This window comes from Bradyrhizobium retamae (genome assembly GCF_001440415.1).
GTDB lineage: Bacteria > Pseudomonadota > Alphaproteobacteria > Rhizobiales > Xanthobacteraceae > Bradyrhizobium > Bradyrhizobium retamae.
This window is the reverse complement of sequence record NZ_LLYA01000135.1, coordinates 53,088-109,630: the sequence shown is the minus strand read 5'-3', so window position 1 is coordinate 109,630 and position 56,543 is coordinate 53,088. Positions and strand designations below refer to the sequence as shown.

The window sequence follows — 56,543 nt, the reverse complement described above, 5'->3', positions numbered from 1 at the left end:
AGTTCAGAGATTGGCGCCGGCCCGTGATGGGCCGGCGGAGCTGGACCGAGCTGTTCTTTCTCGACGAGGCGACCGCCTTCGCCGCCGGGCACCGCCCATGCTTCTTCTGCCGCCGCGACGACGCCAACCGCTTTCGCGCGGCGTGGGAAGAGGGCAATGGCGCGAAGGACATTCGTGCGCGGGAGATCGATGCAGTGCTGCATGGTGAGCGGCTGGAGCGCGGCAAGAAGCGGCTTCATCCGCCGCCGGTGCCGGTGGCGCAGTTGCCTGACGGCGCGATGGTGCAGCGGGGCGCCGAGAGTTTTCTGGTCCTGCAGGGCAGGGCACTGCAATGGTCGATGGCGGGATATCGAGAGATGGACGATGCGATGGAGGACGCCCTGCTACTGACGCCGCCATCAACATTGCGCGCTTTGAGCGCTGGGTATCGGCCGGTACTGCATCCGAGTGCGAGTTGAAGCGAGGGTGATGCTGCCTGCTTGCACGATGGGCCCTCTCTCCCGCAAGCGGGAACATCACCCCAACTTCTGCCGCGCCAGCCTTGCGCCCGCGCCGAGCGCGGCCAGCTTCGCCTCCGCGATATCTCTCCGCATCGGTGCCATGCCGCAATTGGTGGTCGCGACGATGTTGCTCTTCGGCACGAATTTCGACACCGCCTCGATCACCTGAACGATGTCTTCCGCGGTCTCCACCGTGTCGCTGGCAACGTCGATCACGCCGGCCTGGACGACCTTGCCTGGCAGCAGCGCCAGCAGATCCAGCGGCACTTTCGAATTGCGGCACTCGATCGCGACCTGCTGGATCGGGCTTTTCGCGATCGCCGGGAAAATATCCTCATACTGCCGCCACTCGCTGCCCAGCGTCTGCTTCCAGTCGGTGTTGGCCTTGATGCCATAGCCGTAGCAGATGTGAACGGCGGTGGTGCAGGTCAGGCCTTCGGCGGCGCGCTCCAGCGCTCTTATGCCCCAGTCGGAGACCTCGTCCATGAAGACGTTGAAGGCGGGCTCGTCGAACTGGATCACGTCGACGCCGTCGGCCTGCAACGCCCTGGCCTCGTTGTTGAGCAGTTCGGCAAAGGCGAACGCCATCTTGACCTTGTCGCCGTAATACCGGTCGGCGACAGTGTCGGCGATGGTCATCGGGCCGGGCAGGGTGAATTTCAGTTTGCGCGTGGTGTGGGTGCGGGCGACTTGGGCCTCGTCCGCATGGACACGCCCCTTGAGCGTCAGCGGTGCTGTCACCTGCGGCACCATCGCCTTGTAGCGGTCCTTGCGGATGCCCATTTCGACCTTGTGGGCGAAATCAATGCCCTCGACCTTCTCCAGAAAGCCGTGAACGAAATGCTGGCGGGCCTGCTCGCCCTCGGTGACGATATCGACGCCGGCATCCTCCTGCAGCTTCACCGCCAGCATGGTGGCGTCGCGCTTGGCGCGGGCGAGCTCGTCACCCTTTGATTTCCAGGGTGCCCACAGCGTATTCGGCTCGGCCAGCCATTCCGGCTTCGGCAAGGAGCCTGCGATCGTGGTTGGAAACAGCATGGGAGCCTCCCGATGGGTTCTGATTGAGCGCCTGTCTGCCATGACTTATGGTCGAGGTACAGAACAACAAAAGTCGCCATTGCCTGGAAAATCTCGATCATACTGGAGAGGAACTGGGGCTTTCGGTCGGCCGCGAGGCAGCCGTCGCGGAGGAGAGGCCCCTCCAGTGCCCTCATCCTTCGAGACGGGCGTTCCGCGCTCCTCAGGATGAGGCTCGAGAACCAACAAAAGGAAACCCCATGCTCGAATTCTTCTTCGATTGCTCCAGCCCCTGGACCTATCTAGCCTTCCACAACATTCAGCCGCTGGCAAAGGAGCTCGGCGTCGAGATCACCTGGCGGCCGATCCTGGTCGGCGGCATCTTCAACACCGTCAACCCGAGCGTCTATGCCGCTCGCGAGACGCCGGTGCCGTTGAAGGCGCGCTATATGAAGAAGGACCTCGCCGACTGGGCGCGGTCCGCGGGGCTTGCGATCAAGATGCCGCCGGCGGTGTTTCCGGTGAACAGCGTCAAGGCGATGCGCGGCTGCATCTGGCTCGGCCCAGAACCTGGCGAACGCATGGTGCCGTTCGCGCGCGCGGTGTTCGAGGCCTATTGGGGTGACGACAAGGACATCTCAAAGGATTCAGTGCTGTCGGAGATCTGCCAGAAGGTCGGCGTCGATCCCGTCAAATTCTTCGATGGCATCGGCCGGCAGGCGATCAAGGATCAGCTCAAGGCCAACACGGACGAGGTGATGGCGCGCGGCGGATTCGGTTCGCCGACGATCTTCGTCGGCAAGACCGACATGTATTTCGGCAACGACCGGATGCCGCTGATCCGCGAGGCGCTGGAGCGCGTGAAAGCGCGGGCCGCCTGATGCCGAAAGCCGTCGTCTGCCGCGAACTCGGCCCGCCCGAGAAGCTGCGCCTGGAAACCTTGGCCTCCGCGCCGCTGGCGCCGGGGCAGGTGCGCGTGGCCATCCGCGCCGCCGGGATCAATTTCCCTGATATCCTGATGGCCGCCGGCGAGTATCAGCTCAAGCCGCCGCTGCCGTTCACGCCGGGCGTCGAAGCCGCAGGCGATATCGTCGAGATCAACGGCCCTACGGGAGTCGCGGTGGGCGACCGGGTGATCGTGAAGATGCGGCACGGTGCCTATGCTGACGAAGCCGTCACCACGCCCTCGCAGCTCGTGCCGCTGCCATCGACATTCGACTACGCCGAAGGCGCGACGTTCCTGGCCGGCCACGGCACGGCCTATCACGCGCTGATCGACCGCGGGAAGCTTCAACCGGGCGAGGTGCTGCTGGTGCATGGTGCCGGCGGCGGCGTTGGCCTTGCCGCCGTCGAAATCGGGAAGATGCTCGGCGCCACCGTGATTGCGACCGCGTCAAGCGACGAGAAACTTGCGATCGCCAAAGCGAGGGGCGCCGATCATCTCGTGCGCTACGACCAGGAGCCTTTCCGTGATGCCGTCAAGCGCATCACCGACGGGCAGGGCGCCGACGTGGTGTTCGATCCCGTCGGCGGCGAGGTGTTCGAAAGCTCGATGCGCTGCATCAACTGGGGCGCGCGGCTATTGGTCATCGGCTTCACCGGCGGCATCGGGCTTGCCAAGACCAATCTGTTGATGATCAAGGGCGCGAGTGTGCTCGGCATCCGTGCCGGCGAAGCGGTGCGGCGAAATCCTGCGCTTGGCGAGATCAGGATCAAGGCGCTGACGGAATGGGCGGAGGCCGGAAGAATCCGCCCCAACGTCTCGCATCGGCTGCCGCTGGAGGAGTATGCGAAAGCGATGCGGCTGTTGATCGACCGCCAGGCGATCGGCAGGGTGGCGCTCACCATGGGATGATACTCTATCGTCGTCCCTGCGAACGCATGCGAACGCAGGGACCCATACAGCGTGATCTATCGAGAGAGATAGCAGACACCTGCCGCAAAACTACGGCCGGGGGTTATGGGTCCCGGCTCGCGCTCGCGTTGCTCGCTTGGCCGGGACGACGGGAAGTGAGTCTCGATAGCTCACTTATATTCCCGCTCCTGCCACCACGGGAAATAGTCGGGCATGTCGCTCGACACCTTGTTCTTGAACTCTGCCGGCCGCTTTTCCAAGAACGACACCACGCCTTCCTTGACGTCTTCCGAGCGGCCGCGGGCGTAGATGCCGCGGCTGTCGACCTTGTGGGCTTCCATCGGATCGTCGGCGCCCAGCATGCGCCACATCATCTGCCGGATCAGCGCTACCGAGACCGGCGCGGTCTTGGCGGTGAATTCCTTGGCGAGTGCGCGTGCGGTCGGCAGCAGATCGTCCGGCGGCACCACCTTGCTGACGAGGCGGCCGGCGAGCGCTTCCTGCGCCGGGAACACGCGGCCCGAATAGCACCATTCCAACGCCTGCGAGATGCCAACGATGCGCGGCAGGAACCAGCTTGAGGCCGCCTCCGGCACGATGCCGCGTTGGGAGAACACGAAGCCGAAGCGCGCGGCTTCGGAGGCGATGCGGATATCCATCGCGAGCTGCATGGTGACGCCGATGCCGACCGCGGGCCCGTTCACGGCCGCGATCACCGGTTTTAAGCATTTGAAGATGCGCAGCGTCACCTGGCCGCCGCCATCGCGCACCAAGGGATCGCTGTAATCGGCCGCGCCGCTCGCGAGCCGCTTCACCGGACCACGCCGCGCGTCGCGGTCGAACGTGTTGGCGCCAGAAGAAAGATCAGCGCCGGCACAGAAGCCGCGGCCCGCGCCGGTGACGATGATGGCGCGGACATTGTCGTCCTTGTCGGCGGCGTCGAAGGCGTCGATCAATTCCTGCTGCATGGTGCCGTTGAAGGCGTTGAGCTTGTCGGGCCGGTTCAGCGTGATGGTGAGAATCTGATCGTCGACCTCGTACGTGATGGTCTCATACGCCATTGGGTGTTCCTTCCTGGTGTTTTTTTCATTGGAGTTTCTAGCTCGTCATTCCGGGGCGCGCCACTTGGCGCGAGCCCGGAATCCATGCGTCCACGGCCGCGATCGGTGATGTGGACGCATGGAATCCCGGCCTGGCCCTGCGGGTCATCCCGGAATGACGGCGGTGGTTACTTGGCCGGCGGCGACGGCCACGGCCGCTGCGCACCGCGCAGGCCCTCGAATGCCTTGGCCATACCGAGCACGCCGAGATCGTCGAAGCGGCGGCCGATGATCTGCACGCCGATCGGAAATCCCTTGGCGTCGTATCCGCCATTGATCGAGAGTGCCGGGTTTTCCGCCATATTCCACGGCACGGTATAGCAGATGTGCTCGAACGGTCTGTCGGGATCGTTGATCGGTGCTGCGAACTCGGCCGGGAAGTTCACCACCGGCGACACCGGAGAGATCACGTAGTCGAGTTCGTGGAATAGCTTTGCTGCCGCGGCGCGGATCGCCATGGTGGCGTTAAAACCCCTGACGACGTCGACACCGGAAAGCTTTGCGCCGGCTTCTGCCCATCTGTGGATGTAAGGCAGCGTCTTGCCGCGCTCCTCGGGCGAAAGCTTTGAGAGATCGTCCCACAACCGGGCCCGCCAGAAGTTATCGAGCCCGTCGAGCATCTCGCGCGTCAGGATGCCGTTGACTTCGGTGACGATCGCGCCGGCGGATTCGAACGCCTTCGCGGCGTTGACGGCTACGTCACGCACTTCCTGCTCAAGCGGCTGGCCGGCACCGGGATCGAGCATCAGGCCGATGCGCAGCTTGCGCGGCGACTTGTCGAGCGTCTTCCAGTGGATGCTGCTGTCAGCCGGCAGACTCATGCCGTCGCGGCGATCCGGCTTCGCCAGCACGCACATCATCAGCGCGGCGTCGTCGACGGTGCGGGTGATGGGACCTGCGACCCGGCCGACATAGGGCGGGTCGATCGGAACGCGCCCGAGGCTCGGCTTCAGCGCGACGAGACCGCACCAACAGGCCGGCAGCCGCACTGAGCCGCCAATGTCGGTGCCCAGATGCAGCGGGCCGTAGCCGGCCGCGCCCGCCGCGCCCGCGCCGGAAGAAGAGCCGCCCGGGTTCTTGCTGCGATCCCAGGGGTTGCGGGTGAGGGGGTGGAAGCTGGAGAGGCCCGACGACAGCATGCCGTAATCTGGCATCGTCGTTTTGGAGAAGATGATCGCGCCGGCTTCGCGCAGCCGTGCGGCGGGCGGCGCGTCTTTCTCTGCCGGTACCAGCTTCACGCTGGCCGCGCCCAGCGGTATCGGCTGGCCTTTGGTGGCGATATTGTCCTTGATCGTCACCGGCACGCCGTCGAGCGTGCTCACAGGCTCACCTCTCTGCCAGCGGTCACTCGACGCCTTCGCGACCGCGCGCGCGCCGTCGGGATCGAACAGATAGAGCGCCCTGATGTGCGGCTCCCAGGCCGCGACGTGCTCGATCACTTCCTCCAGCACTTCCGAGGGCGAGAACTGCTTGGCGCGATAGCCGGCGATCAGGTCAGTGGCGGAAAGGTCATGCAGCGAGGTGACCTCTTCCTCGGGGGTGGGTTTCTGCATGCTAACCTACCGGGAGCCGGGTTTCGATGATGCGGGCGAACATGCTGGCGCCGATCGGCAGGATCTTGTCGTCGAGGACGTAGCCGGGATTGTGCACGGGCACCGAGCCGTCGTGGCCGATCCAGAAATAGGCGCCGGGCACCACCTGCATCATGTCGGCGAAATCCTCGCTCCCCATCTTCGGCTGCGAGCGCGTGAGCACCTTGGACGGATCGACTACGGTCTTCGCCACCGCTTCGACCACCCTGGACTGTTCTTCCTCGTTGACGAGGACGCTGAACGTGTCGCGGATGTCGATCGTGATCTCGCACTCGAACGTGGCGGCAACGCCGGCGCAGATCTTGCGCATGCGCTCGCGGATCAGCGTGCGCACGCCGTCGTCGAAGGCGCGCACCGTGCCGCCGAGCCTGGCCTCGCCGGGGATCACGTTGTTGGCGGAGCCGGCATGGATCTGCGTGACCGACAGCACCGCAGACTTCAAGGGATCGACGTTGCGGCTGACGATGGTCTGCAGGGCTTGGGCCAGCGTGGTCGCGATCACCACCGCATCCTTGGAGCGCTCCGGCATCGCGCCATGCGCGCCATAGCCTTGGACCGTGATGTCGAAGAAATCGGCGCCTGCCATCGCCGGTCCGGGCAGGATCGCGATCTCGCCGTGATTGAGATCCGGCGCGTTGTGCAGGCCATAGACCTCGTCGCAGGGAAACTTCTCGAACAGCCCATCCTTGATCATGGCGCGTGCGCCGCCGAGGCCTTCCTCGGCCGGCTGGAAGATGAAATGCACGGTGCCGTCAAAATTCTTCGTCTCGGCCAGATAGCGCGCGGTGCCGAGCAGGATCGTGGTATGACCGTCATGGCCGCAGCCGTGAAAGCGGCCCGGAATGGTCGAGCGCCATTTCAGGTTGGTATTTTCTTCCATCGGCAGCGCGTCCATGTCGGCGCGCAGGCCGATGCGCTTGCCGCCATCGCCCTTGCCCTTGAGCACGCCGATCACGCCGGTGCCGCCGAGGCCGCGATGGACCTCGATGCCCCAACCCTTCAGCTTCTCGGCGACGATCCCGGAAGTACGCACCTCCTCGAAGCCGATCTCGGGATGGGCATGCAGATCGCGGCGGATGGCGGTGAGTTCCTCGGCATAGCCGCCGATGCGTTCGATGATGGGCATGTCTTTTTATCCGGTGACTGAGGATTTTGAGCGTGAGGGAGCGAATGGGGCAAAGGCGGGGCCGTTCGGCTTGAGGCGGATGCCCGGACGCAGCCGCGTCCAGGGCAGCGCTGCGGTGTCGGCCGGCATCGCGCCTGGGGCGGCGCAGATCAAAAGCTTCTCGGCGATCGGTTCGAAATCGGCGCGGAAATGCACCGAGCTCTTGTTGACGAGAATTTTCTGTTCGGTCGGCTCGATGCCGACATAGCGATACATTGCTTGATCCGCGAGCTGCGCCTTGTAGGAGCCCACGACGACCCTGACATCACCGATGCGCAGGCAGGCCGAGGGGCCCATGTCCATGTCGCGGCCGCCGTAATAGGGGCCAGGCGCCACGAATTTTCCGTCCGACAATATTTCGACGACGAACGTTTCCTTGTATGGCGCATCGCCCGGGATGCCCGACTTGCCGCCGAGCGCCAGCATCACGGTGGCGCCGACGCCCGCCGCGTGCGCTGCCTTGGCCGACTCCGGATCGTAGATCACGCCAGTGGCGGCGCGGGACGCGTTGTTGCGTACCAGGGCGCGCAGCATGCCGGTGGTGTCGGAATCGCCGCCGGCGCCGGGGTTGTCCTGGGTGTCGGCGATGATGATCGGCTTCTTCGCCGTTTTCGCAAGCTCGATGGCGAGGCGCACGCCATCATCGGGCGAATAGATGCGGCCGTCGAAATCGTCTTCATGGCTCTCGACGAGCGCGACGATCTTGTCGGCGGCGGCGTCCGCGTCGGCCTGCGTCCTTCCATAAGCGAACACGCTCGGCCCGCAATGGGGAAAATCCGCAGCCGGGAAACCCGGTGCAAAGGACAACGTCGGCACCGCGTCGCCTTCGAACGCCGCGAGCTGCGCGTAAATGCCCCTCGTCGGCTGGTCGTTGGTGCATTGCCAGGAGATCGGAATCAGGAATGGCAGTTGCCGGAAGGCTTTTGCAAGGCGCTGCCCGGTCTCCAGCAACAGCGCCAGGTGTTTGGCACAGGCGCGTCCGGTATCGGCCATATCGATGTGGGGATAGGTGCGGTAGGCGATCAGCGCATCCGCATGCGCGATCATCTCGGGCGAGACATTGGCATGGAGATCGAGGCTTGCGACCAGCGGTAGATCGGGGCCGATCACCTTGCGCACGCGCGCGAGGATTTCACCTTCGCCATCGTCATGCTGCTCGGTCACCATGGCGCCGTGCAGATCGAGATAGACGGCATCGATCGGCCCGGCTTTGGCGATACCGTCGACCATCTCCTTCATGACGCGCTCGAAGGCATCGGTCGTGACATGCGCCGACGGGCTGGCGGCTGCGGAGACGGTCGGGACCAGCTCCCAGCCATTGGCTTCGGCCGCTTCGACAAAGCCGGCAAGGCCGACATTGATCTTGCGCATGACCTTGAGGACATCAGGCCCATGCGCCATTGCCGGCCAACCGCCGCCATGAACAAAATCAGCATAGGTCGCCTTGGTCGGCGCGAAAGTGTTGGTCTCGTGCAGGAAGCCGCCAACGGCGATGCGGGTCATAGTGCCTCAGCCAGTGTTTTGGTTGGGGGACGTTAAGCGGGACATCGTGGCAAGCGCAAGGAGTGAAGCAATTCCGTTTTGCATGCCGCCCCACCGTCATTGCGAGCGAAGCGAAGCAATCCATTTCACCGGATGGATTGCTTCGTCGCTTTCGCTCCCTTGCGCAAACGCGTTGCGTTTGTCGCAGGCAACGACGGGGAGAGGCCTTCGCGCTACTCCGCCGCCACTTCCACAGGCCGGAAATTGGCAAAATCCCAGCCGCGGCCGGGTGCGGCATCGAGCAATGCCCTGGTATAGGCCTGCTGCGGGTGGGTCAGCACCTGCGCGGCCGGGCCCTGTTCGACGATCCGGCCATGCTGCATCACAGCGACGTCATCGCAGATTTGCGCCGCGACGCGAAGATCATGGGTGATGAACAACAACGCAATGCCCAGCCGCTTCTGGATTTCGTCGAGCAGTTCGAGCACCTGCGCCTGCACGGAGACGTCGAGCGCCGAGACCGCTTCGTCCGCAACCAGCACGTCGGGGTCGAGCGCGAGCGCGCGCGCAATCGCGATGCGCTGACGCTGTCCGCCGGAGAACTGATGCGGGTAGCGCGACACTGCATCGGCCGGCAGATCGACCAGTTCGAGCAGATCGCGCGCCTTCGCCAGCGCTTCCGCACGCGGCATGCCATAATTGATCGGACCCTCGGCAATGGTTTCGCCGACGGTCACGCGCGGATTGAGCGAGCGGTAGGGGTCCTGGAAGATGATCTGGATCTTCTTCCGGTGCGGCTGCAAGAGCCGGCGCGACAGCTCGGAGATTTCGCGGCCCGCGAGCCGCACGCCGCCGGACGTCGGATCGATCAGGCGGACGATGCAGCGCGCCACCGTCGACTTCCCGGAGCCGCTTTCGCCGACGATGCCGAGCGTGCGGCCCTTGCGCAAAGTGAGGGTGACGTCCTTGGCGGCGGCGACTTCGCGCGCCTTTCCGAGGAAGGAACGCTCGCGATAGACCTTGCCCAGTTCGTTGGCTTCCAGCACGACAGGTTCGTCGGTCTCCACGCGGGGCGCCCGCGGCACCAGGCTCGGCACCGAGGAGAGCAGGTTGCGGGTGTACTCCATGGTCGGCGTGCGCAAAATGCTGTCGAGCGGGCCAGTCTCGACGAGCCGGCCGTGGCGCATCACCGCGACGCGATCAGCGATCTCGGCGACCACGCCCATGTCATGGGTGATGAACAGCACGGCGGTGCCGTGATCGCGCTGCAGGTCGCGGATGAGGGTGAGGATCTGCTTCTGCGTGGTGACATCGAGCGCCGTCGTCGGCTCGTCCGCGATCAGGAGTTTCGGTTCGAGCACCAGCGCCATCGCAATCATGATGCGCTGGCGCTGTCCGCCCGACAGCCGGTGCGGGTAGGAGGCAAAGATGCGCTCCACGTCAGGCAACCGGACATGCTCCATCATTGCCAAAATCTTCTGGCGGCGGGCGCGGGCGTCGAGATCGGTGTGAGCGCGCAAGACTTCGTCGATCTGGCGGCCGACCGGCACCACCGGGTTGAGCGCCGTCATCGGCTCCTGAAAGATCATCGCCATCCTCGTGGCGCGCAACTGCCGCAGGCGCTTGTCGGTGGCCGTGAGCAGTTCCTCGCCGACCAGCTTGACGCTGCCGCCCGAGGGCACCAGCGCGCCCTTTTGCAATAACCCCATCACGGTCAGCGACGTCACCGATTTGCCGGAGCCGCTTTCGCCGACAACGCAGAGGGTTTCGCCCTCGTGCACCTGCAGCGAGACGCCGTCAATGATGCGCTGACCGGAAGGATTTTTGCCGAGGCCGACGACGAGGTTGTCGATATCGAGGATGATGCTTTTCATTTCTTGCAATGCCGTCACTTCCCGGCCTCCCGTTGTTTCATGCGCGGATCGAGCGCATCGCGGGCGGCGTCGCCGATCAGGTTGACGCTGAGGATCGCGATCGACAGCAACAGCCCCGGCCAGAAGATCAGCGACGGCTTGACCTGGAAGTAGGCGCGGCCCTCGGCCATGATGTTGCCCCAGGTCGGCGTTTCCGGGCTGATGCCGGCGCCGAGGAACGACAGGATCGCCTCGGTGAGAATGGCGGAAGCGCAGACGTAAGTGCCTTGCACGATCAGCGGCGCCACCGTGTTCGGCATCAGATGCCTCCACATGATCTTGGGCAGGCTGGTGCCGACCGAGATCGCGGCTTCAACATAAGGCTCTTCGCGCGCCGACAGCACGACCGAGCGCACCAGCCGCGCCACGCGTGGAATTTCGGGAATCGTGATCGCGACCAGCACGGTCATTAGGCTGGCGCCCGACAGCGACACCACGGCAATCGCGAGCAGGATGGAAGGGATCGCCATCAAGCCGTCCATCACCCGCATCATCACGGCGTCGACCCATTTGAAGAAGCCGGAGACGAGGCCGATCACGAGGCCGATGCCGATCGAGAAGACCGCAGCACCCAGGCCGATCAGGAGCGAAATCCGCCCGCCATAGATGATGCGCGAGAGCACGTCGCGGCCGTACGCGTCGGTGCCGAGCAGGAACTGCGCGCTTGATGGTTTCAGCCGCTGTGCCGGCGCCAGCAATTGCGGATCGTGCGGCGCGAGCAGGGGGGCTGCGATCGCCATCGCGATGACGAGTGCGAGGCAGACGGTCGCGGTCGCGATGATCGGCGTCGCCGTGAGGAATCCAAGTCTCGGCCGGAACGGCGTGGTGACAGGGATTGACGGTTCGGGAAGGGTTTCGATCGCCATCAGTAGCGAGCCTCAATAACGAATTCTGGGATCAAGCAGGGTGTAGGCGACGTCGATCAGGAGATTGACGGTGACATAGATCAGCGACGTCAACAGGATCATCGCCTGGATGACGGGATAATCGCGCGCCAGCACGGCATCGACCGTGAGGCGGCCGATGCCGGGCAGGTTGAACACGCTCTCGGTGACCACGACGCCGGAAATCAGCAGCGCGAACCCCGTTCCGATCACGGTGATGACGGGCACGGCCGCGTTGCGCAGGGCATGGCGCAGCAGCACGCCGGTCTCGCTGATTCCTTTGGCGCGCGCGGTGCGGACGTAATCCTCACCTAGCACGTCCAGCATTGCGGCCCGCGTCATGCGCGCGATCAGCGCGACATAGATAAACGACAGCGTGCAGGTCGGCAGGATGATGCGCTCGAAGAACGGACCAAAGCCGGCCGTGATGCTGCGGAAGCCCTGCACCGGCACCCAGCGCAGGTCGATCGCAAAGATCTGGATTAGAACATAGCCGATCACGAACACCGGCACGGAGAAGCCGATCACCGACAACCCCATCACGAAGCGGTCGATCCAGGTGCCGTGCTTCCACGCGGCGATGACGCCGAGCGGCACCGCTACGACAATCGCAAGGATGATGGTGGACAGTGCAATCGAGATCGAGGGCTCGACGCGCTGACTGATCATCTTCAAGACGGGCACGTTCGAGATCAAGGAGACGCCGAGGTCGCCTTGCAAGAGCTTGCCGATCCAGGTGAAGAATTGGGTGTAGAGCGGCTCATTGAGGCCGAGCGAGGTGCGGATGCGCTCGAGCTGCTCCGGCGTTGCGTTGTCGCCGGCGAGAATCGCGGCGGGATCGCCGGGCGTCAGCCGCAGCAGAAGAAACACAAACAGCGCCACCACGCCCATGACGGGAATGGCGGCGAGAATGCGACGAAGCAGATATCCGAGCATCTTGATCCATTAGTTGTAGGTGAATTGGGCAGCGCCGCCCTTAGACTTCGTTTCCGCGCCACCAGCGTAGCATTTCAGCAAGTCCCGTGCCATTGCGCCTGCGTTTTTTGCGATGCAGCTAATCGGTTCGGGGCCGACATGTCCCCCGCGTCATTGCGAGAAGCCAACGGGTTGCGCGAATGCGCGCCCGATGACAGGCTCCGCGAGGAAGCAATCCACTCTTCCGCGTGCGCTGATGCATGGATTGCTTCGCTTCGCTCGCAATGACGGCGGAGGGACCGCCTCACTCCAGCGTCGCCAAAAGTCCCGCCATCAGGCGCCCGCGTTCGGCGAGGCTGTCTACTTCAATATGCTCGTTCAGCGTATGCGCATCGGCGCCGCGGACGCCCAAGCCATCGAGCGTCGGTATGCCCATGGCGCCGGTAAAATTGCCGTCGGATCCGCCACCGGCGCTGCCATGGGGCAGTTCGAGGCCCAACTGCGCGGCAATCCCGCGCGCCTTTTCGTATAACGCCATGGTGCCGGCATCTGGTTCCCACACCGGACGGGTGACGCCGCGGGTTACCGTGAACGTGACGTCGTTGCTGGTGCATGACAGCGCCAGCATGCGCTCGACGCCGCGATCGAGATCGGCCTGGCGCTTGGCCATGCTCAGCGCTTCGCCGGTGCAGGTGGTGGCGACGCAATTGACCCACTGGCCGCCATGCACGATGCCGACCGAGAACGTACAATCTTCGGTCGTCATGCCGTCGATTGCGATAATCTGGCGTGCCATTTCGCGGATCGCGGAACGGCCGGAAGAAAGCGTGGCGCCGGCATGGCTCGGCTTGCCGACGGCTTCGAGATTGAAGCGCGCAATCGCATAGCGTCCGGTGACGACGCCATTGTTGGGCCGTCCGGGCTCCGGCACCAGCACGTACTTGTTGCGCGCGGCTTCTGCCTCGATGATGTCTCGGGTCGAGGGCGTGCCGACTTCCTCGTCGGGCGTGAACAGCACCGTAATCGGCAGCGGCGTGGTGAACGCGGCGCGGGCCAATTGCCGGATCGCTTCCAGCGAGAGGTAATTGCCGCCCTTCATGTCGAAGATGCCGGGGCCGAAGCATTTGTTGCCTTCGCGCCGCCATCGCAGCTTTTCGATGGTGCCAACGGGGTGGACGGTATCCATGTGGCCGGCGATCAGGATGCCGGGCTCGCCTTGCTTCGGATGCGGAAAGCGGGCGCGGACGCAGCCGGCAAATCCCTGGCGGCCGGCGATGCGCTCGATGGTCGCACCCATAATGGCCATGTCGCGCGCGGCGAGGTCGAGCATGCGTTCCACCGCAGCCCTGTCCCAGGTCGGGCTTTCGCACTCCACCCAGCCGCGCAACCCCTGCAGCATGGCCTCGGAATCAAAGGGAAGATTGGCTGGGTTCATGGACTTCCTTTGGTTTTCTTAATCTTGGGTTTCGACCGACAGGGCACCGGCCCCGAAGTGTACGAGAATGATCTCGCGCGGATTTGTAAAGTGAAACATGAACGCGCGTCCCGCGGTATCCGCAGCGCCGTGGCCACCTCAAAGCGGATTGACGCGCCGCGCGCTTGATGCAAGTCTTCAAATAGTCAGGATTTACAGCGTGTTAGTTCGCCCAAATAACGAACCGCATGCATAATGAATCAGCGGACTTTGAACAGTTTCACGTCAGGAGGAGATCGAATGTTCCACATCATGCGTTGGAAACGTCCCACGATAGCGACTGCTTTGTCGGTGCTTGCGCTGTCGGCGGCGCTGACGTCGCTGGGCCCGACTTCGCAGGCCACGGCCGCCAGCAAGAAGACCATCACCGCCGTGATGCATTCGGACCTGCGCGTCATCGATCCCGGGTTCACCACAGCCTACATCACGCGCGACCACGGCTACATGGTCTACGACACGCTGCTGGCGACCGATTCCAACTTCAAGGTCCAGCCGCAGATGGCGGACTGGAAAGTCTCAGATGACAAGCTGACTTACACCTTCACCTTGCGCGACGGCTTGAAGTGGCATGACGGCACGCCAGTGACGGCGGAGGATTGCGTCGCCTCGCTGAAGCGCTGGGGCAGGAACGACAATATGGGCCAGAAGCTGATGGACTTTACCGCCAGCATCGAGCCGATCGACGCCAAGAGCTTCGCGCTGAAACTAAAGGAGCCCTACGGCCTGGTGCTGGAATCGATCGGCAAGCCGTCGTCCTACACACCGTTCATGATGCCGAAGCGGCTCGCGGAAACGCCCGCCGGTCAGCAGATCAAGGAGCAGGTGGGATCCGGCCCCTTCAAGTTCGTGCAGGCTGAATTCCAGCCGGGCGTAAAGGCGGTCTATGAAAAGAACGCCGACTACGTGCCGCGCAAGGAGCCGGCGAGCTGGACCTCCGGCGGCAAGGTGGTGAAGGTCGATCGCGTCGAGTGGATCACCATGCCGGATGCGCAGACCGCGGTGAACTCGCTGCAGTCGGGCGACATTGATTTCGTAGAGACTCCGTCCTTCGACCTGTTGCCGGTGGTCGCCGCCAACAAAGACATCAAGATCGAGATATTGAACAAGCTCGGCTTCCAGACGCTCGGCCGGATGAATTTCCTCCACCCGCCGTTCGATAACGTCAAGGTTCGCCGTGCTGCGTTGCTGGCGATGAACCAGAAGAACGTGCTGGATGCGCTGGTCGGCAATCCCGAATACTACAAGACCTGCGGCGCGTTCTTCGTCTGCGGCACGCCGCTGGCGACCGAGGAAGGTTCAGGAAATCTGACCAAGGGCGGCAGCATGGCGGAAGCCAAAAAGGCGCTTGCCGAATCCGGCTACGACGGCACCCCCGTCGTGATCATGGCGCCTGGCGACGTGGTCACGCTGAAGGCGCAGCCGATTGTCGCGGCGCAGTTGTTGCGCGACGCCGGCTTCAAGGTCGATCTGCAGGCCACCGACTGGCAGACCGTGGTAGCGCGCCGCGCCAGCCAGAAGCCTCCGAAGGAGGGAGGTTGGAACATGTTCTTCACCAACTGGGTCGGCGCCGACGTGATGAACCCGATCGCAAACGCCTCGATCGGCGGCCGCGGCACCAAGGGCGGCTGGTTCGGCTGGGCAGAAAGCGCCAAGATCGAGGAGCTGAAGGACAAGTTCGCGCGCTCTTCTTCGCCGGAGGAGCAAAAGAAGATCGCCGCAGAGATCCAGAAGGAAGCCTATGAGCAGGTGATCTATATCCCGCTCGGCCAATACCTCACGCCGAGCGCGTGGCGGAAGTCGCTGACCGGTGTGCTCGACGGCCCGGCAACGCCGGTCTTCTGGAACATTGACAAGAGCGAGTAGGGCGGTTCGCCTTAAGTCGAACATCAAGCAAACGCGACGGAGGACTGTTCCTCCGTCGCGTTTTGATTTTCGTCGTCAGCAGTGGGTATCGCGTACCAGCTCCGGGCCGTCATTCTCAAGCGGCGGAGAGACTTGCGGCGATGGCGGCGACGGCGAGCGCTGATCTCGCGCTTGCTTGCGCTCGGCTGCAGCCTTTTCTCGATCTTTTTCACTTGTCATGTTGTCATACTCCATTTTTGTGCACGACAACATTTTTGCGGGCGTTGCGTTCCTCACGCTGGATGCGCGGCCAGATGTTCCAGCAACAATTCGCACACACGCTCCGGCGCCTGATCTGCCGCAAAATGTCCGATGCCGGGCAGCACCTCGAAACGATAGGGCGCGGCGATGAAATCCACCGTGCCTTCGGCGGCGGCGCGACCGACGGTGTCGTCGGCGTCGCCCCAGATATAGAGCGTCGGCGCGCGGATCGGACCGAGCGGGCTGCGGATCGCGCCGCGTGCGCGATACCATGCGAGCGCTGCTTCCATCGCGTCCTTGTTGCCGAGCACGGCAAGATGCCTCTCGATCGCATCAGAGGGAACGCCATTGGCGGCGAGACGCTCGCGCAGCCATTTGGCATCGTTCGCGAGCACGACATCGGCGGCATCCGGCTCCAAAAACGCCTTGTGATGCTTTGAGCGCTGCGCCTGCTCGCCGTCGGTTGCCAGCGCGCGGTTGAATGCGTTCGGGTGCGGCCGCGAGAGAACGGTGAGCGACGCCACCCGCTCGGGATGGCGGTCGGCGATGCCCCAGGCGATGCTGCCGCCCCAGTCGTGGCCGACCAGATGAAACCGCGCGTTGCCATGGCCGGCAGCCGCCACAATCGCCATGGCGTCGTCCATCAGGCGGTCGATCAGGTAGTGCGAAAATTCCCGTGGATCGGGCCGTGCGCCCGGCGAGTAGCCGCGCTGGCTCGGCGCAATGGCGCAATAGCCCATATCGCCGAGCGCCGTCACCTGCGCACGCCAGCAATGCATCGATTCCGCAAAGCCGTGCAGCAACAGCACCAGCGGCGCACCGGGCGTGCCCGCGGCGATAGTGTCGAACACAAGATGCGGCGCGATGGTGATTTGTTCATAGGCCGGCATCCGACCATCCTAGGGAGACAAATCCGGCCGGCCGATGATGGAATTGTGCAACGGCTGAAAAGTGCTGTATTGGGAGGCGCGACCGGATGCCTAAGGGGACAATCGTTGCACTATTTGAGGTCGATCATATTCGATACGGCGGTGGTAATCCTGACGCTTGCCGTGTCGCTGACGGTGCCGTTCATGTGGCTGTTCAATGCCAGCGGCGCGACGGTGCGTGCGGTTTCGCAGGTCTGGGTCAACGGCATCTTGTTTCTGATGAAGCATGTCGTAGGCCTCGATTACACGGTGCAGGGCCGCGAGAACGTGCCCGACGGTCCCTGCATCATCGCCTGCAATCATCAGTCGCTGTGGGAAACCGCGGCGCTCTGCGCGCTTTTCCCGAACGCCAGCATCGTCGCCAAGAAAGAACTGCGCAAGGTGCCGTTCGTCGGCTGGTTCCTGGAGCGCTATCCGATGATTTTGGTCGATCGCTCGGCGGGACGCCATGCGCTGCGCCAGATGGTCGATGAAGCCAGGCGCGCGACCGGCGAGGGCCGTCAGGTCTTGCTGTTTCCGCAAGGCACCCGCCAGGCGATCGATGAGCCGATGAGATTCCAGTCCGCTGGCATCTCGGCGCTCTATACCAACCTCGAAGCATCAGTCGTGCCGGCCGCGTGCAATTCCGGACTGTTTTGGGGCAAGAAGACGCTGATCATGCACTCCGGCACCGTCACGCTGTCCTTCCTGCCGCCGATCGCGCCGGGCCTGCCGCGCAAGGAATTTCAGGAAAAGATGGAGCGGGCGATTGCGGAGGAGGCGAGCCGGCTGCTTACGCTGAGCAAGGCGAAGGTGCGCTAGGCGGAGCGACGCGCGGCAACCCAGCCTGCCAGTGGCGCAAGAAACGCCACGCACCAGATGAAATGCGCAACACTTGGTGCGACGAAGGCCGCACCGATACCGATCACGAACACGACAACCGGAAACAGCGCCGTCACCAGCAATTGCGGATCGCTGCGTCCTCGCAGCGCCAGAATCCACAACAGCGCGTTCAGCGAGGCGATCACGGTCAGGTGGATTCCATAGATCACCGCGACCACGCCATCGAGCCAGTAGCTGCCGTAGAGGCCGTTCGTCACCGGCAGGATGATGATCGACAGCAGAAAGAACAGATTGAGGAACACCACGCCGCGGCCGGCTTCCGGCGCTATCGCAAGCCGCCGGTGATGGCTGAACCAGAACAGGCCGGCGACGACGAAGCTGATCGTCAGCGCGATGACGGGCTGGGCATAGACGCGAAGCACGTCGTGCCAGTCGGGCGCTTGCGTAAAACTAGAGGCTTTCGGCAGGTCATAGGCGAGCAGGGTCATGGCAACGCCGAAGATGGTGTTGCTCAGCATCTCCAGCCGGCGCATTTCGAACAGATGAATTTGCGGCAATGTGATCCCCCAGTCTCCCCTGATCGGTCCACGCTTTCGCTTTGCTCGCCAGGGTGGCTTACCAAGCCGTAGCTCGCGGACGCAAAGCCCGCCTTCGCCTGTCGGCTTCGGCGTGGCAGCCCTCACTCGCTTCGCGAGCGAAGGCTGGTGCGGGCGGCCGGACTCGAACCGGCACAGAGGTCATCCTCCGAGGGATTTTCTTACCAGCTACGGCTTTCGCCGCCTCGCCAGCGTGGGCATCCGCGCTGGTTCGTTTGTGGTCTGGACTATACCTTCACCATTGGCGCGTTCGCGCCTTTAGGTGCTGCCCGTCTAGTCTCTACACCTTCGCACTAACCGTTAGGTTCGGGCGCTTGGCTCGGGATTGCCATATGACAGGTTTCCCCGAATTTGAGCAGTTCTACAGCTTGGGTTTCCCCAAGAGCACTCAAATGCTTAAGTCCCTTGCGTCTACCATTTCGCCACGCCCGCTTTCACCAGAAGATCAGATACTTAGCGCGTTTTCCGGAGAAGTGAAATTGGGATAACCTCCGGCCCAAACGCTCCCCACCTTTAAGTGAGCGCGGGCGTAGAAGCAAAGCCTCAATGCGGACACTTGGGGTGTTTACCTGCGGCGAGCTTTAGGCAATCTCAAGATTATCGACTTAACGAAGGTCCGATGCCCAACTCGCTGTCCCATCGCCGGTTATTCTCGCGCAGCCTCGCGGCGTCGGCGCTGGTTGCGCTCGGAGCCGGCCTGTCCGGTTGCGCCGGCATCAGCGACACCATTTCGCCGGCCTTTGCCGATCCCGCCAAATACGATCTGTACGATTGCAAGCAGCTCGAGACCGAGCGCAAGAGCCTCGCGGCGCGCACCGCGGAGTTGCAGGGGCTGATGACCAAGGCCGAAACTGGCGTCGCCGGTCCCGTGGTGGCGGAGGTCGCCTATCGTAACGACTACATCGCGTTGCGCGGACAGTCGAAGCTGGCCGATGAAGCCTGGCAGAAGAACAGGTGTCAGGAACCGAAACCGGAAGCCAGGCCGGCGCCGGTCCCGCCGTCGATCACGCCGGCTCCCGTTGCCAAGGGTCGTACGAAGGCAAGCCGGGCGGCAAATTAGAACGTTGTCGGGTGCGGCCTCGAACTTCGCTCTACAGCCGCCAATTATAAATCCAGTCCTGCCGTGCCAGCATGCGCTCCGGGCCCATCGCCTTGATCGCGAGGTCGCGCGCCAGCGCCAGCGGTCCGGTGAGATGATAGATGCGTCCCTGTTGTCGGGCCGCACGCTGCACCCGCAGCACGCGGCCGCGCCGCTGCCGGCCATAACGCTTCAGTGCCGCCGGGATGCCTGCGACAGGATCGCAGGGGCTTTCGCTCAAGCATTTGGCGAGCACGGCGGCATCCTCGATCGCCATTCCCGCACCTTGCGCGGCAAACGGCAGCATCGCGTGCGCAGCGTCGCCGAGCAGCGCGATCGCACCGTCGGTCCATTCGCCGACACCGGGCAGCGTGAACAGCGCCCAGCGCCGCCACTCGTCGACGGCCCCGATCAGCATCCGCGCGGTCGCGGGCCAGCGCTGCGAGGCGAACGCGTTTCTCAGTTCGTTGGCATCGCCCGGCGCGCTCCAGCCCGGCCTGTTCCAGGTTCCCGGCACGATAGCGACCACGTTGATCTGCCGCGCGGCCGAGATCGGGTAGGCGACCAGATGCGCGTCCGGTCCCATCCAGAGCTGCACGCGGGCAGCGGTATATTCGCGCGGCAGCGCGGTCGCATCGAGGGTTCCGCGCCAGGCGATCAGGCCGGAAAACTGCGGTTGCACCTCCGGTAACAAATGGTTCCGCACCGCGGACCAGATGCCGTCGGCGCCGACCAGCGCCGCCGCCAACTCCTGTTGGCGTGCATTGCCGCGCCGCTGCACCACGGTCAGCCCCTTGGCGTGCGAGGTCACGTCTTCGAACTGGCAACCAAGCCGCAGGTCGATGTCCGGATGGTCGTTGACCGCTGCCTGCAGGGCGCCTTGCAGGTCGGCGCGGTGCATCACCCAATAGGGCGCGCCGGCGCGAAGGCCGGCGGCCTCGCCGAGCGGCAGGCGGGCGATCTCACCGCCCGCACGCGCGCTCACGATGCTAATGGCCTCGGGTGTCACGGCGCGTGGCGCAAGGCGCGGCCGCAGGCCGAGGTCGACCAGGATCCGGCTGGCGTTTGGCGAAAGCTGCAAGCCGGCGCCGGCTTCCTCCAGCCGCTCGGCCTTTTCCAGAATGATGACGCGGAAGCCTTTGGCTGCGAGCGAAAGCGCTGCCGTCAGTCCCCCGATCCCGGCACCAGCAACGATGATGGTGCGCGCGGCGGCCACCGAAAGGTCAGGCGACCTTGTCCCTCAGGACGCATTCGGGCGGGCGGGCTTCGCCTGCGGCGAGGTCGGGGGCAAAGCGGTACAGCGTCGAGCAATAGGGGCAGATGATCTCGTTGTCGTTGCCAAGATCGAGAAACACGTGGGGATGATCGAACGGCGGCTTGGCGCCCACGCACATGAATTCCTGCGAGCCGATCTCGATTACCGAGACTCCGGCGTCGTTATGGAAATGCGGGACGACATGGTCGGACATCAGCTTCACCTTGGATTTCAACGATGAGCGCACGCAATCAACGCGACGGCTTCGAAATGCCGCGCACCATAGTGGGGGGTGCCGATGATTCCTAGAGCCGATTCGGGATGTCCCCGCCGCACATTTGCTCATGCAAATTCGACACAATCTTGTCGTCGGAGAAAAGCCCTTCTTTCGTCGAGGCAGTTGTGTCGTAAAAACGGCATACCATCTTGAGAAAGGCGAAAACATTGGACTTTTTTGGATGAGGCGATTGCGGTTCGGTTCGGCTCTGGCAGGGGCGCTAGGATGCTTGGCGCTCAGCGTGGCGGTATCCGCGGCGCTGTGGCCGCATGCCCGCGAGGCCGGCGCCATTCTGGCCGCGCAGGACGATCCCGCGACACTGGCCGACGTCCAGATCAACTCCGCGTTGCGGGCCAACCAGGCGCTGGTCGCCAGCCATATCGAGGCAGCGCTCGCGGAGGGCGATTCCGATCTCGCCAACAGCTTCATCGAACTCGCCCGCGACAAAGGCATTGCCGTCAGCGACGAACTATCGAAGCGCGTCAGCGATGCCGTTACCGACGCAGGTTCGGCATCGCATTTTGCCAAGCGCTTTGCCACGGGTTTCGTGGTCGGCAATGCCGACGATGTCGCAAGCCTGTCGGGTACGGTTGCCGGCGACCTCTTCGTCTACGGCGATATCAGGGACGTTGTTCGCGAAGGCAAGCACCTGGCTACGGGCGAGGACGTGGACCGGCTGGTGCTGGGCCTGGCGACGGTCGGGCTCGCGGTGACCGCCGCGACCTACGTCTCCATCGGGGGTGTTGGTCCGGTGCGCGCCGGCCTCAGCATGGTCAAGAGTGCCCGCAGGGTCGGACGTCTGGGCGAGGGGCTGACGCAATGGGCAGGCCGCTCGGTGCGCGAGGTCGTCGATGCGCCGGTCCTGCAGCAGGCGGTCGCGAAAGGTTCGGTGCTGCGGCCGGGCCAGACCATCAGCGCAATCAAGGCAGCGTTCCGCGCCGAGAAAGCCGGTGCGCTGGTGCGGCTGGCGAAAGATGTCGGACGCGTCGGCGAAAAGGCCGGCACGCGTGGCGCGCTCGACGCACTGCGCATCGCGCAAGGCCCGAAGGACATCGCCCGCGCTGCGCGGCTTGCCGAATCCAAGGGCGGCCAGACCCGCGCGATCTTGAAGGTGCTCGGCCGCAGCGCGCTGCTGCTGGCAACCGGCGCTTTCAATCTAACGATGTGGGTATTCGGTGCGCTATTGGCGCTGTTCGGATTTCTGTCGTCGATCAAGGCGACCACCGAGCGGGCGACCCAAGCGTGGCTTCGCCGCAAGAAAGCGCGGCGCTTGAGAAAGGAGGCGGCGGCAGCATGCTTGCCGGCCGCCCCGGTCCTGGCGGGCGCTGCCGCACACGGCTAGACTTGCAGTCATTGCAAGGCCGTCCATTTCCGATCCCCCGAAAAATGGAACTGATGATGCCGAGTTTTCACAACGGCGCTGTCGAAATTGCTTATCTCGACGAAGGCGAGGGCGATCCGATCGTCCTCGTGCATGGCTTTGCCTCCAGCAAGAACGTGAATTGGGTTTATCCGACCTGGGTTTCCGATTTGAGGAAAGACGGCCGCCGCGTGATCGCGCTCGACAATCGCGGCCATGGCGATTCCGATAAGCTCTACGATTCCGCTGCTTACGAAATTGCGATCATGGCAAGTGACGTCATCGCGCTGCTGGATTATCTGGGAATCGAGCGCGCGGACATCATGGGCTATTCGCTGGGATCGCGAATGACGGCGGTCCTGGCGCGCGAGCAGCCGCAGCGGCTGCGCTCGGCGATCCTCGGCGGCATCGGGATCGGACTGATCGAGGGCGGCGGTCCCGGCGAGAACGTGGCGATCGCGCTGGAAGCCCCGTCGCTGGAGGACGTCATCGATCCGGTCGGCCGCACCTTTCGCGCCTTCGCCGATCAGACGCGATCCGACCACCGCGCGCTTGCCGCTTGCCTGCGCGGCTCGCGGCGGCTGATGACATCGGATGAAGCCGCCGAGATCCGCGTGCCGGTCCTGATTGCGGTCGGCACCAGGGATGAAATCGCCGGCTCAGCCGCGGCGCTCGGAAAGATCATTCCGGGCGCCGAGGTGCTCGACATTCCGAACCGCGATCATATGCGCGCGGTCGGCGACAAGGTCTACAAAGTCGGTGTCATCGATTTCCTGTCGCGACGGCAATGAGCGGTCGCGCGCGTCTTCACCGGCGAATTGCCTGATGGCCGCGATCAGCACCACCGTGGTCGCAAGCCACCCCAGCCGCGCGCCGTAGCGATCGTGCGGACCGGATATCACGGCGCAGATGAAAGCATTGCCGAGCAGCGCGAACGAGACCGTGCCGGCGAGCAAGGTGAGATCGTCGAACGGTCGGCGCACCACGCCGCGGCCGAACAGGATGGCGGCCAGCAGCATCGACGCCAGCGCAACGGGAATGTGAATCCGGTTGATTGCGGTGAAGTCGAAGTGCCAGCGCTGCTGTTGCGCCGCGCGCATCGGCTCCACCTGTGCAGGAAGAAAGCGCTCGATGATGCCGTAGGTATGGCCGAGCCAGCCGTCGGTGCCTTCACCGGTCCCGACGTAGACGAATTGCTGCGCAGTGGCGATGGCTGCCGCCTTGGCCTGCCAGGCCGGATATTCGGCCAGCGAATGCAACACGATAAAGCGCATCTCGTCGTTCAGTCCCTGAAAGCGGCCAAGCGTGTTGAACATGCTGTTGCCCCACAGAAACTGGTCGGCGGTGGCCGGCAGCTTGTCTCGATAGGGGCAGAGCTTGAAATTCTGCTTCGGGCAATGATCTCGCAAATACTGCGCGACGATGCCGTCCTGCAGCATCCGAGCGAACGCCACGCCGTAACCGCCCGGCGTCCACGCCAGCTTCCCGGATAATGCGAAATTGGTCGACAGCAACAGCGCAGCTCCGGCGACGATGGTCAGGCTGCCCTGCGTCAATCCGGAAACGGAAATCCGCCCGCGCAGAAAGGGACGCGCGATCCAGCCGACGCAGCACAGTCCGAGCAGCACCGCGAGCGTCGCGCTGTGGGTCGCCGCGGCGAAAGCGGTGAGGCCGAACAGCAGGCATTTTTCCGGGATCGAAGTCCACTCGCCAAGCACTACCAGGATGAAGAGCGAAAGCACCGACAATCCGGCGAAAATGTCGGTCAGGAGCGTGCTGGCAAGAAAAGGCAGCGAGGTGGTCAGGGCCAGCACGAAGCTCATGGCCAGGAGCCGCAACGGCTCGGAGATACCGAGCACGCGCAGCGTTAACTGCAGGATCCACAGCGTCGCCAGCGCGTTGATCCCGAGGTTGATCCAGAAGCTCGAATCCTCGCCGAAGTGAAGATAGAGGCCGAATGTGGTGGAGCGGCTGGGGACCAGGTAGCCCTCGTACCAGCGGGCCAGATAGCCGCCGGTGTCCCACTGGAGCAGGGGATAGCCATTCCACAGGGCAGGGGCCAGCAACATCAATGGGATGGCGATGGCGGCGATCCAGGCCGAGCGCGAATTCGCAGCGGTACGCGCCCGCAATATCTGCGTGCTGATGTGGCTTCCCCCCATCTGGACAGCATCCGCCGAATGGCAGGTCCGCCGAAATTCACCAATAGTCGCAGGCCCGCCGGCTTGATTTCCTGATACCGCTGACCACCTTGAACTGACCCCCACGGCATTCGGAGGCGGTTTACGCTGGCCTGCGCCTGCCCGGGACAGAAGTCCGCCCGCCGTGCTATAGTAGCAACGTAACCAGGGAATTTGCGAGAGCAATCATGGCAGTGCATCAGGTCAATCCGCAAGCGTCGAAGCTCGCCGCACTCGATCCGATCTGGGACCGCATCAGGGGCGAGGCGGAGGACATCGTCCACCGCGAGCCGGAGCTTGCTTCCTTCCTCTATTCGACCGTGCTGCATCACGAGCGCCTGGAGGAATCGGTGGTGCATCGTCTCGCCGAGCGGCTCGATCATTCGGCGCTATCCGGCGATTTGATCCGGCAGACCTATGACGAGGCGCTGCGCGACGAGCCAGATCTCGGCAATGCGTTCCGCGCCGATCTGGTCGCGGTCTACGACCGCGATCCCGCAACCTCGCGCTTCATTGATCCGCTACTCTACTTCAAGGGCTTTCACGCGCTGCAGACCCATCGCCTGGCGCACTGGCTCTATCAAAAGGGCCGCAAGGATTTTGCCTATTATCTGCAGAGCCGTTCATCGGCGGTGTTTCAGACCGATATCAACCCCGCCGCCAAAATCGGCCGCGGCATTTTCCTCGATCACGCGACCGGCTTCGTCTGCGGCGAGACCGCCGTGATCGATGACGACGTTTCGATCCTGCACGGCGTCACGCTCGGCGGCACCGGCAAGGAGAACGAGGATCGTCATCCGAAGATCAGGCGCGGCGTGCTGATCGGGGCAGGCGCCAAAATTCTTGGCAATATCGAGATCGGCCATTGCGCGCGCATTGCCGCGGGCTCGGTGGTGGTCAAGCCGGTGCCGCACAATGTCACGGTGGCCGGCGTCCCCGCGAAGATCGTCGGCGAGGCAGGCTGCGCGGAGCCGTCGCGCACCATGGATCAGATGCTCGGCGCTATCGGACTTTGATTTTGCGCGTATTCTGCGGCCGATCTTTGTGAAGTTATGCGCATAGCGTTTTCAAGCGAAGCGTGAAGAAAACGCGTCAAAACAAGGAAGAGAGCCTCGGTTCTGATCCAATCAGAACCGAAAAGGCTCTGGCGGTTGGCGCCGTCTCGTCCTAAAACCTCCCCGGAAATTTGAAGAATCCGATTGGAGACTGCTGTGGACGTTCAGGAAGTCAGGAAGCTCGACGCTTATCTCAAGCGCGTATTCGGCAATCCCAAGATCCGCGTCGTGCCGCGGCCGAAAAAGGACGACTCCGCCGAAGTCTATATCGGTGAGGAATTCATCGGCGTGCTGTTCGTCGATGACGAGGACGATGATCGCTCGTTCCAGTTTCAGATGGCGATCCTCGAAGAAGATCTCGCCGACCTGGGATAGGGTGCGTGCGTCGTCGCGCGGAGCCGTAGGTGGGCAAAGCCAACGGGTCGCGCGATGCGCGCCCCATGACAGGCTTCGCGTGCCCACCAGTTGTCTTCCCCGTGTTGTGAGTTGTTATGGTGGGCACGGCGCAATTGCGCCTTTGCCCACCTTACGAACTACGAAATCGGCCTAGTCCTTCGGCCCGCGCATTTGCGCCGTCAGGCGGTCCATCGCATTAGCAACGTCGCGCCATTGCGACAGCCAGCTCCGCGGAAAGCGGAACGTCAGGTCGGCACCGTCGACGCGACGCTCGCTCAGGCACATGCCAGGAGTCAGGCCGTCGCGGGTGCAACGCGCGTTGAGGCTCGGTGCGCCGGCAGAGAACAGGTCCTCGTTGGCGTAGGGCGAGCCGTCGCGGAACGCGCGCATCGTCAATGCGTCGTCGATCGGTGTTGCCTTCTGTTCGAGGTAGCGCGGATAGATCGTGCGCACCCGCGTGTCCGGCGGCAGCGTGTCGTGGTGGGCCGATATCGACAGGAAGATCCGGTCGATCGGCTGCACCTTCTCCTCGATCGTATCGGCGGTGACGTGCTTCGGCGCATCCGGCGGTTCAAGCGACGGGAAGACGAAACTGAGATCGACCCGCTCCTGCGGACCGGAGTGGCGCTGGATCTTGCGGCGGATCGCTGCTGTCGGCACGTTGAAGAGCGTGGCGCCGACGCTGACCGGCAACCGGCCCGGAGCGCTGGCGGGCCGCGCCACCCAGGTTGGCCACAACAAATAGGCCACCAGCGCGACGGCGCCCGCGGTGATGATTACCACGACCATGATGAGCATCATTTGCGAGCGCGGATCCCTGCGGGTGTCGCGGGCAAGGTGCTGGGCCGTCGAAAGCAGGGTCATGAACGAGGCATCGGTCGGGTTCGAGACTCGGGCACGATCCCGAGAACTAAGGCGAATCATCCCGCGAATATGCCATGGGCAATGTGGTTTCCGCATGATTTCACGGGAGTTCCGGGCCCTGCAGCCATGCGCAAACGAGGTCCCGGCGGTTCGTTGTTAACCCTTCCTTAAGGATACTGTGGCGGCGGCCGGCCAATTTTGCGAAAGCAGGGAGCGGTTCGTCGAGTACGGGAAGTTGTCATGTCGCCCGATGCGTTGAATTCCCTGTTCTCCCTGTGCATCGGCTTTGCGCTCGCAGGCGCGCTCGCCAGCGGCTATCAGGCGATGGCAGCGCGGCCGGCGGGATTCGGGCTGCTTGGGGAAGGCGTGGCACCGAAGACATTTGCGGCCGTGCCGTTTCTGGTTTTTGCCGCACCCTTCATCATCATGCGCAATACGCTACGCGGCGCGAAGATCGAGCGCCGTCGCTTCGAATTCGTGATGATGGCGACCGTGCTTTCAGGCTTCTGGAGCATGATGTCCGGCACGTTCTTCCTGATGACGCTGCGAGCCGCGGGCGTGTTGGCCTGAGGCTTGCGAGCTGTTCGCTTGATCCGCTGCCTGGGGCTGTGCCAAGGTCTCCGCCAACGGAGATCTTTTGTTATGGCGATCTACGAACTCGACGGACAGGGGCCTGAACTCCCCGCAAATGGAAACTATTTCATCGCAGACACCGCCGTCGTGATCGGAAAGGTGCGCCTTCTGGATTCGGCCAGCGTGTGGTTCGGCGCGGTGCTGCGCGGCGACAATGAGTGGATCGAGATCGGCGAGGGCTCCAACGTGCAGGACAATTCCACCTGCCACACCGACCGCGGCTTTCCGCTGACGATCGGCAAGAACTGCACCGTCGGTCACAATGTCATCCTGCATGGCTGCACGCTCGAAGACGACGCGCTGGTCGGCATGGGCTCGATCGTCATGAACGGCGCGAAGATACGCCGCGGCAGCATCGTCGGTGCGGGATCGGTCATCACCGAAGGCAAGGAATATCCCGAATATTCCCTGATCATCGGCTCGCCCGCGCGCGTGATCCGCACCTTGTCGCCCGAGCAGGTAACGGCGATGGGAAGTGCTGCGAAATTCTACGCGCTCAACGGACCGCGGTTCAAAAACGGACTGAAGAAGATCGGCTGAAGGCGGCCTTCCCTGGTTTTCCGTCTCGGGCGCTCTCGCGAGAACAAGCCTCCGAGCAATATCTCGCTCACGCGTCGCTAAATGTCATGCAGGGAACCGTGGTTCCCTGGCGGCATCCCGTATTACTACCGGTTGTAACCTTAGCCTATGATAGTGCTGGCGGCTTAGGCTCCATCGTTCTGGAGCGATGGCCAACGGATTCAGCAATCCTGAAGGCCCGACCTCGGACCGATGAAGAGAATGATGGCTGGACTAGTCGGTTGGACGAGCGATCTCAGCGTTGCCGAGAAAATCTACGGCATCGCTGCCGGGTTGATGGTCGTCACCGTCGTGCTGATGGTGATGTCGATCCAGTCGGTGCGGCGGCAAACCGGATATCGGCACCTGCAGGCGTCGTCGGCCCAGGCCGCCGCCAATGTCAGCCAGGCGAACGGCTTGATCTACGCCATCGTCATGGAATCGCGTGGAATCTACATGTCCACGGAACGGGCGAAGGTGAAGGGGTACGCCGACGAGCTCTTAAAGCGTAGCCGCGAACTGGCCGGGGTGATGGAGCGGTGGCAGAAGACAGTCCGCGCCGACGACGTCGAGCAATTCACGGCCTTCAAGCGACGCATCGACCAGTTCATCGAATTCCGCAGGGAACTCGTGCGGCGTGCGGTCGACATCAGCCCGGCGGCAGGCCGCGAATGGGGCGACAACGACGCCAACCGCAGCTTGCGGACCCAGCTCAACTACGACCTCGAGGCGCTGGCGCGGATCTACAATGAACGCACCGTCGAGGCTGCGGATCTCGGCGACCAGGGCCGCTATGCGGCCTGGTACCTGTTCGCGCTCGGACTCGGCGCGCTGATCTTTGCCGCGCTCAATGTGCTCGTGATGCGGCGGTCCGTCATCGAGCCGCTACACGAAATCACCGAGGCGACCGACCGGATCGCTGCCGGCAAGGTCAATAGCCATATTCCGCATTATGCCCGCGCCGACGAGATCGGGCGACTGGCTTATGCCGTGCAGAATTTTCGTGACGCCGTGATCCGCAACGTCGAGCTCGAGGAGCTCAAGATCGGTACCGCGAAACAGCGCGATGCAGCCATGGATGAGCGCGACAAGTTCAACGATAAGTACCAAGCGACCAAATGGCAATTGACTGCGGCCATCAACAGCATGCCGCAAGGCTTGATCATGCTCGACGGCAAGGCGCAGGTCCTGGCGCTGAACCACCAATATCGAAAACTCTACAGCCTGCCGGTGAAGATCAAAGCGGGATCGTCGCTGGAGGAAATACTGCAGCATCGGGCCGACAGCGGACTGTTCGACGGCGACATAAAGCAATATCTCGCCGCGATCATCGATCGCATCGGAAAACGGCAGCCGACCTCTTATGAAATCAGCCTCACCGATGGCCGCGTGATCAAGATCCACGAGCGGCCGATGGACGGCGGCGGCTGGGTGTCGGTGCAGGAAGACGTTACCGCACAAAGGAAAGGTCAAGCCATTCTGGAGCGGACGGAAGAGTTCCTGGCCGCGATCGTCGAAAACATACCCGAGGGGATTCTCGTCAAGGACGCGCGCAATCTGCGGTACCTGTTCGTCAACAAGGCGGCCGAGGAAATGATCGGCATGTCGCGCGCGGAGATCATGGGGAAAACAGCCCGCGAGCTGTTTCCGGAGTCGGCTGCAGAATTGATCGAACGGCGCGATAGGCAGTTGCTGGAGCGCAAGCAGCAGCTCGAAGCGATCGTCGATACCGTCGATAACCCCGTTAAGGGCCGGCGCATCATCGCGGTGCGGCGGCTTCAGATCGGCGGGCCCGAACGCAAGTCCCATTTATTCGTGAGCATGGTCGAGGAGCGGACCGGCCAGACCGATGTTGTGGTCCGGACCGAAGCTGCGGCGTAACGATCGCTGGCGGCTCAGCCGCCCTCACTTTCGTTCGCCTCGCGAGGGCCGGCGACCTTTTCATGGCCGGCGGCCCAGAGCGCATGCTCCTCGCTGCCATCCCGGTATGGATTGGCTTCTGCCGGAATGTTCTGGCGCGCGGCGCGCTGGCCTTGCTCGAAAGGGTCCGGGTCGGAATTCATGATGCCGCCTTTCGGGTTTTCGATCTGGTTCTTTTCGGCGTCGCTTCGTTCGAAGCGGCTGCGCTTTTCCGCAGCGCGTCCTTGAGGTCGATGGGGATGCCGTGCTTCTTCAAGAGGTCCGCAAAGGCTTCGTCAGCCAGTTCCTGAAAGGTCGCCATCCGGTCACGTGCAAGCTGCTTGAGCTTGTCGAGCGTGTCATCGTCGAAGGCAATCAATTTGCGCAAAGCGTCACCACTCCGACCGTCGAGCGGATGTGAATGAATGATCTGGCAGTGGAATCGTTCCGGCCGGAACAAGGCCAGCGCGCTGTCGTTGCTTCTGAAAGATAAAGGAGATTTCCGATGAAGCTGGCGTCTGCAGCCGCCGCTGTCGCGGCGATCACAATCCTGATATCGCCGGTCACTTCATTTGCACAGAGCGCCGGCGGGACATCCGCCGGCAGCCCCGGGACCACAGGCTCACCGGGCGCAGGCTCGGCCGGTGTGGGTACGCCAGGTGTTACCGGCGTGTCGCCAAGTCCTACGACTCCGGGTGGGTTGAACAATGCTGGCCAAGATCCGAGCGGCACCGCAAATCCATCCAGGCTCGCGCCGCCGCCCCCGCCTGGCACCAATACTGCCGGCACCGCCCAGTCGTCAGGCCGGGGCGTGACGACCGGCTCGGCCAGACCGGGCAGTTCAACCGATGATGCTGTGATCAACGAAGAAAACAAGACGGTCGATCGCAAGATGAAGGGTATTTGCCGCGGCTGCTGAATCCATGCCCGAGCGACCTCCGGTCGCAGGCAGCGAGCAAAATAGCACCAGCCAGCCCCGAGAACTCGTTCTAGATTTGACCCGGGATCCGCGAGGATCCGACGCCGAAAGCGTCGAGCACTTCGAAGGGCAAATCGCGGGGGCTATACGCTCGGGCGTTTTCCAGAACCGGAGCCGTATTTTGATCCATCCGCTGGTATGCCGCTGGCATTGTATCAGGGATGTTGAACATGCTCACAGTCCCGACATTGACGTTGTTATTCATTTGTATCGTGATTGGTTTGGCTGCGGCCTTCGTCTGGTTGTTCTGGGAGATCGAACAGAGGATGCCGAAGTCGCATCGGATGTCCAAGCCGTATCGCAAGAGCGGTCGGGTCGGTTAGCCGATTTCGACAGCATCGCGCGCAGTGGCGTACTGCGCGCGATTTCTGTGGCCTGCCATCACACGGGCTGCACAGCCGTACCGGGGCCTGGCGCGTGTCATTGCAGGCGTCGGTCAGCTATTGAAGATCATGTGGCTGCGGTAGTTGACGGAAGCCCCGAAAAGAACAAGGCCGTCGACGCAGTATACCGTCAACGACCTTGCCAGCCCCGGATATTGAAATCGGCTCACGCCATCCGGTGAATTACAGGATGCCCGGGATTCTCGCGGGGATATGTGAACCAGTTCACAAAGTGGAAAAATGTTCCGGCAAGGGCGTGCTGGCATCAGCCCCCTGAGCGGGACATCATCGCCAGCCGTCGTCCAGTCCTGTCAGCCGCGCCCTTTGGCGCGGCTGCGGTTCGCCGTCCTGTTCGAGCGGGGCCTGGCCTTGGCTGATCGCTTGCGCGGCGCGGGAGCGGCGGTGGGTTCGGAGGCCTGCGCGCTGGCAAAGGATTGCCGCAAGCCGTCGATCGCTTCCGTCAGCGTTCCGACCTGCTCGGAAAGCTTCCTGGTGTCGGCCTGCTGCGCAGCGAGCAGGCGGCGCACGGTGAGCAGTTGATCCTGCACCACCTGCAACTGGTCGATCGATTCCTGCTGGGTCGCTTCCAACCCCTTGGCTTTCTCGACCAGTTGCTCGGACGCTTGCGCGGCGCGCGCCTGCAATTGGCGGGTCGCGGCCGCGCGATCGGTCTCGGGAGCGCTGCCCGTATAGGCGCGCCACAGGGCGATAAAGCTTACGCCAAGCACGACAATGACGAGAGCCGCAGCGGCGATCGCAATCGGCTGACCGCCGAAACGCGCGACGGGGCTGGCACTCCGGGGGGCGAGTTCGAGCATGCGACTCCAAATCCGGACGTGATTTCAATGCCCCTCAAATAGCACAGGCGCGCTGCCGCTAAAACCCAGGATTTGCCGGGCGGGTGAGGAATTCCGGCCAACCCCTCGGGACTCAGGCCTTTCTACCGCGACCAGCGAGAGCTGGGTGTTCAGGTGCTATCGGACATGCGACTGGATGAATTGCCCGGCACAGACCAGCGCGCGGCGCCCGTCTTCGAGATGGGCGTTCCAGACCGGCCAAGCGTGGATCATGTGTGGCCAGATCTGCAGCGTCACATCGACATCGGCCGCCCCCGCGGCCTCGGCAAGCCGCGTGGCATCCGCCAGCAACGTCTCGGCCGATCCGACCTGAATCAGGACTGGTGGAATGCCCATGAGATCGGCGAATAGCGGCGAGATCAGCGGATCACGGCGATGGATGGATGGCGGCGCATAGGCGTCCGCAAGTTCAGCCAGATAGGTCTTGTGAATCAGCGGATCGATGGTGTCCTTCGTCGCGAGCGTGCTGCCTGACATGGTCAGATCGGTCCAAGGCGAGATCAGCCACGCACAGGCGGGCAGCGGTTCTCCTGCCGCGCGCAGCCGGTTGATTAGCCCGAGCGTCAGGTTGCCGCCGGCGCTGTCGCCGCCGACCGCGATGCTCGTCGCCGCAATGCCTTGCCGGCGCAGGAAACGCCACGCGGTCAGCGCGTCTTCATGGGCGGCAGGGTAGGGATGTTCAGGGGCAAGCCGGTAGTCGATCGCGAGCGTCCGCATGTCAGCGGCTCGCCCGGCCTCCGTCACCAGGCGGCGGTGGCTGACAATCGAGCCGGAGCAGTATCCGCCGCCGTGGAAATACAGCAGCACCAGCGACTTCTCGCTGCCGGGCACGATCGACCACTCGCCGGCAACGCCGTCGCAATCGACCGCCTCGCATTCCACGTCGGATGCCACCGGCCAGGTCGATCCAACTTCGTCGAGCCGCTGCCGCCGCTCCGTCCATCCGACTGGTCGCGGTTTCGAACCCAGCAATGCGCGGATGGCGTCGATCTCGCTGTGAGCCAAAGTGCGTTCTCCCGGGGCGCCGGCCATCATCGCACGCCGGCCCAGCGACGCAAAAAGCGATAGCCGAACTTGCCGCCCGTGCAGCCCCGAAATGGCGGCGGCATCACTATTTCATGCATAACACACGCAAACGATGTGATACATTCCAAAACAACCTTCATCCAGCCGTTGTATCCGTATGCGATACCGGATGCACTGGATGCGAATGACAGTAGCCAATCCATGTCGCTGGATCGCAAGTCAGGCGAAATCCTTCAGCGCCAATTTGCTTCAATGGGGGTGGGAATGTCGGAGATCCATCTCAAGGTGTTTTCGAATGCCGACGACGTGCACCTTGTCTGGACGCACGCAGATGACATCCCGGGATGCCTGGGGTTCGCCATCGAATGCCGGCGGGGCGACGCGGAGCCCAAATATCTGTCGAACCGCGTCGGCTTCGAAGACGATGTCGAAGTCGACGGCGACGGCAATCAGTTTACCTCACGCTCTTCTCAGATCTGGCCGTTTCAGCGCTATGATTGGACCGATCACGCGGCCGATCTGGGCGATGTGATCGCATATCGCGTGGTTGCCAGGGTGGTGGGCGCCGATGGCAAGCTGCATGACGGGCCTTCGAGTGAATGGTCCAGAACGCTGACCCTCAGCGCGGATTGCGGCGACGGCGTGAGCGTACACTTCAACCGTGGTTACGTGCTGTCGCAATTCATGGCGCGCTATATGAAGCGCAAGGGCATCACCCTTGCGGAGCTGAAAGAGACGGCCGTTATTGTCAGCCAGGAGGTTGACCGCGAAGCCCGAGCCTTCCTCGGCGGAACGCTGCGCGAGACCATGCTGCAGATGATGGCCGAAGTGGCTGATGACGACCGACTTGAACTCCATGCGGCGTTATACGAATTGAGCGACGAAGAACTGGTGGATGGTCTCGTCGCGATAGGCGGGCGCGCGCATGTCGTGCTGGCCAACGGCAGCGTTGAGGTGGAGGGAGAGGACGAGAATGAAGAGGCCCGAGCCCGGCTGACGGACGCTGGCGTCGTGGTTCACGATCGTTTCCTCGCACCGAGAGCCCTGGCGCACAACAAATTCGTGGTTCTGGGCCGCCGGGCAGCGGGCGGATTCAAGCCGGAAAAGGTCTGGACCGGCAGCACCAATTGGACGCCGACCGGTCTCTGCACTCAGCTCAACAACGGAATCATGCTGATTCACGAAGAACTGGCGGAGCGATTCGAGGCTCAGTTCCAGCTACTGGCAGAAGCGGGTGATGTCGTGTCCGACGAACTGCTCGCCTCAAACAACCGGCCGAAACGAGGAATCCCGCTCGGCGACGCCACAGTCGATAGCTGGTTCACCAAATTGAGCGGAGAGATCGATATCGAGGAACTCGTCGATCTCGTCACGAACGCAAAACAAGGTGTGCTCTTCGTGATGTTCCAGCCGGGCAACGAGCCCGTACGTACGCTGCTTCGGATGCAGGAGGAAAAGAACTTGTACGTGCGCGGTGTGGCGACGCAATTTACCAGCACAGGCGCGGAGGAGTTCAAACTGCTGAAACAGAACCCCGAGGATTTCTTTCTCGATTCCGCGCAGGCAACAGGGGTCAGAAACACGGTTGGAGAATGGGCGGTGGAGGGCACGGCGGCAGAGTTCCGGGCAAATATCGGCCACGCCATTACACATTCAAAGATGATTGTGATCGACCCGTTCGGCGACGATCCCATCGCCGTCATGGGCTCGCACAATTTCTCGAAGTCTGCGAGCGGCAAGAACGATGAGAATTTTCTGGTCATTCGCGGCCATCGCGAGATCGCGATGCACTATTCGATCAACGCGATGCAGACCTACAGTCACTATCGCTGGCGGGCCTATCTCGAAGAGGCCGCGAGAGAGCACAGGGACCCGTTTCAATTTCTCTCACGCAACCCAAATTGGCAACGGCGTCGAAAGACCGGCGAAACCAAACGCATGCTCGCGTTCTGGATGCCGGAGGGCTAGGCCGGTGCAACGGGCGTGGGCAAGTGAGACGTCAGTCGTTCCTGTGCGCCGACCGGCCAATTCGGTTTGAGCCGGGCGGAGGACGTGGATCTCGCTGTGTGCCAAGGTGCGTTTTCCCCGCTGCCAGAGCCATCATCGCACATTGGTCGCGCGGTGCAAAAGGCCGCTGAGGGCGGGACGGCCCGGCAGCTGGGCCGCCTAAAAATTTTTGTCGGCGGCCTTGAAACCAGAAGGCCGTTTTCTAATTTTTTTGCTGCCGCCGCTGGCCGGCGGTCCGGGCGCCTGATGGGCCCGGCCTTGAGACGGGCACCGGTCGTGTCCGGTGCCGCTCGTATCCAACTTGCTCCCTGGAGGATTTGGCTATGCGCACATACGATTTCTCACCCCTCTGGCGCTCGACCATCGGATTCGACCGCCTTTTCGACCTCGTCGAAACCGCGCAACGCGCCGGCGAGGATAACTACCCTCCCTACAACATCGAGCGGCTGGGCGAAGACCGCTATCAGATTTCGTTGGCCGTCGCCGGCTTCGCAGTCGACGAGGTCTCCGTGACCGCCGAGCAGAACACGGTGACGATCGAAGGCCGCAAGGCCGAGAAGGACCAGCGCGAATATCTCTATCAGGGCATCTCCGCGCGTCCCTTCAAGCGCCAGTTCAGCCTTGCCGATCATGTGCAGGTGAAGAGCGCGTCGTTCGAGCACGGCCTGCTGCGGATCGAACTATTCCGGGAAGTCCCGGAGGCGATGAAGCCACGCCGCATCGCGATCAACGGCGCAGCGCCGAGTAACGTTCAGCAGATCGAGGCGAAGGCGGCCTAAAGCCCGCCACGCCTCGCAAAGGGACCAAAGGCTCCCGCCCGAACATGTCGGGCGGGAAGCGTTTCCATCTTTGGGGAGGACAAGCTGATGATCGACCAGACAGATAACGTGTTTGATCTGAATGCCGTGCTGCATCCGGGAGCCGTGTTCGATCACCCGCGCGACGTGGTCGCCGACAGGACGCTTTCGCTCGCCGAAAAGCGCGCGATCCTGGCGTCCTGGGCTTCAGATGCGGCGGCGGTCGCTTCAAATCCTGCGCTGCGCGAGCTGGCAGGCACAAGGCGCATCGTGACGATCGATGAGGTTCTCGAAGCGCTCTCGATGCTCGACCCCAGACCGTTGGGACCACCCGGCGGCAAGCCGATGCGGCAAAAATCCACCTCACGCGTGGCGCTGGCGGCATAGGCCACAAGCGACCATCACCCGAAACAAGTTGCGGCCACCCTTTGGGGGAAGGGTGGCCGCGCGCGAACCGGTCTGGGACGGGGAGGGGTGGGGATGTGACCGGGTCGCGGGTTCGTAAAATCCTTTGTTCGTTATCGATCGCGTGACGAGGCGGTGGCGACCGCCGGGCGGCTGTCACCGAGCGAGACCCATACGTTCGGGTCGCTCTGCGACTGACGCTTGACGAAGCGGTAGCCGGTCTCGGTCCAGGCCAGGACGTTTTCGTTCTGGTTGTCGAGAACGAACTCGCCCTTGTCGCTCTTCACCGTCAGCACTGCGTGGCCTTCGCCCTTCTTGTCGCGCACCACCGTGATCAGCAGCGCCTCGCGCGGCCATCCGGCGTCGATCAACATCTTGCGCTTCAGAAGCACATAGTCCTCGCAGTCACCGTAACCGTCCGTCGGCAACGACCATTTCTCGATCACGCCCCAATGATCGATGTCGGTGATCGGCTTGATGGCCTCGTTGACCCACTTGTTGACCCGCAGCAGATCCCGCCACGCCGTCTGCGACATCACGATGTCGCGCGGCTGTGACGCGCCGCTGCGGCACTCGCCCACGTTTTCGGCGCAGAATTCGACCCAGCCGATCGGCGAGCGCGCGGTATCGCCAAGGCTGGCATAGAGCACGTCGCCGGCTTTCGCCGAGACGCTCATCGAAGCGTTCATCCCTATCAGGACGGCGATGACCGCCAGTCCCTTCCCCTGTCCCCTGAACAACATTGTGGCCCCCGTTTCTTGTTGGGACCACGTTTCGCACAAAGGATTTGCGCCGCCGCTAAGTCAGGCAAGTACATTTGACGTGAATACTAGTAAAGCTAGCGGCGAATTCGATCTATACTTGAATCGAATTCGAATAAAATTTGAAACAACTGCAATTGATTCAAATTTTACGTATTAACGCTTGTGGCGCTGCAATAGCAGGGGGATGCGCGGGCTAAAGCGCCCCGCGTTAATCGACTTTGGCCGGTGCCGGACAGCGAAAAGGCGGCATCCGGCAACCCAGCACCGTCTTTGGAGGCTGAAAAATCAGGGATTTTTGGCGGCTGGCGCTTTACCGCGCGGTAACCGCGTCTTCGAGCGTCTCGGCGACTTGCTCATGGACGAACTCGAGCGCAAACCCTTCTTCGAGGTTTCGCACCACGCGGGACTGCACCTTGCCGAGCATGACCAGCGATTTCAGCGGTGGGCGGTTCTCCGCGGCGATCGCGGCGCCCGACAGTGACAGGTCGATGATGCGGCAGGTCATCTTGCTGCCGTCCTCGAGGGTCAGTAGCGCGATCGGGTTGCGCGGCACGATGCGGTCGTGGCGGCGGTCTTCGGGCAGATTGAGGATATCGCGGTTGGCGAGCCAGGTAAGCTGGGCGGCGAGCTTGTCGCGCTTGCGCGCGGTGGCGCCGACCGTCATGGCAAAGCCGTTGTCAATGATGCGGGTGATTTTGCCCTCGACCCGGCCGATATGGTCGAGATAGGCGATCACGCGATCGCCGACATTGCCGATGCCGGGCGCCAGCAGCGCCAGTCCCCCCGGTGACATGTTAATAATCTGGCAAGGAAATTCGCGGCGATCGGGCAACATGTAGCGGCCGAGCAAGTGAACCTTGACGCGCTGGAAGCGCCGCCGCTCCTCCGCGGACGGCACAGTGGTAGTTTTCTTTTGCGCAAACGACATCTTCGCCACCAGACAGCCGATCCTTCGGCGTCAGGAAGACCCTAAGGCCGACAAGGTTAACGATGTGTTAGCGCTGGTTGCATGACGTGCTCAAGATTCAGCGACGGACAATTTGGCGCGCTGCGGCGCGATTGGCGCGCGCGGAAAGTGGCGTTTGGAGTGTACCGGCGAATTGTACTGGCGAACTGCGTACCGGAGTCGACGTCGTGCCATGACGCGCCGCAGGCGGGATTGGGTCAAGTCTGCGCGAGGCGATTGTGCTTCGCCGCGCCGTTTCGGTACGATTGGGGTACCTGTCGCGCCCGGCCGGGCCGGCCCAAATGTCAGCAGGCGGAGGTATAGATGCCCGGAGTGAAGCGAGAGCGCGACGGCAACGTCCGCGTGCTGATACTGGACGAGCCCGACACCCTGAACGCGATGACGCCCGCTCTCCTGGGGGACCTCGCTACTGCCATTGGTGAAGCTAATGATGACCCGCAGGTGAGGGCGTTGGTGCTGACGGGTGCCGGGCGTGGCTTCTGCTCGGGCCAGAACCTCAAGGCGGCGGAAATACTGGGCGACGACATCGCGGCTGGCGTGATGAAATATTACTGGCCGGCGTTCACGGCGCTACGCCAATGCCGCGTGCCGGTCGTGGTCGCGGTCAACGGCGTTGCGGCGGGCGGCGGATTCAGCCTTGCAATGGCGGGCGACATGATTGTTGCCGCACGCTCGGCTCGCTTCATTCAGGTGTTCAGCCGCATCGCGCTGGTCCCCGATCTCGGCTCGACCTGGCTGTTGCCGCGCCTCGTCGGCCGGCAACGCGCGCTCGAATTGATGATGACCAACGAGCCGCTGTCTGCCGACCTCGCGAAGGAGTGGGGATTGGTCCGCGAAGTGTTCGACGATGCGGCGCTTCGGGACGGAGCGCTTGAGCTGGCGCGCCGGCTCGCTGATGGCCCGACGCGGGCGCTGGTCGCGACGCGCCGCCTGATCGACGAGAGCGAACACGCCACCTATGCCGACCAGTTCCGCCGCGAGATCGAAACGCAGGCGGAAATTCGCCTGAGTGCCGACGCGGTGGAAGGGCGCAACGCTTTCCTCCAGAAACGTGCGGCGGTGTTTACCGGACGCTGAGAAAGGATCGCCTAACATGAAGATCGACAATGTCGCCGACCTCATCGCAGAGACATTGGCCCAGGCCGGCGTCAAGCGCATCTTCGGCGTGGTCGGCGACAGCCTCAACGGCCTCACCGACGCGTTGCGCAAACGAAAGGCGATCGACTGGATCCACGTCCGGCATGAAGAGGTTGCAGCCTTCGCAGCCGCGGGCGAGGCGCAGATCACGGGCGAACTAGCGGTCTGCGCTGGCTCGTGCGGGCCGGGCAATCTGCATCTCATCAACGGCCTGTTCGATGCGCACCGCAGCCGCACGCCGGTGCTGGCGATCGCCGCGCAGATTCCCTCGGCCGAAATTGGCGGCGGTTACTTTCAGGAGACGCATCCGCAGGACCTATTCCGTGAATGCAGCCACTATTGCGAACTGGTTTCCGATCCGGCGCAGCTTCCTTACGTTCTGGAGAATGCCATTCGTGCCGCCGTGGGGAAACGCGGCGTCGCCGTTATCGTCATCCCGGGCGACGTCGCGTTGCGATCAGCGCCCAAGCGCGACATCTCGCCGAATGCCGGGCTGCTACCGGCCGCGCCCATCGTGCGGCCGGCCGAACCAGAACTGGAGGCCTTGGCCAAGTTACTGAACGGCGCCAAGCGCGTCACGCTGTTCTGCGGCCGCGGCTGTGCCGGCGCCCACGACGGCCTGATGCGGCTTGCCGAGACGCTCAAGAGCCCGATCGTGCATGCGCTCGGCGGCAAAGAGCATGTCGAGTTCGACAATCCCTACGACGTCGGCATGACCGGCTTTATCGGCTTCTCATCCGGCTATACGTCGATGCATGCGTGCGACGTGTTGCTGATGCTGGGAACCGACTTTCCCTACAAGCAGTTCCTGCCGACGGACGCGAAGATCGCGCAAGTCGATATCCGCCCAGAAAATCTTGGCCGCCGCTGCAAGCTCGATCTCGGAATCGTCGGCGACGTCGGTGCCACGGTCGGCGCGCTCCTGCCGAAGCTGAAGGCGAAAAGCGACCGCAAGCATCTCGAGGACAGCCTCGCGCATTACAGGAAGGCCCGCGCCGGGCTCGACGAACTCGCGCAGGGCACGCCGGGGCAAAAGCCGATCCATCCGCAATACCTGGCGCGTCTCCTGAGCGAGCAAGCCTCGCAGGACGCGGTCTTCACGGCCGACGTCGGCACGCCGACCATCTGGGCGGCGCGCTATCTCGGTATGAACGGCCGACGGCGCCTCATCGGCTCCTGGGTACACGGCTCGATGGCCAACGCCATGGCGCACGCCATCGGCGCACAAGCCGCGCAGCCGGGGCGCCAGGTGATCTCGATGTCGGGCGACGGCGGGTTCGCCATGCTGATGGGCGATTTGATCACACTGACGCAGATGAAGCTGCCGGTGAAGATCGCGATCTTCAACAACGGGGTGCTCGGGTTTGTGGCGATGGAGATGAAGGCTTCGGGCTTCATCGAAACCGGCGTCGATCTGAAGAATCCCGATTTCGCGGTAATGGCCCGCGCCATGGGCATTCACGCGGTGCGGGTCGAGGATCCCGGTGAGCTACCAAACGCGATCCGCGACGTGCTGACCCATGACGGTCCTGCCGTCCTCGACGTTGTGACAGCCAAGCAGGAATTGTCGATGCCGCCGACCATCACGGCCGAGCAGGTCAAGGGCTTCAGCCTCTGGGTGCTGCGCGCCGTAATGAGCGGGCGAGGCGACGAGGTGATCGACGTGGCGAAGACCAATCTGCTGCCACGCTAGCTCAGCTGACCTGGCCGACGAACTGCTGCAGTTCCGGGGTTCGCGGGGCGGCGAAGACCTCTTTCGGCACGCCTTCCTCATGCACCTTGCCGTGATGCATGAAGACGAGCTTGGTGCCGACGTCGCGGGCGAAGCGCATCTCGTGCGTCACCAGAATGAGCGTCATGCCCTCGCGCGCCAATTGCTCGACCACGCGCAGCACCTCGTTGACCAGTTCAGGGTCGAGGGCGGACGTGATTTCATCGCACAGCAACACCTTCGGCCGCATCGCCAGCGATCGCGCGATCGCGACGCGCTGCTGCTGGCCGCCGGAAAGCTCGCTCGGATAGGCGTCCATCTTTTCCGACAGACCCACCTTCGCCAGCACTTCGGCGGCGGTGGCGCGGGCCTCGGCCTTCGATACCTTATTGACGACGGTGGGCGCCAGCATGACGTTCTCGGCGGCCGTCAGGTGCGGAAACAGGTTGAACTGCTGGAACACCATGCCGACATGGCGGCGCAGTTCGCGCAGGTTGGTATTGGCGCCGGCGACCTCGATCCCATCAGCGACGATGCTGCCGGATTGATAGGTCTCCAGACCGTTGATGCAGCGGAGCAGGGTGCTCTTGCCGGAGCCGGAGCGGCCGATGATCGCCACCACGTCGCCCTTGGCGATGTCGAGCGAGACGCCTTTCAGCACCTCATTCGAGCCAAAACTCTTCCTGACGTCACGGATGCTAACGAGCGACATTGAGGCGACCTTCGATTTTCTTCGCCCACCAGGACAGCGGGAAACACAGACAGAAGTAGATCAGCGCGACCAGCGAGTAGACCAGGAACGGGCGGAAGGTCGCGTTGTTGAGCATGGTGCCGGCCTTGGTCAGCTCGACGAAGCCGATGATCGAAGCGAGCGCGGTGCCCTTGATCACCTGCACCGAAAACCCGACCGTCGGCGCCACCGCGATGCGCGAGGCCTGTGGCAGGATGACGTAGCGCATCTGTTCGATGTAGCTGAGGGCGAGGCTGGAGGAGGCCTCCCATTGGCCCTTCGGGATAGCTTCGACGCAGCCGCGCCAGATCTCGGTCAGGAACGCGCTGGTCCAGAACGTCAGCGCCAGCGTCGCGGCCATCCACGGCGAAACCTCCACGCCAAACAGCGCGATGCCGAAGAAGAACAGGAACAACTGCATCAATAGCGGCGTGCCCTGGAAGAACTCGATGTAGATCTTGGTGAACCATTCCAGCGGCGCGATCCGCGAGGTGCGCATGAACAGCAGCACCAGCCCGACGATGCCGCCGCAGAAGAAGGCGATCAGCGACAGCACGATGGTCCACTGCGTGGCGATCAAAAGGTTGGAGAGGATGTCCCAGAAGCTGAACTGCAGCATGGTTTACCTCGCCTTGAAGATGACGCGACCGAGCGCCCGCAAGAGCGAACGCGTCAGCATCGCCAGCAGAAGGTAGGCCAGCGCGACCAACAGGTAGACCTCGAAGTTGCGGAAGTTTCGCGACGCCACATAGTTCGCGGCATAGGTGAGGTCTTCCGCCGAAATCTGCGACACCACCGCCGAGCCCAGCATGACGATGATGATCTGCGACGACAGCGCCGGATAAATTTTTCGGAACGCCTGGTTCAGCACGATGTGGCGCAGCACCTCCCATTTGCTCATCGCAAGGCTGAGGCCGGCCTCGATATGGCCTTTCGGAACCGCCTCGATGCCGGCGCGGATGATCTCGGTCGAGTAGGCGCCGAGATTGATCACCATGGCGAGGAAGGCGGCGGTGGTCTCGCTGAGTTTCAGCCCGAGCGCCGGCAGGCCGAAGAAGATGAAGAACAACTGCACGATGAACGGCGTGTTGCGGATCAATTCCACATACACAGCGACGATACGGCCCAGCCAGCCGGGACCGAAGGTGCGCGCCGCGGCGCCCGCGGTGCCGACCGCGATGCCGACGACCGTCGACACGATCGTCAGCACGATCGTGAAGACCAGCCCATACAGCAGCACGTTCCAGTAGGGCAGCAGTTCGGCGAATTGCAGTTTGTAGGACACTGCCCCAGCCTTGCGCTTAGAAGCCGGGCGGTAGCGGTGCTTTCAGCCACTTCTCCGACAGTTTTCCGATCTCGCCAGACGCCTTCGCCTTGGTGATGATCTCGTTGACCTTGGCGAGCAGCGCCGGCTCGTTCTTGTTGAGCCCGACATAGCAGGGGCTGTCCTTGATCACGAATTTCAGCGTCGGTGCGCGGGTAGGGACCTTCTCGGCGATCGCAGCCGCGACTGTGTTGCCGGTGGCAATCAGATCGACCTGGCCGGACACGAAGGCCGCGATGGTCGCGTTGTTGTCCTCGAAACGCTTGATGGTCGCGTCCGGCGGCGCCGAGGCGGTCAGCGCCTGCTCCTCGATCGCGCCGCGGGTGGCGCCGATGGTCTTGCCCTTGAGGTCGGCTGCGCTCGTCACCGTGATCGCCTTGGTGCCGAACACGCCGGAGAAGAACGGCGCATAGGCGATGGAGAAGTCGATGACCTTTTCGCGCTCCTCGTTCTTGCCGAGGCTGGAAATCACCAGGTCGGCCTTGTTGGTCTGCAAATAGGGAATGCGGTTGGCACTGGTCACCGGAATGATTTCGGTCTTCACCCCGAGTTCCTTGCCGATCAGATTGGCCATGTCGATGTCGTAGCCCTGCGGCTTGAGATCGAGCCCGGCGGAGCCGAACGGCGCAAAATCCTGCGGCACGGCGATCTTGATCACCTTGGACTTCATGATCGAATCGAGGGCGTCGGCATGGGCCTGCGTCGCCACCGCGGCAGTGGCCAGTGCGGCGGCAAGCATCAGTCTCTTGAACAGCATACTTAGGATCTCCGAGGTTACGGCGAATACGCGCCTCCGAGATTTTCTCTCGGTGCGTCTCATTCAGCGGACGTGGCCCGGCTCCACGTCGCGGTTCGACCCTGCCTGACGCCTCGCATTTAGGCAATGCTTGGCCGTGCTTTTTTTGGAGGCTTTTTATGGGTCGATTTCGAGCATGATCACGCGACCATGCGTTGGGCTGCAGCGTTCGACATACCCGGCGGTTCGTGACTACCGCAGGCCCTCATACACCATGAAGCCGCGCGCGATCGCGAGCTTGCGCAAGGCGCGCGGGACGAATTTTTGCGGCCGATGCAGATAGCGCCACGACGTCACCTTGAAATCCCTGATCGTGTTGAGATCGCTTTCGAACGGCGCCAGCAATCCGGTCAGGCTGATCGGCGCATGCGCGCGGTTATTGAAAGGCAGCAGCAGCAACTCAAGATGCGCCGTCGTACCATCTTGCGAGGTCGCGGTGATGCCGGCAATCGCCGCCAGCATTTCTTCGGCGACGTAGCTGATGATGTCCTCGATCTCGCGGCGGCTGTCCGGAGTGAACAGCGCCGAGAAACTCGTGTCCTTCAGGTCCCGGCCGAGCAGGGCGCAGACCCGCGTCCCGGCGACGCGGAACGGATAGCCGGCCTCGTTGTCGTAGGACAGCACGAAGATGTCGCCGAGCAGTTCGCGCACCGCGCCGGGTTCGATCTCGCTACGGTCCGGTGCCCGCGCGTCGCCGCGTTTCGCGTCCCAATAGGCGAAGAACTCGCGGCTCGATGGGTGTTTCATGCTTACCTTTCCCCGGCTTGCCTTGGCGGGACACATCTGTCCCGCTTTTGCGCAACACGCCTTCCCTTGTTCGTTGTGCAGGACAGGCTGTGCAGCGTCCATGCCGGGGACGCGATTTGGCCGCGTGGGGCGCGGCTTTGCGTTGTTAACGTTAAATTAACTATGAGGTTGGCGGTGGCGCTGCGGCGTGCGTAATGTGGAACGCATCAGGCGGCTCCGGCTTATCTGTCCGGCGCAGTTGGTACACAGGTGGCGTCAAACAGTTTGGTCATCGCGCAGGGAGGGGCGGGGATGTGATCCCGGCTCCGGGCGCGAAAAGGCCAGCAAGACAAGGGAGGATGTTCTCAGCATCCTCCCTTTTTCTTTTGGAAGGCGGCCGAACTTGTGTCCCGGACGCGGCGCGGCACGCAGTGATGCGACGCAGAGCCGGGACACAGGCCGCCGCAGTAGGTCGGCTCTGCGGCGCACCGCCAAGAGGCGCTGCGCCGCGTCCGGGGGATACGGGGTAGCTGCGATTGTGCACTTGCACAGGCCGGGCAAAGCCGCCTATCTGGGCCCATACGACTCGAAGCCGCCAGCTAAGGTCCTGGACCCCTTGGAATCCCAGTCTTACTCATCCCCGGTCGAGCCGCCGGACGCCCCGCACGAGCCGATCTTGACGTTACCGGGCGCGCTCACGGCATATATCGCGCTGATCGCTGCAATTCATTTGCGGGTGCTGCTGCCGGTTGAGCTGGAGAACTGGACCATCGACGTCTTTGGCTTCATTCCGAAGCGCTACGACTCCACCTTACTCAACATCACCTTTCCAGGCGGGGCCGGCGCCAAGGTATGGACCTTCGTCACCTATTCGCTGCTGCATGCCAATCTCAGCCATATCGGCTTCAACCTGTTGTGGCTGTTGCCGTTCGGCAGCGCGCTGGCGCGCCGGTTCGGTGCCGTCAGGTTCTTCGTCTTCATGGCGGTGACGGCCGCGGCCGGCGCCGTGGCACATCTCGTCACCCATGAACACGCGATCGCGCCAATGATCGGCGCCTCGGCCTCGGTATCCGGCGCCATGGCCGCTGCCATTCGCTTTGCCTTCGTGCGGGGAAGTTTTCTTTCGTTCCACCGGGGCGATGCGGATGCCGCCGCGAAGGTTCCGGCGCTGTCGCTTTCCCGGGCTTTGCGCAACGCGCGCGTGCTCGGATTTCTGGCGGTGTGGTTCGGCGTCAACATCATCTTCGGCCTCGGATCAATCTCGATCGGCGCGGAAGGCGCCAGCGTTGCCTGGCAGGCGCATATCGGCGGATTTCTCGCCGGCCTGATGTTGTTTTCGCTGTTCGATCCGGTACCGCGTGCGACGCCGCATGCCGCGGATGCTTCATGGCCGGACGAGTCTGGCCGCGTCTGATCGCCGCTTGCGGCGAGCGCCGATTTCATCCATCATCCGCACTGGTTGTAACGCAAGCCAATGCCGCTGCCATGGATGACAGCCGCGCTTGCAAACCGCGCCCTCAAACGAAACCGGCGCGGAACTGTTGATTGAAGACTCACGAACAAGTCCGGCCCCTTGGGCACGAACGGATTCAGGGAGGCGACAATGACGGTACGTTCAATTCTCGACACCAAGGGCCATCAGATCACGAGCATCGAGCCGGATGCCAAGCTTTCGGCCGCGATCAAGATCCTTGGCGAACGCAAGATCGGCGCCGTGCTGGTGATGAACCAGGGACGCGTGGAGGGGATCCTTTCGGAGCGCGATATTGTCCGCGTGTTGGGCGAGCGCGGCGCCAGGGTGCTCGAAGAGCCGGTCAGCGAGGTCATGACGACCAAGGTCGTGAGTTGCCGGCAGTCCGACACCGTCGCGGGGATCATGGAAATGATGACGCTCGGCAAGTTCAGGCATCTGCCCGTCATCGAGGAGGGCAAGGTGGTTGGCCTGATATCGATCGGCGACATCGTCAAGCGCCGTGTCCAGGAATATGAGGCCGAGCAGGAAGCGCTGCGCGACTACATCAAGACGGCGTGAGCCTTTTTGACGCGAGCCGGTGACCACCTTCGGATCACGTCCGAGGGCAAGCTTCGCCTGAGAACGCTACGCTATTCCTTGTCAGGCTTTTCGAGCGCCTTCTCGGCTTCGATCTGCGGCGGCGCGAGGATATGGATCGCCTCCTGGATCGAGTCGATCGCCCGCTCGGCCGCTTTCACGCCGTGGGCGATCAGATCGTCAGCGCGATGAAAATCAAACCAGCCGATCTTGCCGACGCGGGGCGAGATCAGGAGGTCTGGCGGATCGCCGGCAAGCCGAGCGCGGGTGATGCGGTCCTGCATGATGTTGAAGGCATCGACCATGACCGAGGAGATGCCCGGCCGTCCGCCGCCACCGAAGAATTCACGCTTCATCGTGCGCTCGGCGGAGAAGAATTTTCCGATGCCGCGTTTGCGCGGCTCGGGTTCGGGCAGCGCTTCCGGCATCACCGATACCGAAACGCCAGTCGTCTGGCCGTGGGAATAGATCGTCGTGGCGTGCGCGAAGACATCGCTGGAAAGATTGGCAGCGATCACGATTTCCGCGCCGAGCGCCCGCGCCGCCGACACCGGCACCGGATTGACCAGGGCGCCGTCGACCAGCCAGCGGTCGCCAACCAGGATCGGGGAGAATATTCCCGGTAGCGCGTAGGAGGCGCGCATCGCGTCCACCATTGGACCATGGGTCAGCCAGATTTCGTGGCCGGTGCGCACTTCGGTCGCGACGGTGGCGAATTTCACCGGCAGGTCCTCGATCAGGCTTTGGCCGAGCGCCGCCTCAAGTTGGGCCGCAAGCTTCGCGCCGCCGATCAGGCCCGAACCGTTCAGGCGGATATCGAGATAGGAGAGGACCGTTCGCGGCTGCAGGCTGCGTGCCCATTCTTCCAGCGTGTCGAGATGTCCGGCAGCAAAGGCGCCGCCGACCACGGCTCCGATCGACGTTCCCACCACGACGTTGGGCACGATTCCGTGAGCCACCAGCGTCCGGACGATGCCGATATGGGCAAAGCCGCGTGCGGCGCCGCCACCCAGCGCAAGTCCGATCACCGGCCGGCGGATACTGCCGAGCCCTACCTTGTCTTGGGCATCGGAGCTCTTCTGGCCGCGGCCCATCCAGCTATCCAACACGCATGCTCTCCGGCTTCAACGATAACCGCCGCGGCGCGGCCGCGCCAGAATTGTCCATTCCAATCCGGATGCATGGTTTATATGCCCGGCGAATGCCGGCCTAGGCAGGAAATGTGACTGGACCACGACCGCTGGATTAACATTGGGTCCCGGTGCAGGTTCCGCTAGCTAGCGCCGCTCGCCAAACTTCGGCCACGAAGGCTTGAATTTGCCGCGTTTTAAGTGAAAAGCATGGCGATGATTTCGGGCGGCAACGGTATCGTAGGATGCGGACGGGGCAGACGGCCTTTTCCGGCGCTGGCGGTTGCCTTCACGCTGCTTGCTTTGCTTCTTCCAGCCCCGGTCTCGGCCCAGTGGTTCTCGGACCGCCCGCCACCGGTGCCGCCCGCCGTGGTTCCGGACACTCAGACCGGGCCTGCCATGAATCTGGCGCCGCCATCGGGGACGGGGGCGATTCCACCGCTTCCGGCGCCGCTGAACCAGCCGACCATCGTTCAGCCACAAGTCACCGCCGTGCCGCCGGTGGTACCGCCGCCGGGTGTGGCCACTGCAGGTCAGGCGGTGCTATCGCTGACGGCGCGCTACGGCAAGGATCTGCCTGTTATCAACGGCGGGCTAGTGTGGCGGGTATTTGCCGACAAGCCTGACGATACCGGCACGTTCAAGCTGATCCGCGAGGAGCGCGGCGCTACCCCGAACATCGTGCTGCCGCCCGGCAATTACGTCGTTCATGTCGCTCTCGGCCTGGTTAGCGCGGTGCGGGCGGTGAGCCTGAAAGCCGAGACGGACCGCGTGGCTTTCGTGCTTCCGGCCGGCGGACTGCGCATCGAAGGCCGGGTCGGCACCAGCAAGATTCCCCCGAACCAGATATCGTTCGCGATCTACAAGGGCAGCCAATTCGAAGGCTCCGAACGCACCCCACTGCTTCCGAACGTCGCCGCGGGCGACGTCGCGCTGCTGCCGGAGGGCACCTACTACATCATCTCCAACTATGGCGATGCCAATTCGGTGGTGCGCTCGGACATCCGCGTCCAGGCCGGCAAGCTGACGGACGTGACCGTCTCCCACCGCGCGGCGGTGATTACGCTGAAGCTGGTCAGCGACAGGGGCGGCGAGGCGCTCGCCAACACCGCATGGTCGGTGATCACGCCGGGCGGCGACGTCATCAAGGAATCGATCGGCGCGTTTCCGCGCGTGGTGCTGTCCGAAGGCGAGTACCGGGCGATTGCCAAGAACGAAGGCAAGGTGTTCGAGCGCTCCTTCAACGTCGTCAACGGCGTCGACGGCGAGGTCGAGGTCGTGGCGCGCTAGACCACGGCGTTTTCGAGCGAGGCATGTCCTCGGGCTTATCCAAGGGTGGCCTCCGGTTCGCGTGCAGAAAACGCGGCAAACAAAAAGTCTCAGCGTTCGACTGTCATAGTCTCTAATACCCACTAACCATCGCACAACTTAGAACTATCATAATCGCCGCCCGCGGCGGCTCGAACTTGAAATTACCGAATCGGTCTTCTTGGCAGAGACTGAGGCCAATCTTGCGATCCTGCATCAGCTTCGCGAACTCGGCGTCAGCATATCCATGGACGATTTCGGTACCGGCTATTCGAGCCTGAGCTACTTGCGGAGTTTTCCATTCGACAAGATCAAGATTGATCGCTCATTCGTGAAAGACCTCGCCCAGCGGACCGACTGTGTCGCGATCGTACGCGCCATCTCCGGCCTCGGGCGCAGCCTGAACATCACGACGACGGCGGAAGCGTCGAGACCATGGACCAGCTCGACTAACTGCGCGCCGAAGGCTGCAACGAGGTGCAGGGTTTTCTGTTCAGCGCAGCAAAGCCGGCATCCGAACTCAAGGCGCTGCTGTCCGGGTTTGGCAGCCGGGCCTCGAAGGCCGCGTGAGGCAATGGCAACTCGTCATGGCCGGCAATGACGGTCACAGGGATCCTAGAACCGCGTCACGATATCCGACAGCGCCGGGCGAGGGCGGTCCTCGGCCGGCTTCGACGGAGTGCCGATGTGGATGAAGCCGGCGAGTTTTTCATCGGCCTTCAATCCGAGCCCGTCGAGCACGTCGCGGTCGAACGCGAACCAGCCGGTCAGCCAGCAGGCGCCGTAACCAAGCGCCGTCGCCGCCGTGACGATGTTCATCGCGCTGGCGCCGGCGGATAATTCCTGTTCCCACCCCGGCACCTTGGGGTGCGGCTTGGTGAAACTGACAACGGCGATCACCAGCGGTGCGTCCATCAGCCGGCGCTTTTCGAATTCGATGTCGGCGGCCGGGGCGGAGGGATTCTTTTTCGCGAACACCTGCGCAATGACGTCGCCGGCCCGCGCCCGGGCATCGCCTTCGAACACGATGAAGCGCCACGGCGTCAGCTTGCCGTGGTCCGGCACCCGCGCGCCGATGGTCAGAATAGTCTCGAGTTCGCTTGGCGTCGGGCCGGGCCCGCTCATCTCGCGGGGCTTTACCGAGCGGCGGATCTTCAGAAGTTCAAGGGCGTCGGGCACAAGGGTCTCTTTTGTCGGAAATGGCTGTGCCAGAGATAGTGGCACAGCCGCTTCAGCGGAAGCCGATTTAGACCGATTATATGATCAGGCCGCCGCCCGCGCCCGCTTGACGTCCGGCGGCGTCGCTTCCTCGACGAGGGCGACCAGCGCCTCGTCGGTCGGCATCACCTTTTGCCCGTCGCTGCCGAGCCGGCGGATCGAGACCGAATGGGTCTCGGCTTCCTTCTTGCCGACGACGAGCAGGGCAGGGATCTTGGCCAGCGAGTGCTCGCGTACCTTGTAGTTGATCTTCTCGTTGCGCAGGTCGATCTCGACGCGCAGGCCGGCCCGCCGCGCGGCAGCCGCGACCACCTTGGCGTATTCGTCGCCTTCGGAGGTGATGGTCGTGACCACCACCTGCGTCGGCGCCAGCCAGAGCGGGAAGTTGCCGGCAAAGTGTTCGATCAGGATGCCAATGAAACGCTCCATCGAGCCGCAGATCGCGCGATGCACCATCACCGGCGCTTTCTTCGAGCCGTCGGCATCGATGTAGAACGCGCCGAACCGTTCCGGCAGGTTGAAGTCGACCTGCGTGGTGCCGCATTGCCAGTCGCGGCCGATGGCGTCGCGCAGCACATATTCGAACTTCGGCCCGTAGAACGCGCCTTCGCCCGGGTTGATCGCGGTCTTGATGCGGTTGCTGCCGCTGGCGTGAATTTCCGCCAGCACGGTGGCCATCACGCGCTCGGCATGATCCCACATCTCGTCGGTGCCGACGCGCTTTTCCGGCCGGGTCGAGAGCTTGACCGTGAGTTCGCCCTCAAAGCCGAAATCGGCGTAGGTCGACAGGATCAGGTCGTTGATCTTGAGGCACTCGTCGGCAAGCTGCGCCTCAGTGCAGAACACATGCGCATCGTCCTGGGTGAAGCCGCGCACGCGCATCAAGCCATGCATCGCGCCCGACGGCTCATATCGATGCACCACGCCGAATTCGGCAAGGCGCAAGGGCAGGTCGCGATAGCTCTTCAGGCCGTGCTTGAATATCTGGACATGGCCCGGGCAGTTCATCGGCTTCAACGCAAACCAGCGCTTGTCCTCCGCCTCGTCGCCGGCCGACTGCGCTGCGAACATGTTCTCGCGGTACCAGTCCCAATGGCCGGAGGTCTCCCACAGTGCCTTGTCGAGGATCTGCGGTGCGTTGACCTCGTCATAGTCGCCGGTCAGGCGGCGGCGCATATAGGCAATCAGCGCCTGGAAGATGGTCCAGCCCTTCGGGTGCCAGAACACGACGCCGGGGCCTTCCTCCTGGAAGTGGAAGAGATCGAGCTCGCGGCCAAGCTTGCGGTGGTCGCGCTTCTCGGCTTCCTCGATCTGCTTGAGGTACGCGTCGAGCTCTTCCTGCTTTGCGAATGCCGTGCCGTAGATGCGCGTCAGCATCGGGTTGTTGGCGTCGCCGCGCCAATAGGCGCCCGCCACCTTCATCAGCTTGAAGGCGTTGCCGATCTTGCCGGTCGAACTCATGTGCGGCCCGCGGCACAGGTCGAACCAGTCGCCCTGGAAATAGATCTTAATCGGCTCGTCGCCGGGAATGGCGTCGACCAGCTCGACCTTGAAGGTCTCGCCCTTGTCGCGGAACACCTGCTTGGTCTTCTCGCGATCCCAGACTTCCTTGGTGAAGGGCTTGTCGCGCGCGATGATCTCGCGCATCCGCTTTTCGATCGCCGCGAAATCTTCCGGCGTGAACGGCTCGTTGCGGAAGAAGTCGTAATAGAAGCCGTTCTCGATCACCGGGCCGATCGTGACCTGCGTGCCTGGCCACAGCGACTGCACCGCTTCGGCCAGCACATGCGCGCAGTCGTGCCGGATCAGTTCGAGCGCGCGCGGGTCTTCGCGGCTGATGAGTTCGATCTTCGCATCGTGCGAAATCGGATCGTTGAGATCGGCGACCACGCCGTCCAGCGCCATCGCGACCGTGCGCTTGGCGAGCGAGGGCGATATGCCCTTGGCGACGTCGAGTCCGGTGGTGTCCTTGGCGAAGTCGCGCTTCGCGCCGTCGGGGAAGGTGAGGGTGATTTTTTGCACGGGTTCGGCCGGTTTCAAGTTCGCAAGGCCAAATTGGAACCCCGATGCGGGTGCATTGCTGTCAGGCATTGGCATCTCCTAAAGCTCACTCCTGCGAACGAGCGCAGGTAAGCGGGAAAGCAGGGGTATAGCAGGGGATTCGGCCCCTGCAATCGGGCAATTTCGCGAAATAGGCCGTGTGGCAGGGCCGCAGGGCAGACATCTGGCCCCATCGTCCGGAAAAAATGCTTCTCCGTCACGGCGACGTGCGCTCGGCATCAGCGCCGTCGATCAATGAACTCATAACAAGCGATGACAAATAATCCGGTATCTCGTCCTTTTCTTGGCACGGCCCACAGTCTAGATGCATCTGCATGAAACATGTGTCCGGGCCTGTCCACGCCGAGCGCCGTTTTGCACCGACTGCGCTGATGCTCGGCAACGTCGTCACCGGCTGCTCGGTGCTGGCGCCGGCGGGCATGCTGGTCGAACTGTCTGCCGGTCTTGACGTCTCGATCCGCACCGCGGGGCTGTTGATCACCTTCGGCGCGATCATGTTGTGCGTCGGTTCGCCGATCACGGCGTGGCTGACTTCCAGGATCGAGCGGCGCACTCTGCTGACGGCTACACTTGCCGTGCTGGCGCTCTCCAACATTGCTTCCGCCTTTGCGCCTGACTATGCGAGCCTACTCGTCATTCGCCTGCTAATGCTGGCAATCGGCGCGCTCTACACGCCGCAGGCGGCGGGAACGGCCGCACTGATCGTGCCTGAAGAAAGGCGCGGCAGCACCATCGCCTATATCTTTCTCGGCTGGTCGCTGGCTGCGGCCGTCGGCCTGCCGGCGATCACCTTCATCGCCAGCCGCTATGGCTGGCAGGTGGTCTATGGCGCCATTGGTGCAATGAGCTGCCTGAGTTTCCTCCTGCTGGCGTGGCGCCTGCCCCGCGGGCTGACGGGTGCGCCCGTCGATCTCAAGACCTGGGCAGCGATCGGCCGCAACCGGACAATCCTGCTCTTGCTGTTGATCACGACTGCGCAGATGTCCGGCCAGTTCGTGGTGTTCACCTATATGGGCCCGTTGCTGGCGCGGCTGACAGGGGCGGGCCCGGACCCGATCGCCGTGATATTCGCCGTCTACGGCGTCTGCGGCGTCATCGGCACCGCGATCGGAACCCGTATCGTCGATTCCTGGGGCGCATGGAAGACTTCGATGCTGTTCACGTCGGTGTTGCTGGCTGGCGTGGGCGGATGGGCGCTCAGCGCCGGCATCTATCCGCTGATGGCTGTCTCCGTCGCGATCTGGGGTATTGGATTTGCTTCCACCAATTCGATGCAGCAGGTGAGGTTGGTCGGCGCCGCGCCTGCGCTGGCGTCCGCGTCGGTATCTCTCAACACATCCGTGCTCTACGTCGGACAGGCCATTGGTTCGGCCATCGGCGGTTTCCTGTACGCGCGCGATCTCCTTTTTGCCAACGGCTATGTCGGGGCCGCCTTTGTCGCGCTCGCACTGACGACGGTGATTCTAACCAAGCCGAAAAAGATCCAGGAAAGCGCGCCGCGCTGATAGCGCCCGGAGACTTTGACATCCTTACGCGAGTTCCATAAGTGTGATGTTATAACATTACGCTTCGGGGGCTGTAAGCAATGGAAAAGATTGGCAATTGGGATGAAGTCAGGGGGCGGATCGGACGCCGAACGCGGTTCTTGGCAGTGTTCTTGGCAGTTCTGGCCGCAGCATCCTTTGCCGCGGACGGTGCACGGCCCGCCATTGCCCAAAACGTCCCTCAGGCTGTCCTGCCTGCGATTACGGTGGAAGGACAGCCAGCCACCAAGCCAAAGCAGCGAACGAGCCAGCGCACACAGATGCGGGCCGCGTCCGTCGCGCGCCAGGCGCAGCCCGGCGCGGATCGAGCGCCGCAAGGCCCAATAGACGGATGGCCGGGAGGCTTGCCGCGCGACTACATCCGTTCGACGACCGATCTCAACGTACCCAATGCGACCGGATCGCGACTGCCGGGCACGGCTCGCGACATCCCCGCCAGCGTGGAGAGCATCAATCAGGCCACGATGCAGGAGCGAGGCAAGACGAGTTGGGTGGACGCGCTTCAAGGCCTGACCGGCTTCACGTCCGCCGTCCGGCCAGGAGCTGCCGGCGTCGCGTCGACGCGGGGGTTCACCGAGAACGGCGTCGCGGTGCTCTATGACGGAATCCGTGTCACCAACACCACGATCAGCACGCGTAACTACGACAGTTTTATTTTCGATAGGGTAGACGTGCTGCGCGGACCGGCGTCGGTGCTTTACGGTGAAGGCGCGATCGGCGGCGCCGTCAATCTCGTTCGCAAGCAACCGAGCGGGGTCAACGAGCCGTTTGAAACGATCTCCTCGCTCACTACGCGCGAAGGCGTCCGCCAGGCCGCGGGAAAGGGAGGTCCGCTGGGGAACGGCTTCTCTTATCGGCTCGATGGCGTCGTCAACGGACACAACGGCCCGGTTGACGACAACCAGGTCAGATACGGCAACGTCGCGGGCGCCTTGCGCTGGGACGTGACGCCGCAATTGTCATCGACCGTCGATTTTGACTACATGAAATCGAAAATCGAGAACGCGTATTGGGGCACGCCTCTGGTGCGAGGGCAGATCCGCTCCGATCTCCGCGAGGTCAACTACAACAACCTGCCGAACAACAAATACGACGACAGTGTGCTGTGGCTGCGCTGGAACACGACGTATGACACCGAGGAGCTAAAGATCCGCAATCGCTTCTGGTCTTATCAATCCGATCGCGATTGGATCAACACATACCGCTTTGCCTATATTCCCGCAGGCGGCACCTGCTCTTTCCGCGGGCAGAACCTCCTCAACAACACCGGTACGGACCAGATCTGCCGGCAAACGTGGGAGAATCTCGGCTACGATCATCGCTTTATTGGCGATCGTTTCGACGTGAACTGGAACGGCAGCTTGGGAGCGATGCCGCTGTCGACAGTCATGGGCGTTGAGGTTGCAAGCACGCGATGGGACAGTCCGCGCAACGAGGTGACATCGCTTCAACTCGTCGATCCCTATAATCCCGCACCGACGGACTTCTTCACGCGAGGCACTGCACGGACACAAAACGTGCGTGCGGATCTGACCCAGAAGGCGGTTTTCGGCGAGGCGCGCCTGGAGGTGCTCAAAGGGGTCAAAATTGTTGGCGGGTTTCGGGTCGACCAAATGGAGGTGGACTACAATCGGCAGCCGACGAACCAGCTCTACAGCAAGACGTTCGAAGCCAGCACGTACCGCATGGGTGCGTTGTGGGACATTCGTGCCGACACGACGCTCTACGCGCAATACGCAACTGCGGTTGAGCCGCGCTTTGCTCTGTTCACATTGGGCGTCACCGATACCCCCTTCACCCTCGCCAATGCGCGCCAGGTGGAAGGCGGTATCAAATACGCCTTCGCGAATGGACGAGGTGAGCTGTTGGCGGCCGTCTATCACATCGAAAAGACCGATATCCCCTCAACCGATCCTCTGACGGGATTCACGGTTCAGGTGGGCAAGCAGTCATCCCGCGGCTTTGAGATTTCCGGCAGTTATCGCCCGATGGAGGCTTTGCGGCTCGAGGCGAACTTTGCCTACGTGAATGCCCAGTATGACGAATATCGAACCAGTACGACCGCGAATTACACGGGCAATACGCCGCCGAATGTGCCGCAGGTCGTGGCGAACTTTGGCGCCACGTGGCAGCCGTTCACAAATTGGGCGGTCGGCGGGTGGATCAATCACAGGGCCTCCATCAAGGCTGACGATGCCAACCTGGTGACGTTGCCGTCTGCCACCACCGCGGATGTTTTTGCCACCTACCGTTTTGTGCAAAACGCCGACCTGACGTTTCGCGTTCGCAATATCACCGACGCGGTCTACGCAGCGTGGGCCACGGACGCGAACTACGTCATTCTTGGCACGCCGCGGACCTTCGAGCTTTCTCTTCGTACGCGGTGGTAGGCAGGTCCATGAACGCTCGTTCGCAGCAGGCGCCAATCGTTCACGGCGCCAATCATTCAATGGCTCACGCCATCCCCTCCGATCGCAAGCAGGTCTGAGGGGACGCCCTCTACCTTGATACGCTGTCGCTCGCCGAGTGTTGTAGCGTCGAGAATTGCCACTTCGCCCGTACGCGGGTCGGAGACGGCGACATACGGGCCTATGGAAGCGATCCGCGGGCGGACGGTGCTCTGATCCATCGCATAGCGCTCGGTAACGCGTGTTTGGGCTTCGGTCGTGCCGGTCAACGGGTTGATGCCGAGAAGGGTACCATCCTCAATGATGACGAATA

General features: G+C 63.0%; 53 protein-coding genes and 2 pseudogenes (2 of these 55 cut by a window edge). 25 read left to right on the top strand and 30 right to left on the bottom strand.

Annotated elements, in window-relative coordinates; genetic code table 11:
- Positions 1–458: the 3' portion of a hypothetical protein gene (locus CQ13_RS16510; RefSeq protein WP_057843910.1), read on the top strand. Its footprint begins 157 nt before the window's first position; only the last 458 of its 615 coding nucleotides appear in the window; its start codon lies off the left edge, out of view; its stop codon occupies positions 456–458.
- 57 nt (positions 459–515) lie between these two features.
- Here the strand turns inward: CQ13_RS16510 and CQ13_RS16505 are convergent, their stop codons facing one another.
- Entirely contained in the window at positions 516–1,538 is a 1,023-nt protein-coding gene (locus tag CQ13_RS16505; protein ID WP_057843909.1) for a methionine synthase, read from the bottom strand.
- A gap of 239 nt (positions 1,539–1,777) precedes the next feature.
- Between CQ13_RS16505 and CQ13_RS16500 the strand changes: the two genes are divergently transcribed.
- A complete protein-coding gene (locus tag CQ13_RS16500) occupies positions 1,778–2,398 on the top strand; it encodes a 2-hydroxychromene-2-carboxylate isomerase (protein ID WP_057843908.1) in 621 nt (206 codons plus the stop codon).
- Positions 2,398–3,372, top strand: a complete 975-nt coding sequence (locus CQ13_RS16495; protein ID WP_057843907.1) for an NADPH:quinone oxidoreductase family protein — start codon at positions 2,398–2,400, stop codon at positions 3,370–3,372. The genes CQ13_RS16500 and CQ13_RS16495 overlap by 1 nt, the downstream gene beginning before the upstream one ends.
- Before the next feature lie 170 nt (positions 3,373–3,542).
- Here the strand turns inward: CQ13_RS16495 and CQ13_RS16490 are convergent, their stop codons facing one another.
- The 8 genes from CQ13_RS16490 to CQ13_RS16455 form a co-directional block, all read right to left on the bottom strand.
- Positions 3,543–4,433 (bottom strand): crotonase/enoyl-CoA hydratase family protein, encoded by an 891-nt coding sequence (locus CQ13_RS16490; RefSeq protein WP_057843906.1) that lies wholly within the window; start codon positions 4,431–4,433, stop codon positions 3,543–3,545.
- 167 nt (positions 4,434–4,600) lie between these two features.
- Positions 4,601–6,025: an amidase gene (locus CQ13_RS16485; protein ID WP_057843905.1), complete on the bottom strand. Its 1,425-nt coding sequence runs from the start codon at positions 6,023–6,025 to the stop codon at positions 4,601–4,603.
- A gap of 1 nt (position 6,026) precedes the next feature.
- Positions 6,027–7,190, bottom strand: coding sequence for a M20 aminoacylase family protein (locus CQ13_RS16480; protein ID WP_057843904.1), 1,164 nt, complete (start codon positions 7,188–7,190; stop codon positions 6,027–6,029).
- A 6-nt stretch (positions 7,191–7,196) separates the two neighbouring features.
- Positions 7,197–8,732, bottom strand: coding sequence for a M81 family metallopeptidase (locus CQ13_RS16475; RefSeq protein WP_057843903.1), 1,536 nt, complete (start codon positions 8,730–8,732; stop codon positions 7,197–7,199).
- Between the two features lie 212 nt (positions 8,733–8,944).
- Positions 8,945–10,585, bottom strand: coding sequence for an ABC transporter ATP-binding protein (locus CQ13_RS16470; RefSeq protein ID WP_057843902.1), 1,641 nt, complete (start codon positions 10,583–10,585; stop codon positions 8,945–8,947).
- Between the two features lie 14 nt (positions 10,586–10,599).
- The gene (locus CQ13_RS16465) at positions 10,600–11,490 is read right to left on the bottom strand and encodes an ABC transporter permease (RefSeq protein ID WP_057843901.1); all 891 of its coding nucleotides are present in this window, start codon (positions 11,488–11,490) and stop codon (positions 10,600–10,602) included.
- A gap of 12 nt (positions 11,491–11,502) precedes the next feature.
- Positions 11,503–12,444 carry an ABC transporter permease gene (locus CQ13_RS16460; RefSeq protein WP_057843900.1) on the bottom strand — a complete coding sequence of 314 codons (942 nt, stop codon included), beginning with the start codon at positions 12,442–12,444 and terminating at the stop codon, positions 11,503–11,505.
- Between the two features lie 283 nt (positions 12,445–12,727).
- The gene (locus CQ13_RS16455; RefSeq protein ID WP_057843899.1) at positions 12,728–13,858 is read right to left on the bottom strand and encodes a M20/M25/M40 family metallo-hydrolase; all 1,131 of its coding nucleotides are present in this window, start codon (positions 13,856–13,858) and stop codon (positions 12,728–12,730) included.
- Between the two features lie 279 nt (positions 13,859–14,137).
- Here CQ13_RS16455 and CQ13_RS16450 point away from each other — a divergent pair, with 279 nt between their 5' ends.
- The gene (locus tag CQ13_RS16450) at positions 14,138–15,760 is read left to right on the top strand and encodes an ABC transporter substrate-binding protein (RefSeq protein ID WP_057843898.1); all 1,623 of its coding nucleotides are present in this window, start codon (positions 14,138–14,140) and stop codon (positions 15,758–15,760) included.
- 272 nt (positions 15,761–16,032) lie between these two features.
- Here CQ13_RS16450 and CQ13_RS16445 read toward each other — a convergent pair whose 3' ends face one another.
- The gene (locus CQ13_RS16445) at positions 16,033–16,890 is read right to left on the bottom strand and encodes an alpha/beta fold hydrolase (protein WP_057843897.1); all 858 of its coding nucleotides are present in this window, start codon (positions 16,888–16,890) and stop codon (positions 16,033–16,035) included.
- Between the two features lie 105 nt (positions 16,891–16,995).
- On the opposite strand from CQ13_RS16445, the gene CQ13_RS16440 reads away from it, so the two are divergent.
- A complete protein-coding gene (locus tag CQ13_RS16440; RefSeq protein WP_057843896.1) occupies positions 16,996–17,730 on the top strand; it encodes a lysophospholipid acyltransferase family protein in 735 nt (244 codons plus the stop codon).
- On the opposite strand, the gene CQ13_RS16435 is transcribed toward CQ13_RS16440, so the two are convergent.
- Entirely contained in the window at positions 17,727–18,314 is a 588-nt protein-coding gene (locus CQ13_RS16435; protein ID WP_082637504.1) for a TMEM175 family protein, read from the bottom strand. The genes CQ13_RS16440 and CQ13_RS16435 overlap by 4 nt on opposite strands.
- A gap of 652 nt (positions 18,315–18,966) precedes the next feature.
- Here CQ13_RS16435 and CQ13_RS16430 point away from each other — a divergent pair.
- Positions 18,967–19,407, top strand: a complete 441-nt coding sequence (locus CQ13_RS16430; RefSeq protein WP_057843894.1) for a hypothetical protein — start codon at positions 18,967–18,969, stop codon at positions 19,405–19,407.
- A 31-nt stretch (positions 19,408–19,438) separates the two neighbouring features.
- Here the strand turns inward: CQ13_RS16430 and CQ13_RS16425 are convergent, their stop codons facing one another.
- Both CQ13_RS16425 and CQ13_RS16420 read right to left on the bottom strand, forming a co-directional pair.
- Positions 19,439–20,641 carry an FAD-dependent monooxygenase gene (locus CQ13_RS16425; protein WP_057843893.1) on the bottom strand — a complete coding sequence of 401 codons (1,203 nt, stop codon included), beginning with the start codon at positions 20,639–20,641 and terminating at the stop codon, positions 19,439–19,441.
- A 7-nt stretch (positions 20,642–20,648) separates the two neighbouring features.
- Positions 20,649–20,894 (bottom strand): zinc-finger domain-containing protein, encoded by a 246-nt coding sequence (locus tag CQ13_RS16420; RefSeq protein ID WP_057843934.1) that lies wholly within the window; start codon positions 20,892–20,894, stop codon positions 20,649–20,651.
- A gap of 244 nt (positions 20,895–21,138) precedes the next feature.
- On the opposite strand from CQ13_RS16420, the gene CQ13_RS16415 reads away from it, so the two are divergent.
- Both CQ13_RS16415 and CQ13_RS41120 read left to right on the top strand, forming a co-directional pair.
- Positions 21,139–22,299, top strand: coding sequence for a hypothetical protein (locus CQ13_RS16415; protein WP_057843892.1), 1,161 nt, complete (start codon positions 21,139–21,141; stop codon positions 22,297–22,299).
- Positions 22,300–22,355: 56 nt separating this feature from the next.
- Entirely contained in the window at positions 22,356–23,108 is a 753-nt protein-coding gene (locus CQ13_RS41120) for an alpha/beta fold hydrolase (RefSeq protein WP_082637503.1), read from the top strand.
- 15 nt (positions 23,109–23,123) lie between these two features.
- On the opposite strand, the pseudogene CQ13_RS16405 reads toward CQ13_RS41120, so the two are convergent.
- Positions 23,124–24,479: pseudogene (locus CQ13_RS16405) on the bottom strand (hypothetical protein); the annotation flags it as partial.
- A gap of 206 nt (positions 24,480–24,685) precedes the next feature.
- Between CQ13_RS16405 and cysE the strand changes: the two are divergent.
- Positions 24,686–25,513 (top strand): serine O-acetyltransferase, encoded by an 828-nt coding sequence (gene cysE, locus CQ13_RS16400; RefSeq protein ID WP_057843889.1) that lies wholly within the window; start codon positions 24,686–24,688, stop codon positions 25,511–25,513.
- A 195-nt stretch (positions 25,514–25,708) separates the two neighbouring features.
- The gene (locus tag CQ13_RS16395; RefSeq protein ID WP_057843888.1) at positions 25,709–25,927 is read left to right on the top strand and encodes a DUF3126 family protein; all 219 of its coding nucleotides are present in this window, start codon (positions 25,709–25,711) and stop codon (positions 25,925–25,927) included.
- Positions 25,928–26,098: 171 nt separating this feature from the next.
- On the opposite strand, the gene CQ13_RS16390 is transcribed toward CQ13_RS16395, so the two are convergent.
- On the bottom strand, positions 26,099–26,746 hold the full coding sequence (locus CQ13_RS16390) for a hypothetical protein (RefSeq protein ID WP_156433714.1): 648 nt from the start codon (positions 26,744–26,746) through the stop codon (positions 26,099–26,101).
- Between the two features lie 306 nt (positions 26,747–27,052).
- Between CQ13_RS16390 and CQ13_RS16385 the strand changes: the two genes are divergently transcribed.
- The 3 genes from CQ13_RS16385 (at position 27,053) to CQ13_RS40180 (ending at position 29,884) form a co-directional block, all read left to right on the top strand.
- Positions 27,053–27,382, top strand: a complete 330-nt coding sequence (locus CQ13_RS16385) for a DUF6949 family protein (RefSeq protein ID WP_028349167.1) — start codon at positions 27,053–27,055, stop codon at positions 27,380–27,382.
- A 72-nt stretch (positions 27,383–27,454) separates the two neighbouring features.
- Positions 27,455–27,985 (top strand): gamma carbonic anhydrase family protein, encoded by a 531-nt coding sequence (locus CQ13_RS16380; protein WP_057843886.1) that lies wholly within the window; start codon positions 27,455–27,457, stop codon positions 27,983–27,985.
- A 243-nt stretch (positions 27,986–28,228) separates the two neighbouring features.
- Positions 28,229–29,884, top strand: a complete 1,656-nt coding sequence (locus CQ13_RS40180) for a PAS-domain containing protein (RefSeq protein WP_156433712.1) — start codon at positions 28,229–28,231, stop codon at positions 29,882–29,884.
- Positions 29,885–29,898: 14 nt separating this feature from the next.
- Here the strand turns inward: CQ13_RS40180 and CQ13_RS44470 are convergent, their stop codons facing one another.
- Both CQ13_RS44470 and CQ13_RS16370 read right to left on the bottom strand, forming a co-directional pair.
- On the bottom strand, positions 29,899–30,066 hold the full coding sequence (locus CQ13_RS44470; RefSeq protein WP_171578151.1) for a hypothetical protein: 168 nt from the start codon (positions 30,064–30,066) through the stop codon (positions 29,899–29,901).
- Positions 30,063–30,290 carry a hypothetical protein gene (locus tag CQ13_RS16370; protein WP_057843885.1) on the bottom strand — a complete coding sequence of 76 codons (228 nt, stop codon included), beginning with the start codon at positions 30,288–30,290 and terminating at the stop codon, positions 30,063–30,065. The genes CQ13_RS44470 and CQ13_RS16370 overlap by 4 nt, the downstream gene beginning before the upstream one ends.
- 117 nt (positions 30,291–30,407) lie before the next feature.
- Here CQ13_RS16370 and CQ13_RS44465 point away from each other — a divergent pair, with 117 nt between their 5' ends.
- Positions 30,408–30,821 carry a hypothetical protein gene (locus CQ13_RS44465; protein WP_057843884.1) on the top strand — a complete coding sequence of 138 codons (414 nt, stop codon included), beginning with the start codon at positions 30,408–30,410 and terminating at the stop codon, positions 30,819–30,821.
- A 754-nt stretch (positions 30,822–31,575) separates the two neighbouring features.
- Here the strand turns inward: CQ13_RS44465 and CQ13_RS16355 are convergent.
- Complete coding sequence (locus CQ13_RS16355) at positions 31,576–32,082, bottom strand: hypothetical protein (RefSeq protein ID WP_057843882.1); 507 nt, start codon at positions 32,080–32,082, stop codon at positions 31,576–31,578.
- A gap of 156 nt (positions 32,083–32,238) precedes the next feature.
- Positions 32,239–33,126 (bottom strand): alpha/beta hydrolase, encoded by an 888-nt coding sequence (locus CQ13_RS16350; protein WP_156433711.1) that lies wholly within the window; start codon positions 33,124–33,126, stop codon positions 32,239–32,241.
- A 222-nt stretch (positions 33,127–33,348) separates the two neighbouring features.
- On the opposite strand from CQ13_RS16350, the gene CQ13_RS16340 reads away from it, so the two are divergent.
- The 3 genes from CQ13_RS16340 (at position 33,349) to CQ13_RS16330 (ending at position 36,338) form a co-directional block, all read left to right on the top strand.
- Positions 33,349–35,115: a phospholipase D-like domain-containing protein gene (locus tag CQ13_RS16340; RefSeq protein WP_057843879.1), complete on the top strand. Its 1,767-nt coding sequence runs from the start codon at positions 33,349–33,351 to the stop codon at positions 35,113–35,115.
- A gap of 362 nt (positions 35,116–35,477) precedes the next feature.
- Entirely contained in the window at positions 35,478–35,933 is a 456-nt protein-coding gene (locus tag CQ13_RS16335) for an Hsp20 family protein (RefSeq protein ID WP_057843878.1), read from the top strand.
- An 87-nt stretch (positions 35,934–36,020) separates the two neighbouring features.
- Positions 36,021–36,338 carry a hypothetical protein gene (locus CQ13_RS16330; RefSeq protein ID WP_057843877.1) on the top strand — a complete coding sequence of 106 codons (318 nt, stop codon included), beginning with the start codon at positions 36,021–36,023 and terminating at the stop codon, positions 36,336–36,338.
- A gap of 131 nt (positions 36,339–36,469) precedes the next feature.
- Here the strand turns inward: CQ13_RS16330 and CQ13_RS16325 are convergent, their stop codons facing one another.
- Both CQ13_RS16325 and CQ13_RS16320 read right to left on the bottom strand, forming a co-directional pair.
- Positions 36,470–37,099 (bottom strand): transglutaminase-like cysteine peptidase, encoded by a 630-nt coding sequence (locus CQ13_RS16325; protein WP_057843876.1) that lies wholly within the window; start codon positions 37,097–37,099, stop codon positions 36,470–36,472.
- 331 nt (positions 37,100–37,430) lie between these two features.
- Positions 37,431–38,048, bottom strand: coding sequence for a PilZ domain-containing protein (locus tag CQ13_RS16320; protein ID WP_057843932.1), 618 nt, complete (start codon positions 38,046–38,048; stop codon positions 37,431–37,433).
- Positions 38,049–38,390: 342 nt separating this feature from the next.
- On the opposite strand from CQ13_RS16320, the gene CQ13_RS16315 reads away from it, so the two are divergent.
- Complete coding sequence (locus tag CQ13_RS16315) at positions 38,391–39,164, top strand: enoyl-CoA hydratase-related protein (protein WP_057843875.1); 774 nt, start codon at positions 38,391–38,393, stop codon at positions 39,162–39,164.
- A gap of 16 nt (positions 39,165–39,180) precedes the next feature.
- The gene (gene poxB, locus CQ13_RS16310; protein ID WP_057843874.1) at positions 39,181–40,917 is read left to right on the top strand and encodes a ubiquinone-dependent pyruvate dehydrogenase; all 1,737 of its coding nucleotides are present in this window, start codon (positions 39,181–39,183) and stop codon (positions 40,915–40,917) included.
- A 1-nt stretch (position 40,918) separates the two neighbouring features.
- On the opposite strand, the gene CQ13_RS16305 is transcribed toward poxB, so the two are convergent.
- The 5 genes from CQ13_RS16305 to CQ13_RS16285 form a co-directional block, all read right to left on the bottom strand.
- Entirely contained in the window at positions 40,919–41,647 is a 729-nt protein-coding gene (locus CQ13_RS16305) for an amino acid ABC transporter ATP-binding protein (protein ID WP_057843873.1), read from the bottom strand.
- Positions 41,634–42,284 carry an amino acid ABC transporter permease gene (locus CQ13_RS16300; protein ID WP_028349152.1) on the bottom strand — a complete coding sequence of 217 codons (651 nt, stop codon included), beginning with the start codon at positions 42,282–42,284 and terminating at the stop codon, positions 41,634–41,636. Before CQ13_RS16300 ends, CQ13_RS16305 begins: the two co-directional genes overlap by 14 nt.
- A 3-nt stretch (positions 42,285–42,287) precedes the next feature.
- Positions 42,288–42,950, bottom strand: coding sequence for an amino acid ABC transporter permease (locus CQ13_RS16295; RefSeq protein WP_057843872.1), 663 nt, complete (start codon positions 42,948–42,950; stop codon positions 42,288–42,290).
- Between the two features lie 16 nt (positions 42,951–42,966).
- Positions 42,967–43,746 carry a transporter substrate-binding domain-containing protein gene (locus CQ13_RS16290; RefSeq protein ID WP_082637499.1) on the bottom strand — a complete coding sequence of 260 codons (780 nt, stop codon included), beginning with the start codon at positions 43,744–43,746 and terminating at the stop codon, positions 42,967–42,969.
- Positions 43,747–43,977: 231 nt separating this feature from the next.
- On the bottom strand, positions 43,978–44,532 hold the full coding sequence (locus tag CQ13_RS16285; RefSeq protein ID WP_057843871.1) for a PAS domain-containing protein: 555 nt from the start codon (positions 44,530–44,532) through the stop codon (positions 43,978–43,980).
- Between the two features lie 595 nt (positions 44,533–45,127).
- Here CQ13_RS16285 and CQ13_RS16280 point away from each other — a divergent pair.
- Together CQ13_RS16280 and CQ13_RS16275 are read left to right on the top strand one after the other, a co-directional pair.
- Complete coding sequence (locus CQ13_RS16280; RefSeq protein WP_430649689.1) at positions 45,128–45,925, top strand: rhomboid family intramembrane serine protease; 798 nt, start codon at positions 45,128–45,130, stop codon at positions 45,923–45,925.
- Between the two features lie 189 nt (positions 45,926–46,114).
- Entirely contained in the window at positions 46,115–46,543 is a 429-nt protein-coding gene (locus CQ13_RS16275; RefSeq protein ID WP_028349147.1) for a CBS domain-containing protein, read from the top strand.
- A 71-nt stretch (positions 46,544–46,614) separates the two neighbouring features.
- Here CQ13_RS16275 and CQ13_RS16270 read toward each other — a convergent pair whose 3' ends face one another.
- Positions 46,615–47,670, bottom strand: coding sequence for a patatin-like phospholipase family protein (locus CQ13_RS16270; protein ID WP_057843870.1), 1,056 nt, complete (start codon positions 47,668–47,670; stop codon positions 46,615–46,617).
- 237 nt (positions 47,671–47,907) lie between these two features.
- Between CQ13_RS16270 and CQ13_RS16265 the strand changes: the two genes are divergently transcribed.
- On the top strand, positions 47,908–48,981 hold the full coding sequence (locus CQ13_RS16265; RefSeq protein WP_057843929.1) for a hypothetical protein: 1,074 nt from the start codon (positions 47,908–47,910) through the stop codon (positions 48,979–48,981).
- Between the two features lie 160 nt (positions 48,982–49,141).
- Positions 49,142–49,569, top strand: a pseudogene (locus tag CQ13_RS41115) (EAL domain-containing protein); the annotation flags it as partial.
- Between the two features lie 45 nt (positions 49,570–49,614).
- Here the strand turns inward: CQ13_RS41115 and CQ13_RS16260 are convergent.
- Positions 49,615–50,178, bottom strand: a complete 564-nt coding sequence (locus CQ13_RS16260; RefSeq protein WP_057843869.1) for a nitroreductase family protein — start codon at positions 50,176–50,178, stop codon at positions 49,615–49,617.
- Positions 50,179–50,262: 84 nt separating this feature from the next.
- Complete coding sequence (gene thrS / locus CQ13_RS16255) at positions 50,263–52,308, bottom strand: threonine--tRNA ligase (RefSeq protein ID WP_057843868.1); 2,046 nt, start codon at positions 52,306–52,308, stop codon at positions 50,263–50,265.
- A 284-nt stretch (positions 52,309–52,592) separates the two neighbouring features.
- Here thrS and CQ13_RS16250 point away from each other — a divergent pair, with 284 nt between their 5' ends.
- Positions 52,593–53,783 carry an MFS transporter gene (locus CQ13_RS16250; RefSeq protein ID WP_057843867.1) on the top strand — a complete coding sequence of 397 codons (1,191 nt, stop codon included), beginning with the start codon at positions 52,593–52,595 and terminating at the stop codon, positions 53,781–53,783.
- Between the two features lie 152 nt (positions 53,784–53,935).
- Entirely contained in the window at positions 53,936–56,212 is a 2,277-nt protein-coding gene (locus CQ13_RS16245; protein WP_210183071.1) for a TonB-dependent receptor, read from the top strand.
- A gap of 56 nt (positions 56,213–56,268) precedes the next feature.
- On the opposite strand, the gene CQ13_RS43060 is transcribed toward CQ13_RS16245, so the two are convergent.
- Positions 56,269–56,543 carry the 3' portion of a hypothetical protein gene (locus CQ13_RS43060; protein ID WP_197427352.1) on the bottom strand. Its footprint extends 157 nt past the window's final position, so 275 of the gene's 432 nt are visible here — the last part of the coding sequence; the start codon falls outside the window, past its right edge — the gene reads right to left on this strand; the stop codon is at positions 56,269–56,271.

What these genes read in the sequence shown, in the direction of transcription:
- CQ13_RS16505 (WP_057843909.1), bottom strand. Translation starts at nt 1,538, where the DNA reads ATGCTGTTTCCAACCACGATCGCAGGCTCCTTGCCGAAGCCGGAATGG.
- CQ13_RS16500 (WP_057843908.1), top strand. Translation starts at nt 1,778, where the DNA reads ATGCTCGAATTCTTCTTCGATTGCTCCAGCCCCTGGACCTATCTAGCC.
- CQ13_RS16495 (WP_057843907.1), top strand. Translation starts at nt 2,398, where the DNA reads ATGCCGAAAGCCGTCGTCTGCCGCGAACTCGGCCCGCCCGAGAAGCTG.
- CQ13_RS16490 (WP_057843906.1), bottom strand. Translation starts at nt 4,433, where the DNA reads ATGGCGTATGAGACCATCACGTACGAGGTCGACGATCAGATTCTCACC.
- CQ13_RS16485 (WP_057843905.1), bottom strand. Translation starts at nt 6,025, where the DNA reads ATGCAGAAACCCACCCCCGAGGAAGAGGTCACCTCGCTGCATGACCTT.
- CQ13_RS16480 (WP_057843904.1), bottom strand. Translation starts at nt 7,190, where the DNA reads ATGCCCATCATCGAACGCATCGGCGGCTATGCCGAGGAACTCACCGCC.
- CQ13_RS16475 (WP_057843903.1), bottom strand. Translation starts at nt 8,732, where the DNA reads ATGACCCGCATCGCCGTTGGCGGCTTCCTGCACGAGACCAACACTTTC.
- CQ13_RS16470 (WP_057843902.1), bottom strand. Translation starts at nt 10,585, where the DNA reads ATGAAAAGCATCATCCTCGATATCGACAACCTCGTCGTCGGCCTCGGC.
- CQ13_RS16465 (WP_057843901.1), bottom strand. Translation starts at nt 11,490, where the DNA reads ATGGCGATCGAAACCCTTCCCGAACCGTCAATCCCTGTCACCACGCCG.
- CQ13_RS16460 (WP_057843900.1), bottom strand. Translation starts at nt 12,444, where the DNA reads ATGCTCGGATATCTGCTTCGTCGCATTCTCGCCGCCATTCCCGTCATG.
- CQ13_RS16455 (WP_057843899.1), bottom strand. Translation starts at nt 13,858, where the DNA reads ATGAACCCAGCCAATCTTCCCTTTGATTCCGAGGCCATGCTGCAGGGG.
- CQ13_RS16450 (WP_057843898.1), top strand. Translation starts at nt 14,138, where the DNA reads ATGTTCCACATCATGCGTTGGAAACGTCCCACGATAGCGACTGCTTTG.
- CQ13_RS16445 (WP_057843897.1), bottom strand. Translation starts at nt 16,890, where the DNA reads ATGCCGGCCTATGAACAAATCACCATCGCGCCGCATCTTGTGTTCGAC.
- CQ13_RS16430 (WP_057843894.1), top strand. Translation starts at nt 18,967, where the DNA reads ATGCCCAACTCGCTGTCCCATCGCCGGTTATTCTCGCGCAGCCTCGCG.
- CQ13_RS16420 (WP_057843934.1), bottom strand. Translation starts at nt 20,894, where the DNA reads ATGTCCGACCATGTCGTCCCGCATTTCCATAACGACGCCGGAGTCTCG.
- CQ13_RS16415 (WP_057843892.1), top strand. Translation starts at nt 21,139, where the DNA reads ATGAGGCGATTGCGGTTCGGTTCGGCTCTGGCAGGGGCGCTAGGATGC.
- CQ13_RS41120 (WP_082637503.1), top strand. Translation starts at nt 22,356, where the DNA reads ATGCCGAGTTTTCACAACGGCGCTGTCGAAATTGCTTATCTCGACGAA.
- cysE (WP_057843889.1), top strand. Translation starts at nt 24,686, where the DNA reads ATGGCAGTGCATCAGGTCAATCCGCAAGCGTCGAAGCTCGCCGCACTC.
- CQ13_RS16390 (WP_156433714.1), bottom strand. Translation starts at nt 26,746, where the DNA reads ATGCTCATCATGGTCGTGGTAATCATCACCGCGGGCGCCGTCGCGCTG.
- CQ13_RS16385 (WP_028349167.1), top strand. Translation starts at nt 27,053, where the DNA reads ATGTCGCCCGATGCGTTGAATTCCCTGTTCTCCCTGTGCATCGGCTTT.
- CQ13_RS16380 (WP_057843886.1), top strand. Translation starts at nt 27,455, where the DNA reads ATGGCGATCTACGAACTCGACGGACAGGGGCCTGAACTCCCCGCAAAT.
- CQ13_RS40180 (WP_156433712.1), top strand. Translation starts at nt 28,229, where the DNA reads ATGGCTGGACTAGTCGGTTGGACGAGCGATCTCAGCGTTGCCGAGAAA.
- CQ13_RS44470 (WP_171578151.1), bottom strand. Translation starts at nt 30,066, where the DNA reads ATGAATTCCGACCCGGACCCTTTCGAGCAAGGCCAGCGCGCCGCGCGC.
- CQ13_RS44465 (WP_057843884.1), top strand. Translation starts at nt 30,408, where the DNA reads ATGAAGCTGGCGTCTGCAGCCGCCGCTGTCGCGGCGATCACAATCCTG.
- CQ13_RS16355 (WP_057843882.1), bottom strand. Translation starts at nt 32,082, where the DNA reads ATGCTCGAACTCGCCCCCCGGAGTGCCAGCCCCGTCGCGCGTTTCGGC.
- CQ13_RS16340 (WP_057843879.1), top strand. Translation starts at nt 33,349, where the DNA reads ATGTCGCTGGATCGCAAGTCAGGCGAAATCCTTCAGCGCCAATTTGCT.
- CQ13_RS16335 (WP_057843878.1), top strand. Translation starts at nt 35,478, where the DNA reads ATGCGCACATACGATTTCTCACCCCTCTGGCGCTCGACCATCGGATTC.
- CQ13_RS16330 (WP_057843877.1), top strand. Translation starts at nt 36,021, where the DNA reads ATGATCGACCAGACAGATAACGTGTTTGATCTGAATGCCGTGCTGCAT.
- CQ13_RS16325 (WP_057843876.1), bottom strand. Translation starts at nt 37,099, where the DNA reads ATGTTGTTCAGGGGACAGGGGAAGGGACTGGCGGTCATCGCCGTCCTG.
- CQ13_RS16320 (WP_057843932.1), bottom strand. Translation starts at nt 38,048, where the DNA reads ATGTCGTTTGCGCAAAAGAAAACTACCACTGTGCCGTCCGCGGAGGAG.
- CQ13_RS16315 (WP_057843875.1), top strand. Translation starts at nt 38,391, where the DNA reads ATGCCCGGAGTGAAGCGAGAGCGCGACGGCAACGTCCGCGTGCTGATA.
- poxB (WP_057843874.1), top strand. Translation starts at nt 39,181, where the DNA reads ATGAAGATCGACAATGTCGCCGACCTCATCGCAGAGACATTGGCCCAG.
- CQ13_RS16305 (WP_057843873.1), bottom strand. Translation starts at nt 41,647, where the DNA reads ATGTCGCTCGTTAGCATCCGTGACGTCAGGAAGAGTTTTGGCTCGAAT.
- CQ13_RS16300 (WP_028349152.1), bottom strand. Translation starts at nt 42,284, where the DNA reads ATGCTGCAGTTCAGCTTCTGGGACATCCTCTCCAACCTTTTGATCGCC.
- CQ13_RS16290 (WP_082637499.1), bottom strand. Translation starts at nt 43,746, where the DNA reads ATGCTGTTCAAGAGACTGATGCTTGCCGCCGCACTGGCCACTGCCGCG.
- CQ13_RS16285 (WP_057843871.1), bottom strand. Translation starts at nt 44,532, where the DNA reads ATGAAACACCCATCGAGCCGCGAGTTCTTCGCCTATTGGGACGCGAAA.
- CQ13_RS16275 (WP_028349147.1), top strand. Translation starts at nt 46,115, where the DNA reads ATGACGGTACGTTCAATTCTCGACACCAAGGGCCATCAGATCACGAGC.
- CQ13_RS16265 (WP_057843929.1), top strand. Translation starts at nt 47,908, where the DNA reads ATGATTTCGGGCGGCAACGGTATCGTAGGATGCGGACGGGGCAGACGG.
- thrS (WP_057843868.1), bottom strand. Translation starts at nt 52,308, where the DNA reads ATGCCTGACAGCAATGCACCCGCATCGGGGTTCCAATTTGGCCTTGCG.
- CQ13_RS16250 (WP_057843867.1), top strand. Translation starts at nt 52,593, where the DNA reads ATGAAACATGTGTCCGGGCCTGTCCACGCCGAGCGCCGTTTTGCACCG.